The 56,944-nt window shown below is 40.2% G+C and carries 64 protein-coding genes and 1 riboswitch (2 of these 65 running past the window's edge); of the genes, 49 read left to right on the forward strand and 15 right to left on the reverse strand.

Features of this window, described 5'->3' with window-relative positions; genetic code table 11:
- Nucleotides 1–951, reverse strand: partial view of a glucose-6-phosphate dehydrogenase gene (zwf, locus tag AA980_RS14390; protein ID WP_034724871.1) — the 5' portion only. 516 nt of this gene lie to the left of the window's left edge; the window shows 951 of its 1,467 coding nt (coding positions 1–951); it begins with the start codon at nt 949–951; the stop codon falls past the left edge of the window.
- Between the two features lie 225 nt (nt 952–1,176).
- Between zwf and rnz the strand changes: the two genes are divergently transcribed.
- Nucleotides 1,177–2,103: a ribonuclease Z gene (gene rnz, locus AA980_RS14395; RefSeq protein ID WP_024030441.1), complete on the forward strand. Its 927-nt coding sequence runs from the start codon at nt 1,177–1,179 to the stop codon at nt 2,101–2,103.
- Nucleotides 2,104–2,145: 42 nt separating this feature from the next.
- On the opposite strand, the gene namA is transcribed toward rnz, so the two are convergent.
- Both namA and AA980_RS14405 read right to left on the reverse strand, forming a co-directional pair.
- The gene (gene namA, locus AA980_RS14400; protein ID WP_024030440.1) at nt 2,146–3,165 is read right to left on the reverse strand and encodes an NADPH dehydrogenase NamA; all 1,020 of its coding nucleotides are present in this window, start codon (nt 3,163–3,165) and stop codon (nt 2,146–2,148) included.
- Nucleotides 3,166–3,388: 223 nt separating this feature from the next.
- Nucleotides 3,389–4,051, reverse strand: coding sequence for a helix-turn-helix domain-containing protein (locus AA980_RS14405; RefSeq protein ID WP_024030439.1), 663 nt, complete (start codon nt 4,049–4,051; stop codon nt 3,389–3,391).
- Nucleotides 4,052–4,171: 120 nt separating this feature from the next.
- On the opposite strand from AA980_RS14405, the gene ytaF reads away from it, so the two are divergent.
- Entirely contained in the window at nt 4,172–4,804 is a 633-nt protein-coding gene (gene ytaF / locus AA980_RS14410; RefSeq protein ID WP_024030438.1) for a sporulation membrane protein YtaF, read from the forward strand.
- Nucleotides 4,805–5,263: 459 nt separating this feature from the next.
- Here the strand turns inward: ytaF and AA980_RS14415 are convergent, their stop codons facing one another.
- Both AA980_RS14415 and proC read right to left on the reverse strand, forming a co-directional pair.
- Nucleotides 5,264–6,412: a glycosyltransferase gene (locus tag AA980_RS14415; protein ID WP_024030437.1), complete on the reverse strand. Its 1,149-nt coding sequence runs from the start codon at nt 6,410–6,412 to the stop codon at nt 5,264–5,266.
- A 75-nt stretch (nt 6,413–6,487) separates the two neighbouring features.
- Nucleotides 6,488–7,330: a pyrroline-5-carboxylate reductase gene (gene proC, locus AA980_RS14420; RefSeq protein WP_024030436.1), complete on the reverse strand. Its 843-nt coding sequence runs from the start codon at nt 7,328–7,330 to the stop codon at nt 6,488–6,490.
- A gap of 505 nt (nt 7,331–7,835) precedes the next feature.
- Between proC and AA980_RS14425 the strand changes: the two genes are divergently transcribed.
- The 4 genes from AA980_RS14425 (at nt 7,836) to AA980_RS14440 (ending at nt 11,384) form a co-directional block, all read left to right on the forward strand.
- Nucleotides 7,836–8,798 carry an MBL fold metallo-hydrolase gene (locus AA980_RS14425; protein WP_024030435.1) on the forward strand — a complete coding sequence of 321 codons (963 nt, stop codon included), beginning with the start codon at nt 7,836–7,838 and terminating at the stop codon, nt 8,796–8,798.
- Between the two features lie 33 nt (nt 8,799–8,831).
- Nucleotides 8,832–9,629: an SDR family NAD(P)-dependent oxidoreductase gene (locus tag AA980_RS14430; RefSeq protein WP_024030434.1), complete on the forward strand. Its 798-nt coding sequence runs from the start codon at nt 8,832–8,834 to the stop codon at nt 9,627–9,629.
- 145 nt (nt 9,630–9,774) lie between these two features.
- Nucleotides 9,775–11,034 (forward strand): Y-family DNA polymerase, encoded by a 1,260-nt coding sequence (locus tag AA980_RS14435; RefSeq protein ID WP_024030433.1) that lies wholly within the window; start codon nt 9,775–9,777, stop codon nt 11,032–11,034.
- 14 nt (nt 11,035–11,048) lie between these two features.
- Entirely contained in the window at nt 11,049–11,384 is a 336-nt protein-coding gene (locus AA980_RS14440; RefSeq protein WP_024030432.1) for a YolD-like family protein, read from the forward strand.
- A gap of 39 nt (nt 11,385–11,423) precedes the next feature.
- Here the strand turns inward: AA980_RS14440 and AA980_RS14445 are convergent, their stop codons facing one another.
- Complete coding sequence (locus AA980_RS14445; RefSeq protein ID WP_024030431.1) at nt 11,424–11,630, reverse strand: CDGSH iron-sulfur domain-containing protein; 207 nt, start codon at nt 11,628–11,630, stop codon at nt 11,424–11,426.
- Nucleotides 11,631–11,768: 138 nt separating this feature from the next.
- Here AA980_RS14445 and AA980_RS14450 point away from each other — a divergent pair, with 138 nt between their 5' ends.
- Entirely contained in the window at nt 11,769–12,101 is a 333-nt protein-coding gene (locus AA980_RS14450; protein WP_024030430.1) for an iron-sulfur cluster biosynthesis family protein, read from the forward strand.
- Nucleotides 12,102–12,123: 22 nt separating this feature from the next.
- Here the strand turns inward: AA980_RS14450 and AA980_RS14455 are convergent, their stop codons facing one another.
- The 3 genes from AA980_RS14455 to AA980_RS14460 form a co-directional block, all read right to left on the reverse strand.
- Nucleotides 12,124–13,044, reverse strand: coding sequence for an alpha/beta hydrolase (locus tag AA980_RS14455; protein ID WP_024030429.1), 921 nt, complete (start codon nt 13,042–13,044; stop codon nt 12,124–12,126).
- 123 nt (nt 13,045–13,167) lie between these two features.
- On the reverse strand, nt 13,168–13,308 hold the full coding sequence (locus tag AA980_RS27490) for a hypothetical protein (RefSeq protein WP_162837345.1): 141 nt from the start codon (nt 13,306–13,308) through the stop codon (nt 13,168–13,170).
- Nucleotides 13,309–13,386: 78 nt separating this feature from the next.
- Nucleotides 13,387–14,289: a hydroxymethylglutaryl-CoA lyase gene (locus AA980_RS14460; protein ID WP_024030428.1), complete on the reverse strand. Its 903-nt coding sequence runs from the start codon at nt 14,287–14,289 to the stop codon at nt 13,387–13,389.
- A gap of 147 nt (nt 14,290–14,436) precedes the next feature.
- Between AA980_RS14460 and AA980_RS14465 the strand changes: the two genes are divergently transcribed.
- The 4 genes from AA980_RS14465 to AA980_RS14480 all read left to right on the forward strand — a co-directional run bounded on the left by AA980_RS14465 (nt 14,437) and on the right by AA980_RS14480 (nt 17,393).
- The gene (locus AA980_RS14465) at nt 14,437–15,624 is read left to right on the forward strand and encodes an acetyl-CoA C-acetyltransferase (RefSeq protein ID WP_024030427.1); all 1,188 of its coding nucleotides are present in this window, start codon (nt 14,437–14,439) and stop codon (nt 15,622–15,624) included.
- Between the two features lie 29 nt (nt 15,625–15,653).
- Nucleotides 15,654–16,343, forward strand: coding sequence for a CoA transferase subunit A (locus tag AA980_RS14470; RefSeq protein WP_024030426.1), 690 nt, complete (start codon nt 15,654–15,656; stop codon nt 16,341–16,343).
- 24 nt (nt 16,344–16,367) lie between these two features.
- Nucleotides 16,368–17,036: a 3-oxoacid CoA-transferase subunit B gene (locus AA980_RS14475; RefSeq protein WP_024030425.1), complete on the forward strand. Its 669-nt coding sequence runs from the start codon at nt 16,368–16,370 to the stop codon at nt 17,034–17,036.
- 102 nt (nt 17,037–17,138) lie between these two features.
- On the forward strand, nt 17,139–17,393 hold the full coding sequence (locus AA980_RS14480) for a YqkE family protein (protein WP_024030424.1): 255 nt from the start codon (nt 17,139–17,141) through the stop codon (nt 17,391–17,393).
- 25 nt (nt 17,394–17,418) lie between these two features.
- Here the strand turns inward: AA980_RS14480 and AA980_RS14485 are convergent, their stop codons facing one another.
- Nucleotides 17,419–18,330: an aldo/keto reductase gene (locus AA980_RS14485; protein ID WP_024030423.1), complete on the reverse strand. Its 912-nt coding sequence runs from the start codon at nt 18,328–18,330 to the stop codon at nt 17,419–17,421.
- Nucleotides 18,331–18,519: 189 nt separating this feature from the next.
- Entirely contained in the window at nt 18,520–18,651 is a 132-nt protein-coding gene (gene mciZ, locus AA980_RS26435; protein WP_024027297.1) for a Z-ring formation inhibitor MciZ, read from the reverse strand.
- Between the two features lie 72 nt (nt 18,652–18,723).
- Between mciZ and AA980_RS14495 the strand changes: the two genes are divergently transcribed.
- From AA980_RS14495 to lysA, 18 genes are all read left to right on the forward strand, one after another.
- Nucleotides 18,724–19,278: an NUDIX hydrolase gene (locus AA980_RS14495; protein ID WP_024027298.1), complete on the forward strand. Its 555-nt coding sequence runs from the start codon at nt 18,724–18,726 to the stop codon at nt 19,276–19,278.
- Nucleotides 19,275–20,438 (forward strand): endonuclease Q family protein, encoded by a 1,164-nt coding sequence (locus AA980_RS14500; protein WP_024027299.1) that lies wholly within the window; start codon nt 19,275–19,277, stop codon nt 20,436–20,438. The genes AA980_RS14495 and AA980_RS14500 overlap by 4 nt, the downstream gene beginning before the upstream one ends.
- 134 nt (nt 20,439–20,572) lie before the next feature.
- Entirely contained in the window at nt 20,573–21,220 is a 648-nt protein-coding gene (spoIIM, locus tag AA980_RS14505) for a stage II sporulation protein M (protein WP_024027300.1), read from the forward strand.
- A 108-nt stretch (nt 21,221–21,328) separates the two neighbouring features.
- Complete coding sequence (fur, locus tag AA980_RS14510) at nt 21,329–21,793, forward strand: ferric iron uptake transcriptional regulator (RefSeq protein ID WP_024027301.1); 465 nt, start codon at nt 21,329–21,331, stop codon at nt 21,791–21,793.
- A 123-nt stretch (nt 21,794–21,916) separates the two neighbouring features.
- Nucleotides 21,917–22,144: a YqzK family protein gene (locus AA980_RS14515; RefSeq protein WP_024027302.1), complete on the forward strand. Its 228-nt coding sequence runs from the start codon at nt 21,917–21,919 to the stop codon at nt 22,142–22,144.
- Between the two features lie 5 nt (nt 22,145–22,149).
- A complete protein-coding gene (gene xerD, locus AA980_RS14520; RefSeq protein ID WP_024027303.1) occupies nt 22,150–23,043 on the forward strand; it encodes a site-specific tyrosine recombinase XerD in 894 nt (297 codons plus the stop codon).
- A gap of 284 nt (nt 23,044–23,327) precedes the next feature.
- A complete protein-coding gene (gene deoB / locus AA980_RS14525; protein WP_024027304.1) occupies nt 23,328–24,518 on the forward strand; it encodes a phosphopentomutase in 1,191 nt (396 codons plus the stop codon).
- A 2-nt stretch (nt 24,519–24,520) separates the two neighbouring features.
- The gene (locus AA980_RS14530; RefSeq protein WP_024027305.1) at nt 24,521–25,342 is read left to right on the forward strand and encodes a purine-nucleoside phosphorylase; all 822 of its coding nucleotides are present in this window, start codon (nt 24,521–24,523) and stop codon (nt 25,340–25,342) included.
- Between the two features lie 33 nt (nt 25,343–25,375).
- Nucleotides 25,376–26,680: a pyrimidine-nucleoside phosphorylase gene (locus AA980_RS14535; RefSeq protein WP_024027306.1), complete on the forward strand. Its 1,305-nt coding sequence runs from the start codon at nt 25,376–25,378 to the stop codon at nt 26,678–26,680.
- Nucleotides 26,681–26,839: 159 nt separating this feature from the next.
- On the forward strand, nt 26,840–28,015 hold the full coding sequence (locus AA980_RS14540) for a D-alanyl-D-alanine carboxypeptidase family protein (protein WP_024027307.1): 1,176 nt from the start codon (nt 26,840–26,842) through the stop codon (nt 28,013–28,015).
- A 295-nt stretch (nt 28,016–28,310) separates the two neighbouring features.
- Nucleotides 28,311–28,661 (forward strand): anti-sigma F factor antagonist, encoded by a 351-nt coding sequence (gene spoIIAA, locus AA980_RS14545; RefSeq protein ID WP_024026752.1) that lies wholly within the window; start codon nt 28,311–28,313, stop codon nt 28,659–28,661.
- Entirely contained in the window at nt 28,662–29,102 is a 441-nt protein-coding gene (spoIIAB, locus tag AA980_RS14550) for an anti-sigma F factor (protein WP_024026753.1), read from the forward strand. It abuts the gene before it with no gap.
- A gap of 12 nt (nt 29,103–29,114) precedes the next feature.
- Nucleotides 29,115–29,873 carry an RNA polymerase sporulation sigma factor SigF gene (sigF, locus tag AA980_RS14555; protein ID WP_024026754.1) on the forward strand — a complete coding sequence of 253 codons (759 nt, stop codon included), beginning with the start codon at nt 29,115–29,117 and terminating at the stop codon, nt 29,871–29,873.
- A gap of 92 nt (nt 29,874–29,965) precedes the next feature.
- Nucleotides 29,966–30,589 (forward strand): stage V sporulation protein AA, encoded by a 624-nt coding sequence (locus AA980_RS14560; RefSeq protein ID WP_024026755.1) that lies wholly within the window; start codon nt 29,966–29,968, stop codon nt 30,587–30,589.
- Nucleotides 30,576–31,001, forward strand: a complete 426-nt coding sequence (locus AA980_RS14565; RefSeq protein WP_024026756.1) for a stage V sporulation protein AB — start codon at nt 30,576–30,578, stop codon at nt 30,999–31,001. The genes AA980_RS14560 and AA980_RS14565 overlap by 14 nt, the downstream gene beginning before the upstream one ends.
- 89 nt (nt 31,002–31,090) lie before the next feature.
- Entirely contained in the window at nt 31,091–31,702 is a 612-nt protein-coding gene (locus tag AA980_RS14570) for a stage V sporulation protein AE (protein WP_024026757.1), read from the forward strand.
- On the forward strand, nt 31,653–33,134 hold the full coding sequence (locus AA980_RS14575) for a spore germination protein (protein WP_024026758.1): 1,482 nt from the start codon (nt 31,653–31,655) through the stop codon (nt 33,132–33,134). The genes AA980_RS14570 and AA980_RS14575 overlap by 50 nt, the downstream gene beginning before the upstream one ends.
- A gap of 153 nt (nt 33,135–33,287) precedes the next feature.
- Nucleotides 33,288–34,592 carry a diaminopimelate decarboxylase gene (gene lysA, locus AA980_RS14580; protein ID WP_024026759.1) on the forward strand — a complete coding sequence of 435 codons (1,305 nt, stop codon included), beginning with the start codon at nt 33,288–33,290 and terminating at the stop codon, nt 34,590–34,592.
- Nucleotides 34,593–34,631: 39 nt separating this feature from the next.
- Here the strand turns inward: lysA and AA980_RS14585 are convergent, their stop codons facing one another.
- Nucleotides 34,632–35,495, reverse strand: coding sequence for a DUF1002 domain-containing protein (locus tag AA980_RS14585; RefSeq protein WP_024026760.1), 864 nt, complete (start codon nt 35,493–35,495; stop codon nt 34,632–34,634).
- A gap of 482 nt (nt 35,496–35,977) precedes the next feature.
- On the opposite strand from AA980_RS14585, the gene AA980_RS14590 reads away from it, so the two are divergent.
- Nucleotides 35,978–36,328, forward strand: a complete 351-nt coding sequence (locus tag AA980_RS14590; RefSeq protein WP_024026761.1) for a GNAT family N-acetyltransferase — start codon at nt 35,978–35,980, stop codon at nt 36,326–36,328.
- A gap of 27 nt (nt 36,329–36,355) precedes the next feature.
- Here the strand turns inward: AA980_RS14590 and AA980_RS14595 are convergent, their stop codons facing one another.
- Entirely contained in the window at nt 36,356–36,865 is a 510-nt protein-coding gene (locus tag AA980_RS14595) for a DUF309 domain-containing protein (RefSeq protein WP_024026762.1), read from the reverse strand.
- Nucleotides 36,866–37,045: 180 nt separating this feature from the next.
- Complete coding sequence (locus AA980_RS14600) at nt 37,046–37,132, reverse strand: YjcZ family sporulation protein (RefSeq protein WP_034723143.1); 87 nt, start codon at nt 37,130–37,132, stop codon at nt 37,046–37,048.
- A gap of 206 nt (nt 37,133–37,338) precedes the next feature.
- Between AA980_RS14600 and AA980_RS14605 the strand changes: the two genes are divergently transcribed.
- The 17 genes from AA980_RS14605 (at nt 37,339) to AA980_RS14685 (ending at nt 54,036) form a co-directional block, all read left to right on the forward strand.
- Nucleotides 37,339–38,079 carry a segregation/condensation protein A gene (locus AA980_RS14605; protein WP_024026763.1) on the forward strand — a complete coding sequence of 247 codons (741 nt, stop codon included), beginning with the start codon at nt 37,339–37,341 and terminating at the stop codon, nt 38,077–38,079.
- A gap of 18 nt (nt 38,080–38,097) precedes the next feature.
- Nucleotides 38,098–38,685 carry an SMC-Scp complex subunit ScpB gene (gene scpB, locus AA980_RS14610; protein WP_024026764.1) on the forward strand — a complete coding sequence of 196 codons (588 nt, stop codon included), beginning with the start codon at nt 38,098–38,100 and terminating at the stop codon, nt 38,683–38,685.
- 99 nt (nt 38,686–38,784) lie between these two features.
- Entirely contained in the window at nt 38,785–39,204 is a 420-nt protein-coding gene (locus AA980_RS14615; RefSeq protein ID WP_024026765.1) for a hypothetical protein, read from the forward strand.
- 192 nt (nt 39,205–39,396) lie between these two features.
- Nucleotides 39,397–40,293 carry a superoxide dismutase gene (locus AA980_RS14620; RefSeq protein ID WP_024026766.1) on the forward strand — a complete coding sequence of 299 codons (897 nt, stop codon included), beginning with the start codon at nt 39,397–39,399 and terminating at the stop codon, nt 40,291–40,293.
- 313 nt (nt 40,294–40,606) lie between these two features.
- Nucleotides 40,607–41,752, forward strand: a complete 1,146-nt coding sequence (locus AA980_RS14625) for a D-alanyl-D-alanine carboxypeptidase family protein (protein ID WP_024026767.1) — start codon at nt 40,607–40,609, stop codon at nt 41,750–41,752.
- On the forward strand, nt 41,745–42,332 hold the full coding sequence (locus AA980_RS14630) for a nucleoside recognition domain-containing protein (RefSeq protein WP_024026768.1): 588 nt from the start codon (nt 41,745–41,747) through the stop codon (nt 42,330–42,332). The genes AA980_RS14625 and AA980_RS14630 overlap by 8 nt, the downstream gene beginning before the upstream one ends.
- 6 nt (nt 42,333–42,338) lie before the next feature.
- Nucleotides 42,339–42,875, forward strand: a complete 537-nt coding sequence (locus AA980_RS14635; RefSeq protein WP_024026769.1) for a spore maturation protein — start codon at nt 42,339–42,341, stop codon at nt 42,873–42,875.
- A gap of 217 nt (nt 42,876–43,092) precedes the next feature.
- Nucleotides 43,093–43,830 (forward strand): 23S rRNA pseudouridine(2605) synthase RluB, encoded by a 738-nt coding sequence (rluB, locus tag AA980_RS14640; protein WP_024026770.1) that lies wholly within the window; start codon nt 43,093–43,095, stop codon nt 43,828–43,830.
- Between the two features lie 99 nt (nt 43,831–43,929).
- Nucleotides 43,930–44,454, forward strand: coding sequence for a thiol-disulfide oxidoreductase ResA (gene resA / locus AA980_RS14645; RefSeq protein ID WP_024026771.1), 525 nt, complete (start codon nt 43,930–43,932; stop codon nt 44,452–44,454).
- Nucleotides 44,455–44,475: 21 nt separating this feature from the next.
- Entirely contained in the window at nt 44,476–46,098 is a 1,623-nt protein-coding gene (gene resB, locus AA980_RS14650) for a cytochrome c biogenesis protein ResB (RefSeq protein ID WP_024026772.1), read from the forward strand.
- Nucleotides 46,099–47,286 (forward strand): c-type cytochrome biogenesis protein CcsB, encoded by a 1,188-nt coding sequence (ccsB, locus tag AA980_RS14655; protein WP_024026773.1) that lies wholly within the window; start codon nt 46,099–46,101, stop codon nt 47,284–47,286.
- Nucleotides 47,287–47,482: 196 nt separating this feature from the next.
- A complete protein-coding gene (locus tag AA980_RS14660) occupies nt 47,483–48,199 on the forward strand; it encodes a response regulator transcription factor (protein WP_024026774.1) in 717 nt (238 codons plus the stop codon).
- The gene (locus AA980_RS14665; protein ID WP_024026775.1) at nt 48,196–49,977 is read left to right on the forward strand and encodes an ATP-binding protein; all 1,782 of its coding nucleotides are present in this window, start codon (nt 48,196–48,198) and stop codon (nt 49,975–49,977) included. The genes AA980_RS14660 and AA980_RS14665 overlap by 4 nt, the downstream gene beginning before the upstream one ends.
- 396 nt (nt 49,978–50,373) lie before the next feature.
- Nucleotides 50,374–50,925 carry an RNA polymerase sigma factor SigX gene (gene sigX, locus AA980_RS14670; RefSeq protein WP_024030330.1) on the forward strand — a complete coding sequence of 184 codons (552 nt, stop codon included), beginning with the start codon at nt 50,374–50,376 and terminating at the stop codon, nt 50,923–50,925.
- Nucleotides 50,900–52,096, forward strand: a complete 1,197-nt coding sequence (locus tag AA980_RS14675) for a hypothetical protein (protein WP_024030329.1) — start codon at nt 50,900–50,902, stop codon at nt 52,094–52,096. The genes sigX and AA980_RS14675 overlap by 26 nt, the downstream gene beginning before the upstream one ends.
- A gap of 174 nt (nt 52,097–52,270) precedes the next feature.
- Nucleotides 52,271–53,032 carry a peptidoglycan DD-metalloendopeptidase family protein gene (locus AA980_RS14680; RefSeq protein ID WP_024030328.1) on the forward strand — a complete coding sequence of 254 codons (762 nt, stop codon included), beginning with the start codon at nt 52,271–52,273 and terminating at the stop codon, nt 53,030–53,032.
- A 140-nt stretch (nt 53,033–53,172) separates the two neighbouring features.
- Nucleotides 53,173–53,307: riboswitch (FMN riboswitch) on the forward strand.
- Nucleotides 53,308–53,469: 162 nt separating this feature from the next.
- Nucleotides 53,470–54,036, forward strand: a complete 567-nt coding sequence (locus tag AA980_RS14685) for an ECF transporter S component (RefSeq protein WP_024030327.1) — start codon at nt 53,470–53,472, stop codon at nt 54,034–54,036.
- A gap of 114 nt (nt 54,037–54,150) precedes the next feature.
- Here AA980_RS14685 and AA980_RS14690 read toward each other — a convergent pair whose 3' ends face one another.
- Nucleotides 54,151–54,399, reverse strand: a complete 249-nt coding sequence (locus AA980_RS14690; RefSeq protein ID WP_024030326.1) for a ferredoxin — start codon at nt 54,397–54,399, stop codon at nt 54,151–54,153.
- Between the two features lie 267 nt (nt 54,400–54,666).
- On the opposite strand from AA980_RS14690, the gene AA980_RS14695 reads away from it, so the two are divergent.
- Both AA980_RS14695 and AA980_RS14700 read left to right on the forward strand, forming a co-directional pair.
- Complete coding sequence (locus tag AA980_RS14695) at nt 54,667–55,704, forward strand: helix-turn-helix domain-containing protein (RefSeq protein ID WP_024030325.1); 1,038 nt, start codon at nt 54,667–54,669, stop codon at nt 55,702–55,704.
- Nucleotides 55,704–56,944: the 5' portion of a RecQ family ATP-dependent DNA helicase gene (locus AA980_RS14700; RefSeq protein ID WP_047771703.1), read on the forward strand. The gene runs 268 nt beyond the window's last position; only the first 1,241 of its 1,509 coding nucleotides appear in the window; it begins with the start codon at nt 55,704–55,706; its stop codon lies beyond the right edge, outside the window. Before AA980_RS14695 ends, AA980_RS14700 begins: the two co-directional genes overlap by 1 nt.

A 56,944-nucleotide genomic window follows, 5' to 3' on the forward strand; every position in this document is an offset into this window, starting at 1 on the left:
ATTATCAATCATGATTTTGCCGGCAACAAAGGTTTCGGTATTCGATTCTTTGTCCACCATTGGTTCATCACGATAATTTGGAACCGGCATTTCATCGATTGTTCCCTCGCCATATTGACCGCGAACGAAATAGTTATTTACATCATCACCCTCGATCGTTCTTAATGCCCTAAACACTTTTACTTTTTCTGAACGGATTTCGTCTGTTGTCAGTTTAATTGGCGGCTCCATTGCCAGCAGCGCGACCATTTGCATCATATGGTTTTGCAGCATATCCCGTAATGCCCCGCTCGTTTCGTAATATCGTCCACGTTCTTCAACGCCCAGTGTTTCACTTGAGGTAATTTGAATGTTGGAGATGTAGCGATTATTCCAGAGTGGTTCAAAAATAGCATTGGCGAAACGGATGACCTCAATGTTTCGAACCATTTCTTTTCCTAAATAGTGATCGATTCGATAAACTTCTTCCTCGGAAAAGGCCGTTCTAATTTGCGTATTTAATTCTTTGGCAGATGGTAAATCATGGCCGAACGGTTTTTCAATGACAAGACGTTTATAGCCTTTTACATCTGTCAGCCCATCTGATTTGAGATGAAGGGCAATTGGGCCAAAAAATTCTGGTGCCATCGCCAGATAAAAGATCCGGTTGCCTTCAAGGTCATAATGCGCATCAATTTCATCAGCAAATTTCCGTAATGAAACATATGAGTTTGAATCCGCTACATCATGTGATTGATAGTAAAAGTGGGAGACAAATTCATCAAGATTGTCCTTATTCCCTAAGGCGGACAAAACGGAGTCCTTTACAGATTGCTGGAATTCATCAGTAGAAATGGTCCTTCTTGCAACACCGATTACGGCAAATTTCTCTAATTTATTCCGAGAAAATAAGCGATAAAGGGAAGGGAACAGCTTGCGTTTTGCTAAATCACCAGTTGCCCCAAAAATCATAATTAATGAAGTCATATTTTGCTCCACGTTTGAAACCTCTTTTCTAAAGCCTGGTTGCTTATATAGTTTGTGCTTTATCCATCTTAAATTTAGCGGTTTTGATTAGGTTTCGCAAATATATTGATTTGCATGTAACAAATTAATAAGGATAAGGAGAAATCGAAAGAAGTTTGTGCTATATTATCGATATTGGAAAAAGGAACGGTAGAGAGAGGAGTTTTGATTGTGGAGATATTTTTCTTAGGAACGGGTGCAGGCATGCCGGCAAAGCTGCGCAATGTGACGTCAATTGCCCTTAAATTACTTGAGGAGCGGGGGGCTGTTTGGTTGTTTGATGCCGGTGAAGCTACCCAGCATCAAATATTACATACATCGATCAAACCACGGCGGATTGAAAAAATCTTTATAACCCACCTGCACGGCGATCATATTTACGGACTGCCTGGATTGTTATCAAGCCGTTCGTTTCAAGGCGGAGAATCAGAGGTAATGGTTTATGGTCCGAAGGGGATTAAAGAATATATTCATGTTAGTCTGTCCTTGAGTCAGACTTATTTGAAATATCCGTTAACGGTTATTGAAATTGACGAGGGCGTCATCTTTGAAGATGAGCAGTTTACGGTTGAAGCCCGTTTACTTGAACATGGAATTCCTTCTTATGGCTATCGGATAGTCGAAAAGGACAGACCGGGTACATTACTTGCAGATAAGCTAAAGGAGGCAGGGGTTCAGCCGGGACCAATTTTTCGAAAAATAAAAAATGGTGAATCCGTTACACTTGAGGATGGCCGGGTAATTGAGCCAGGTGAGTTTGTTGGACCTGATTTAAAGGGAAGGGTCGTGGCGATTCTTGGCGATTCTCGGTATTGCGAGAATGCGTTAATGTTGGCGCGAGGTGTTGATCTTTTGATACACGAAGCCACCTTCTCGAAAGGGGAGGAGAAGCTTGCTCATGATTACTTCCATTCGACAACCTATCAGGCTGCAGACATAGCAAAACGTGCCGGTAGTAAAAAGTTGTGCCTAACTCATATTAGCTCGCGCTACGACCGAAACGATTGGCGTGAATTGGCCGAAGAGGCGCAGGAAGTATTTCCGAATACGGAGATAGCGGAGGACTTTAAAGAGATAACTATTCCACCAATAAAGTAATAAAAAAGCACTCACCTTGGCGAGTGCTTTCGTTTAATCATTTTAACTCCAGCCGCGCTCGTATTGTTTTGGTGCTTCGATCGTAACGCCCAGCTCTTTAGCTGCTGTTCGCGGCCAGTATGGATCGCGTAATAATTCACGGGCTAAAAAGACTAAATCCGCTCTGTCATTTTCTAAAATTTCCTCAGCCTGAATCGCTGAAGTAATCAAGCCCACTGCACCTGTCAAAATCTCAGCGCCGTTCTTAATCGTCTCTGAATATTTAACTTGATAACCTGGATAGACGTGAATATGTGCCGGGATCACAGCCCCTGAGCTTACATCAATTAAATCGACGCTTTGCTCTTTCATCCACTCGGCGAAAGTTATGTAATCTTCTGCGGTTAAACCTTCTTGATGATAATCATGAGCTGAAACCCTTACAAATAATGGCCCATTCCAAACGGTTTTGACGGCATCAATTACTTTGCGAAGTAAGCGGTAACGGTTTTCGGCGGATCCGCCGTATTCATCGCTTCTTTTATTGGAAAGAGGTGAGAGGAATTCGTTAATTAAATATCCGTGAGCACCATGAATCTCAATCACATCAAAACCAGCTTTTGCTGCCCGTTCAGCCCCTTTTTTAAAAGCTTCAACCGTTTCGGCAATATCTGCCGTTGTCATTTCCTTAGGCGTTTTCATTTTTTCATTAAAGGCGATTGCAGAAGGGGCGATAATGTCGCCTTCTAAGACTGCTTTCCGGCCGGCATGGGCGAGTTGAATCCCTGTTTTAGCACCATGTTCTTTCATTAGTCCAACGAGCTCCTGAAAGCCTTCAACATGGTCATCACTCCAGATGCCTAAATCCTGAGGTGAAATCCTGCCCTGAGGTGTTACCGCTGTTGCTTCGACAATAATGAGACCAACCTGACCGACTGCTCTCGATGTGTAATGAGTATGGTGCCAGTTCTGTACGTGCCCATCCTCGTTATGGCTGGAATACATACACATTGGTGACATGACAATTCTGTTTTTTAGCGTGACCCCCTTAATGGTAAAGGGAGAAAATAATTTTGTGGTCATTAACAAGTCCTCCTGTTCGAAATATTAACCTATTCAAAGTATAGCAAATGCTCCCGGTTTTTGAAAAAATTATCACCCGTATAGAGTGAATGTATGTTATGAATGGGTGTTGAAAAAAGTGTTTGTTTATATTAATAAAATTGACAAAAACTCAACACTTTGCAAAACAAGATTGATTGGCTCAGTTTAGGTTAAGTATGATTGCATCGGCGATCCGGCTACTCTAATCATTGTTTCCATTCAATTTTTCAAGTCGTTCCAAACCAATTTGAACAGCTAAGCAATCGTCCAAATATCCAAATGGAAACACGTAATCGGGGATAATGTCTGTTGATAAAATAAAATATAAAAGTACACTGCCAAGGATTGTGCGCTTTTCTGTCGAATTAGTTTCTTCACAGAAACTCTGGTACATTTTTTTTAATTCAATAATAAAAGGTCCTGCCCCCCTAACTTGTTCCACCTTTGTCTCAAACTCCTCCAAAATCTTCTGCTCACCTTCTTTTGTAAGGGCAAATTGTTCATATTTGGCCAATTCCTGATATATTTGCTCCATTTTGAATTGTTCATCTAATAGGTTGGAAGAGATAAGAATTTCCTGTATTGTCTCGATGGAATCAAAAATATCAGATGGAGTGTTTTGTTCATTTACATCAATATTGTACCCGGCAGCCAGTAGCAATCTTGCTGCTGGAACGCCTAAATGATGGGCAATCTGCTGCAGGTGTGAGGGCTTAGCCTGTTGTTTATTATTTGCTATTCGTGAAATCGTCGCTGTATCAATACCTGTAAGTGTACTAAGCTTTCGCATGGAAAGCGAACGTTCCTTTAACAATGTTTTTATTAATTGTCCAAGGTTTTGATCCTCGCCTCTTTTAGTTGACATCACACTCGCTCCTTTATGGTTTTACATTAAGTGTTGACGTTTTATCAACATTGTTGAAGTAGACATGCACTATTAGTCAAAGAAATCAATACAATGTAAAAAAAATAAGGAGTGTTGACATTGGCTTGGTTAATCATTTTGGCTTTTGCTGTTTCATCAAGTATAGATAATTTGGGGGTAGGAATTTCTTATGGCATTCGAAAGATACACATTCGGTTAGGCCCGAATATTTTGATTGGGATCATTTGCTTTCTCATGAGTATGGCGGGAATTTCGTTTGGAGTTTGGCTTTCTAAGATTCTTCCCGGAATACTCCCTGTGATCTTCGGAGCAGTCATATTATTTATTATCGGTATTCGAATCATTCTATTGGCGAAGCCGCGCAAAAGAGGTACTTCAAAAGTGAAAAATGAGGATGGAGAGCAGCCCAGTAGTATTAAAGGTATCCTAAGAAATCCAGAGATAGCCGATACCGACAAGTCTGGAGAAATTGGTTGGGGGGAAGCGATTATTCTCGGTATTGCATTATCCGCGAATGCGCTTACGAATGGACTAGGTGCTGGTTTACTAGGGCTTTCACCGCTTGCTATTTCTTTAACAGCTGCAATTGGCAGTATCGTCAGTGTTTGGGCAGGTGTGAATTTAGGATCTAAATTAGCCAGTGTTCGAATTGGTTCATTTACTGTCGGTCAATTTGGAACAATTATTAGTGGCGTGCTCATTTTAGTAATAGCATTTACCACATTCTTCTAGATTAGGAGTTTGGTCAAATAGGGCTGTGAAGTTTAAAGAACGGTTGTCTTGGTGAGCAGAGACAAACTGACGAACAAACTCACATGCTTTTTTATATAATACGACAAAAAGAAAGCTAGTATGCTAAAAGGAAATAATAAGTCAAAATCAGAAAAGGACATTTGATCATTAACCTGAATTAGGATAATGATCAAATGTCCTTTTCTTTTTCGTTTCGTTTGTCTATTTAATCAGTTCATAGTTCAAAAGCTCTCCAAGTCATTTAGGAGAGCTCAACTTTTAAACCATTTTAGACTCATTGACAGTTTTTTATATTATATTAGAATCCACAATAACTGTGTCTATTTTGACAACGAATCTGAAAAAATTAATAAAAAATTGATAATGTATCAATAAAGTGTTGATTAATTATCAATAAGGGGAAAGTGGATCTGATTGTATGAATCAAATCCACTTTTTTTATTCTTTTTCTCTAAGTTCCCTTAACGAGTATGTCGTGCCTCTCCACACAATTCCTCCGCGTTTAAACGTCAGATAACTAGCCCGGATAATTGAATAAATAAATAGTAATGCAGTGATGGGTAAAACAAGATACAATGCAGGGGAGAAAAGCGTCATCCTTTTAATGATGACAACGTAAAGAATTCCGCTCGTCACAATATTCCCTATGCTTAGAAGGACAATCGTTTTGTTCCCCCAAAAAATAGTCAGAAACGGAAGGACATTCGTAACAAATACCCCGAATATCGAAAAAAACACCATACTAATTCGATAGTTTAATCCAGCAAATGTATTTTTTTCAAGCCCAACAAATGCCTCTTTCAAACTACCGTACCATTCAACCTCAATTAATTGGAGCGCTGTGACAATTCGTTGACGGTAGCCTGCCTTTTTCATTTTCATTCCCAGCTGGAGGTCATCATCCGGTCTCATTTTTATTTTTTCGTGCGTGCCAAAGGATCCATAAGCCTCCTTGGAAACAAGATTGAATGCGCCAATGCCAGTTCCAATCTTTGATTTTGGATTGTTTGCCATCCATGGACGCTTAAAATAGGAAAATCCAAAAAGAAAAAAGGCAACAAACGATTTCAGCCAAAAACGGTTCGCGCTTAAATTGGGGGCTGCGGTTAAAAGGTCTAGCTCGTGTCTTTCAAAGTAATGCAGCGCCTTCGCAAATGCTTCTTCTTTGAATCTCACATCCGCATCCGTAAATAATAGCCATTTGCCTGAAGCTTGAAGTGTTCCTTTATACAAGGCGTGATTCTTACCTAGCCAGCCTTCAGGTAATTCATTGATATGAAGTACTTTTATCCGTCGGTCTTCTCCTTGCAATTCGTCCATTAAATTCCGGGTGTCATCGGTGGAACGGTCATTGACGAGGATCCATTCGATATGTCGATAGGTTTGCTTCAACTGACTATGGACACTTGCACGGATTTGGTTTTCTTCATTTCGCGCTGCCACGATGACCGATAATAACGGCCCTGTTTTGAGTTCTGGCTCTTTCTCAAGAGCATCTAAATGCCGTAACCCAATTAGCGCATCTAAAAGAAAAACGAGCCAGACAAGAATACCCAATGTGAATAAAACAATTAGAATAATTTCCATTTTCCCAGCCCTATTTTCCTTTAATTATATAGCTTATGTTTAGTTTAAGGTAAAGGGTGGCAAACATACCACTTTTTAAGAGGACTTTCCAACCTTGAGCAGCGCTTCTAAGGTGCTTCCCATCTTTTTCGATTGGGCCGTAGCTGCTTGAATACAAGAAATGAATGCTTGCTGCACCCCATGTTCCTCCAGTACTCGAATGCCGGCCTCAGTGGTTCCGCCTGGACTCGTTACATCCAGACGTAATTGCTCAGATGATTTGGAGGAGTTTCTCACCATTTCTGCTGCTCCAATCAGTGTCTGTACAATGAGTTCCTTCGCCATTTCCTTTTCTAGACCAATCTCGGCCGCGCTATTTTCCATTGCTTCGATAAGATAATAAATATAGGCAGGTCCGCTCCCGGATAGTCCAGTTACGGCATCTAGCTGCCCTTCCTCTACAAACCTTGCTAATCCTACGGTTCCAAAGAGCTGCTTCGTTGTTTCCAACTGATGATTGGTGATGCGGCCATTTACGGCAATGGCAGTCGCCGATTTTCCGACCGCAGCCGAGGTATTAGGCATTGCCCTTGCAATCGAGAGTGACTTTCTTGCTAGGGTTTCAATGGTATTCATAGAAACACCTGCTAATACGGAAATGACTAGCATTTGCTCGGTCAGGTACTCGCAAATCATTTCGATGGCTGAATCTGCGTCCTTTGGTTTCATTGCCAGCATAACAACATCAGCATCTTGAAAAAGTAACTTTATATCATAGGTGCTGCGAATGCCATAACGTTCTTTAAGTTCCGCCAACCTCTTTTCATTTGAATGGTTTGTTACCCAAATATTGTTTCGGTCGATTAAACCATTTTCAAGAATCCCTGAAATGAATGCTTCCGCCATCGAACCCGCACCCACAATCGCAATCTTTTTCATGAAAAATCCTCCTTTTTCTCTCACTGTCTTGAGACCTGTACTTTTCTTTATAAATACAAAAAGACCCTTCATCCATAAAGGACGAAAGGTCTAGCTTCCGCGGTACCACCTTCATTTACCCGGATTTTTTTGAAAAAAATAATCTGGGTTCACTCGACTCCCGATAACGTGGGATTGCGTTAGGTTTTCCTAAGTGCTCCTAAGGTAGGTTCAATGATTAAGAGGGCGGTGAAGTCTTTCAGCCGTCGAACTTCACTCTCTTTCGCCATTTCTCATTTACTAGTCTTATTCATCGCTTTAACGGATTAAATTTTAATTGTGATTATGCTTGAAAAACAGCTTGTCTGTCAAGTAATAAATAGTATGAATTTTCCCCTTTTTCTAAAAAGTTATGCAGGAATAATGACAATTGGTGAAAAAATCGTTACACTTTAATTTATATAGTTATTGGCAAAAATTGTTTACAGGTATTCTTTATACAACAATAATGTTAGGAGTTTTTTGAATGGCAGAATGGAAAGACGGAATAGCTAAGATTACCTTACCGACACCTTTTCCTGTTGGGGATGTAAATGCCTATTTAATTAAAGGAGAACGGTTAACACTTGTTGATGCAGGCGTGAAAACGGAAGAGTCCTGGAACGCACTTACCGAGCAGCTTGCTGAATTAGATTTAAGCCCAAACGATATCGAGCAAGTGGTCCTTACTCACCATCACCCTGACCATGCCGGAATGCTCGATTTTTTCCCAGATTCATTGGAGGTGTATGGTCATCCGCTGAATGAACGCTGGATCCATCCCACGGAAGCCTTCTTCCGGGAACAAGAAGCTTTTTTCAATGAGCAGTTTCGGGAGTTTGGCCTGCCTTCGGAATATTTCCCGTTCCTTTCTAAGTTACGAAACACACTGAAGTATTCCTGTAACCGATCGTTGACAGGACATCTTGTTGAGGGAATGCCCCCTCTTGGGCTAAGTGAGTGGCAGATAATTGAAACACCGGGCCACGCTCAAAGTCAAATTGCCCTTTTCCGCGAGAAGGATGGAATTTTGATTGGCGGAGACTTAATCTTAGCCCATATTTCACCCAATCCATTACTCGAGCCGCCGGCACCTGGCGAACAAGAAAGGCCGAAGCCGCAGCTGCAGCATAATGATTCAATGAAGAAGCTGTTGTCGTACCCGATTCAGCTCGTCTATACAGGACATGGCAAGGAGGTTTTTCGGTTAAAAGAACTGATAGAACTAAGACTTTTGCACCAGCATGAACGGGCAATGAAGGTCAATAATTGGCTGAAAGAAGAGCAACTCACCGTCTTTGAGATTTGCAAACGCCTATTTCCGTCTGTCTATCAACGAGAACCGTTGTTAACGATTTCAGAAACAGTGGCGCAGCTTGACTATTTAGCGTCTATCGGGGAAATTAGCAGTAAGGATAGTCAGCCCGTGCTTTATTATGCTAAGCATTAAGGAGAACGGGGCCGACTTAGATGGGGTGTTCATATGGTTAAGGACCGTTTAAAAGCTAAGAATATTGTAATTACCGGCGCATCCGGTGGAATAGGTGCGGAAATTGCCAAGCTTTGTGCGGCACGCGGAGCTAATCTTGTTTTGCTTGCACGGAGCATCGACAAGCTGGAGCAGCTTCAGTCCGACTTGCAACAAAAGCATCATGTCAATGTGGATGTTTTTCAGCTTGATGTGTCTGATACGAATCAAGTTGAGGCAGTTTATCAGCGGATTTTTGATACTATCGGGGACATTGATATCCTGGTGAATAATGCCGGCTTTGGGGTATTCCATGAAGCCCATGAAGCTTCAATCGACGAAATCAAAGGGATGTTTGAAGTGAACGTTGTTGGTTTGATGGCATGTACAAGTATGGTCTTGCCTAAGATGCGCGCACGGCGCTTTGGTCATATTATTAATATTGCTTCCCAGGCAGGGAAAATTGCTACGCCGAAATCGAGTGTTTATTCTGCCACGAAGCATGCCGTACTTGGTTACACAAATTCGCTGCGAATGGAGCTTGCTGATTTCAATGTGCAAGTGACATCCGTGAACCCAGGGCCAATTGCCACTAATTTTTTTTCCATTGCTGATGAACAAGGCACTTATGTAAAAAATGTGCAGCGGTACATGCTCCAGCCTGAATTTGTCGCACGGAAGATTGTCGATAGCATGCTGACGAAAACGCGGGAAATCAATTTGCCGCGCTGGATGAATATGGGGAGCGTTGTTTACGTTCTGTTTCCACGGCTGTTTGAGCGGATAGGGAAACGAATGCTTAATTCTAAATAAATGGAAAAGCTGCCTTGCCACGGCAGCTTTTTTTATTGGGAAGATGTCAATAAATTCCTATTGAATACGAACGAATATTCGCTTAAGATATGTATATAATAATAAAGAACGAATGTTCGATTTTAAACTTTGTGGGTGAAAAGTCATGGTCGATTACAATATGTTACCGAAAAACAAAATTTTATGCGTGGATATGAAGAGCTTTTATGCAAGCTGTTCCGCTGTCATGGAAGGCCTCGACCCTTTGAATTGCTATTTAGCAGTTGCCGGTAACAAGGAGCGGCAGGGAAGCGTCGTACTTGCCGCTTCACCGCGGCTAAAAAAAGAATTTGGTATCAAAACCGGCTCGCGGCTATTTGAGATTCCCAATGACCCAAGGATTCAAGTTGTCGAGCCGAAAATGGCAACGTATTTACGGATTGCAACCGAAATTTCTCGTGTATTTAACCGCTATGTGCCAAAAGAAGCTATTCATGTTTATAGCGTCGACGAAAGCTTTATTAAAGTGGATGGTGCGATTCATTTGTGGGGGGATGCCCATACGATTGCTCGAAAAATTAAGGATGATATTGAGCGGGAATTTCAGCTCCCGTGCGCGGTTGGAATTGGCCCTAATATGTTACTTTCGAAGCTTTGCCTTGACCTCGATGCTAAGAAAAAAGGAGTGGAAGAGTGGACGTACGAAGATGTGCAGACAAAGCTTTGGAACGTGTCGCCGCTTCGGGAAATGTGGGGAATCGGCAGACGTGTTGAAAAAACCTTAAACGGGATGGGTATTTTCACGGTTGGTCAGCTGGCCCGCTATGATTTAGAAAAGCTGGAGAAAAAATTCGGCATCATGGGAAACCAGCTTTATCATCATGCTTGGGGCGTGGACCTCTCCGATTTGGGGGCACCAATCATCCAAGGGCAAATCAGCTTTGGAAAAAGTCAAATTCTGTTAAGGGATTATAAAAAGGAAGAAGAAATTAAGGCGGTTATTTTAGAAATGTGTGAAGAGGTCGCCCGAAGAGCACGGACACATCGAAAGGCTGGGAGAACGATTAGTCTCGGGGTCGGCTACAGCCAAGATGAATTTGGCGGCGGTTTTCATCGCTCCAGATCCATCCAGCAGCCAACAAATGTGACAATGGAGCTTTACCGCGTCTGCCTTGAATTGTTCCATGAGCATTATACAGGAAAGACAGTCCGGCAGATTTCGATTGCCGTCAGTAATATTGTCGACGACCGCGAGCTTCAGCTCGATTTGTTTGATATTGGTGCCTATAAGAGAAGGGAGCTTGGCTATGTGGTTGATTCCGTCCGCAAGCGTTTTGGCTCAGGTTCCCTGCTGCGCGCTGTATCTTATACCGCTGCAGGAACGGCTAAGCACCGGGCAACACTCGTTGGCGGACATAAAAGATAAGGGAGGCAGAACGTATGATTCGCGACCGCGGCAGAATCAAATGGACGTCAATGATGCTTCCTGAGCATGTGAAATTGCTCAGGGATTGGGTAAAAGAAGATGGCTACGAACAGAAAAAGGAAATGGATGAACAGCAGTTAGAGCTCATGAACGAAACCTTATCTGAAGCGATTGAATTTGATCAGTTCGTCACGATTACCCATTACCGAAACCGGAATTATGAAATCGTGATTGGAAAAATTCATTACTGGGATGAACTGTCACAAAGGCTCCATGTCGTCGATCGATTTGAAGAAGTGCACCGAATTCCGATTAATGCAATTGCCGACATTCGGCTAACAGATATGTAAAAAGAGCGGCTTCAAATCGGAAAGCCGCTCATGTAAATCTTATTCTTCTTTAAGAACCCGAACCTGTGATTCAAAATTCCCTTTATGCGAGCCGTCGCAAAAAGGCTTATTATTAGACCTTCCGCAACGGCAAAGGGAAAAGGATGGTTTTGTTGTATAGACATTACCCTCGCCATCTAGCAGCTCCACATCACCTGAAATTCTTAATGAACCGTTATCATTTACTTTGATTTGAACCTTTGACATAATTAGCACCCCTTTTAAAAATATTCGTAATAACTGGTAAGACAGGAATATGCAAACAAAAGACTAGAAGCATAATAATAAGCAGTCTAAAAAACATATGATACAATCATCATATGCCGAATGAGGGGAGCTTTAAACGTGGAAATTAACATAACAGCGGAAGCGGTAAAGAAAATCACCGAAAAAACGGAAGGTCGGGAAGGTTATTTAAAGTTAAAATATGATACAGACGGCTGTGGCTGTGCCGTAAACGGGGTAGTGGCCATGTGGTTTGTTCCGGAAATAGAAGAGGATGAAATCGCAATTGAAACAAATGACAAAACGGTTTATCTTGAAAAATCAAAAATGGTTTTTTTCGATGAACAAATGAAAATTGATTTTTCGCAAAGCACCAATTGCTTTCAATTAAAAAGTCCGCAGCAAATCTTAAATGGACACATGAGCTTAATAATAAAAGAAAAAACAGACTGACCTCAATCGGACAGTCTGTTTTTTAACTAGGCAAAGCATGATCAACATATTTTTGCAAAAACTCATCAATAACCCGTTCATAATCCGCCCTGTTTTCGTTAAAAGACTGGGCATGACGCCCGTTAGCTGCAAGATAGAGCATTTTAGGGCCCTTTTTTTGCTCAAATAAGTCTTTTGTCATCGATGGGAGAATAAAATCATCCTTTTGACTGTGAATGAACAAAACAGGGTGTTTGATATTTTCAATGACCGAAATCGGCGAGACATTTCGAATTGAATATTTATCACGTAAGCGCAAGAGTGCATCGCCAATCGGAAGTAACAGACCAGGAATGAGCTTGAAGTCCTTTTTAATTAAATAAGCAAGCTGTTCCTTAAAGTCAGAAAACGGACAATCCGCAATATAAAAATCTGCCCCGTCTTCCAGCAGCCCGGCGTATAGGAGCATCGTGGCCGCTCCCATCGATTCGCCATGTATCCCCAGTTCGAGTTCGGGTCCTTTCTCATTTTTAAGCCAGTCAACTATCGTTTTTAAATCGAATTTTTCATAGTGGCCAAAGCTGGTCGTTTTTCCGCCTGATTCTCCGTGACGTCTATGATCATAGATCAGGGCATTGAATCCGCGCTCTAAGAAAAGGTTCGCGTATTTAATTGAATTAATTTTCGTTTCCGTTACACCGTGTGAAATAATGATGTAGCGGTTGGAATCGTGCGGCTCCAAAAGAACAGCTTTAATTGTATAACCAAATGGGGAAGGAATATCAACTTCTCGATTTGGAAGTGATTCAAACGCATCGGGATTATACCTGCCAGCTTCCTTTTCCCGCCTTAAAATCAATTCCTCATCCTTCTTTTTCATATACATAACACGGTTTGTAAAGTAAAAAGCAAGTAATAACCAAAAGAATAACAAAACAAACAGGGTTCGAAATGCCTTCTTCAATTAAAGGACACCTCCCGAGGTAATAGTTAAATTGGATATCAAAAAAAAGTTCAATCCGCCCATGTTTTACCATGGAAAAAGCCGCTGGCATCAATGAGCGGCTTCCGAGTTTCGGGGATAAATTTACTGCTCTGAATTCTGTCGTTTTGTTGGGTGGATTGCCTTTTCGAGTTCCTCGGCGGCAATCAACCGCTTCCCGCCGCCTGCATTATCGGCATAGTTTTTTCCACTTTGGCTGTTTCCTTTATCACGCTTTTGGCTCATGAACATATTCTCCCTTCAATCTGATCTCATTTAATAAGATGGATTACTAGAAGATTGATTATTCAAGAAAAGGTAAATCTAAACCGTTTGAGCATGAAGCCGATAATAGCCGGTTTCAATTTGTCTTGAAAGATGAGGGCGAACAATTTCGACGGCATCCATCAACTTATTAAGGTTAACAGAGGTATCGATTCCCATCCGTTCAAGCATGTAAACTACATCCTCGGTCGCGGCATTTCCGCTGGCCCCTGGGGCGAATGGACAGCCGCCCAGCCCGCCGGCAGACGTATCAAACCTGTCGACTCCAGCCTGCAAAGAAGCCAAAATATTCGCGAGGGCAAGCTTGCGGGTATCATGAAAATGGGCGGTTAAAAGAGTTTCTGGGAATTCCGCTTTTAATTTGGAAAATAAGGAATATGATTCATTCGGCGCCGCCATCCCAATCGTATCGGCAACACTTAATTCATCAACACCCGCTTCGACAAATTCACGGCAAAGCTTTATCGTATCGCTTTCATTGATTTTCCCCTCATAAGGGCAATAAAACGCTGTCGAAATACAGGCGCGAACAAAATAATTCTTTTCTTTCAATTCATGGATAATGGGCTTCAGCTCTTCCATACTGTCCTGTGTTGTTTTGTTGATATTTTTCAAATTAAAGCTGTTGCTGACGCCTACAAATACGGCAACAGCCCGGCAATCGGTGGAATAGACCCGGTCAATCCCTTTCCGGTTTGGGGCTAACACAATGTCTCGAGAATTTTCATCAAGGCAGTCTGCCACAATTTCCGCAGCATCTCCCATTTGCGGCACCCATTTCGGTGATACGAATGAAGTTAGCTCCATTTCTTGAAGTCCGGCATTTCTCAAACCAGCGATAAATTGTTTTTTTATCTCAGTCGGTACGAATAACTTCTCATTTTGCAGCCCGTCACGCGGACCAACCTCGATAATCGTTACTTTTTTAGGTAAAGTAAACATCATTTTCCCCCTCCAATGTTCATACTTTCATTGTAGTGGTATTAATTTTAAAAAATCAAGAATTATAGAAATTTTGACAAAATAAGAGGATTTTCTGTGTTTTTACTAGAAGTAGTAGTGGTAATTACCGTTGAAGGGAGAAACGTAATGAGTCAAACAGAAGTAGTTATAGTTAGTGCCGTTCGAACTGCACTTGGAAACTTTAACGGCAGTTTAAAGAATGTATCTGCACCTGAATTAGGCGGGACAGTGATTAAAGGGGCACTGGAACAGGCAGGAGTAAAGCCGGATCAAGTTGATGAAGTGATCATGGGGAATGTTCTTCAAGCAGGGCTGGGCCAGAACCCGGCAAGGCAGGCCGCTTTTCGCGCGGGGATTCCTGAAAGCGTTTCCTCGATGACAATTAATAAAGTTTGCGGTTCGGGATTAAAGGCTGTGCACCTCGCAACACAGGCAATTTTGGCCGGAGATGCCGAAATTGTCGTGGCTGGCGGGATGGAAAATATGAGCCAGGCACCGTATCTGCTAAAAAATGCCCGTGATGGCTTTAAAATGGGCGATCAAAAATTAGTCGACACGCTGACTTCCGATGGTCTCACTTGTGTGTTTAATGATTATCACATGGGCATTACCGCTGAAAACCTAGCAGATAAATATTCTATTACGAGAGAAGAGCAGGACGAATTTTCAGCATGGAGTCAGGATAAGGCCGTCAAAGCAATCGAGGTAGGCAAATTTAAAGATGAGATTGTTCCGGTTGTGATTCCACAGCGCAAAGGGGAGCCAATCGTTTTTGAAACCGATGAATATCCGAAAAAAGGAACAACGGCGGAAAAATTGGCCGGATTGCGTCCAGCTTTTAAAAAGGATGGCAGTGTGACGGCAGGCAATGCCTCTGGAATCAACGATGGGGCAGCTGCTCTAGTAGTAATGAGTAAGAAAAAGGCGGATGAACTAGGGCTAAAGCCGTTAGTAACCATTAAGGCAAATGCAAGCGCAGGTGTAGATCCAAGTATCATGGGCATCGGACCGGTGCCGGCGGTGAGAAAGGCACTTGAAAAGGCATCCCTTTCAATCGAGGATTTGCAATTAATCGAGGCGAACGAAGCATTTGCGGCACAGTCGCTGGCAGTTGACCGCGAGCTCCATTTTAATAAAGACATATTAAACGTAAATGGCGGTGCGATTGCACTCGGTCATCCAATCGGAGCCAGCGGCGCGAGAATTCTTGTCACGTTAATTCATGAAATGAACCGAAGAAAAGCGAATGTTGGCCTGGCAACACTTTGTATTGGCGGGGGCCAAGGGGTAGCAACGATTGTTGAACTAGCGTAATACCTTTAATTTGAGGGGGAGAAAGCAAAATGAAGAAAATTTGTACATCCTTCCAGGATGCGGTTGCTGATATTCAGGATGGGGCTACATTAATGGTTGGCGGATTCGGGTTGTGCGGTATACCTGAAAACCTAATTTTAGCCTTAGCAGAAAAAGGTGTGAAGGATTTAACTGTTATTTCCAATAACTGCGGGATTGACGAATGGGGTCTTGGGCTTCTATTAAACAATAAACAAATCAAAAAAATGATCGGCTCCTATGTGGGGGAAAATAAAGAGTTTGAAAGACAGGTGTTAACGGGGGAGCTCGAAGTAGAATTGACGCCGCAGGGCACACTGGCTGAAAAAATTCGGGCAGGCGGGGCTGGGATCCCGGCATTTTATACACCTGCAGGAGTAGGAACACCGATTGCCGAAGGAAAAGAAACGAAGGTTTTTAACGGACGGGAATATCTTTTGGAAGAAGCCTTAACGGCCGACTTTAGTTTGGTAAGGGCATGGAAAGGCGACAAAATGGGAAATCTCGTTTATCACAAAACAGCACGGAACTTCAATCCGATGATTGCGGCAGCCGGAAAAGTGACGATTGCCGAAGTGGAAACACTTTATGAAGTTGGCGAATTGGATGCGAATTTTATTCAAACGCCAAGTATTTATGTTCAGACAATTATCGAAGGAAAACAGGAAAAACGAATTGAGAGATTAACAGTAAAAAAATAGGGTGGGGGAAAGGAGAAAAATTTAATGGCAAATGATAAGGCCTCAGTCAGAGAAAGAATTGCAATTAGAGCAGAGAAAGAAATAGAAAATGGCTTTTATGTAAACCTAGGCATCGGGATGCCAACCCTCGTTGCCAATTATATAACTGAAAATAAGCAGGTGGTCCTGCAATCAGAAAATGGTCTTCTAGGGATTGGTCCGTATCCTGAGATGGATGAGGTTGATCCCGATTTAATTAATGCCGGGAAAGAGACAGTGACGGCAATTAGCGGGGCAGCTTATTTTGATAGTGCTGAATCGTTTGCGATGATTCGCGGCGGACATGTCAATCTAGCGATTCTCGGCGGCATGGAGGTATCTGAAAGCGGCGACCTGGCAAACTGGATGATCCCGGGTAAGATGATTAAAGGAATGGGCGGTGCAATGGATCTTGTCCATGGAGCCCAGAAAATTATTGTCATAATGGAGCATGTAAATAAAAAAGGCGAATCAAAAATCTTAAAACAATGCACCCTGCCATTGACGGGAAAAGGGGTAGTCAACCGGATAATCACGGAGCGTGGCGTCATGGATGTTACCGATTCCGGATTAAGGCTTGTGGAAGTGGCAAGTGGCTATACAGTAGAAGATGTTGTTAACTCGACAGAAGCAACATTGTTCGTTGACGAAAAGGTTAAATTAGAAGCTTTCTAATAGTAAAGGCAGGCTGCATGAGACAGTCTGCCTTTTAATATTAGGAATGATTAAGTGAAATGGTATAATAGAATCGAGATTTTGATTATGGAGGCGTTTAGAATGAAAAAACAAAAGAGACAACAAAATCAATCTAAACCTAAAAAGGACGATTCAGCGGTAACGCTTAAAGATTTAATTGATCCAAACTTAATGAAACAATTAAAAGAGCAGCAGGACCAGCTTAAGGCTGAGGAAGAGAGAAGAAAAGAAACAGAAGAGCAGCGAAAAAGGGAAGAACGCCGATTAAAGGAAAAAAACAAATCGTTTGAAGAGCTTTTAAACGAGAGCGGGATGAATTGGAAGGAATTTAAATAGAAAAGGAGAGCATTTGCCCTCCTTTTTAACGATGCTCTTTATAAATACTTGCCTTCGTTAACTCTTTAATCACAGCAACCTCTTCATCTGATAGCGGCTGGCTTCGAACCGCCTCTGCATTACTCCTAATTTGTTCCGGACTGCTGGCGCCGGCTACGACAGAGGCCACCACAGGATTGGCTAAATTATATTGAAGGGCCACTTCTGTAAATGAACGGGTTCCTGCAACTCTTTCTTTTAACATCGGTAAAACGGTGTGAAGCTCCTCATAATTGTAATCTAGGTAGCCCTTTTCAGAAGCCTTTTCTAACAGCTTATCACTTAATAGTCCCTTGGCAAGCGGTCCACGCGTGACAACACTAATACCATGTTCCTTAAGCATCGGCAGAACTGCTTCTTCTGGGCGGCGGTCTAAAATGCTATATTGCATCATCACAGACACAATGCTAGATTTCTCAACAAATTCCCTTATGACATTCGGTCGAATCGATGAAATTCCATAATAGCGAATATATCCTTCCGCTTTCAATTCTTCAAATGCTTCAATTGTTTCATCTATTGGGTCTTCAAGCGTGCCGCCATGTAATTGATAAAGATCAATATAGTCGGTACCAAGCCGTTTTAGACTATTTTTCACTGCTTCCTTTATATATGCCTTGGAAGGATCCCATGACCAGCCAGCCCGATCCTCGTTCCAGCGATTCCCGGCCTTCGTAGCAATAATAACCTGTTCCCGGACATCCTTTAATGCCTGGCCGACGATTTTTTCATTTACGCCAAAATCATATAAATCTGCAGTATCAAAATAATTGATGCCTTCCTCGAGAGCTGCCTCGATGATTCGCCTGGCAGCTTTTTCCTCTGTGCCAATGGACATACAACCCAGGCCTAATTCTGATACCTGCAAATCTGAATTCCCCAACCTTCTTTTCTTCAAAACATCACCCCGTCCTTTTTCTTTGTCCAGCTCCAGCGCCTAGCCCCTCGAGGTCACAAGCCAATCCGTCCAAAAGGTTAAAGAACAACCTTTCGGCCGGCTCGACTTGTGCTTGTCGGGGCTGAGCAAGGCGCTTCCGCTTTTCTAATAATTTTACGAAAGTAAGGGGCAGACTACAAATGACAGGCATTATTTTTCCGTAACATTTTGAACCCAATCGGCGACGAAAACATAGTCCTTGTTATATTCCTTAAGTTTTTGCAAGATCTCCCAGCCTTTGCCGACAAGGATAATTCCTTTCTCATGCACATACACTTTCATCCGATACCCCTCCAAATAAAGTATGGTAAAATGTATGACAAGATTTAAATGGAAAGAACAGGAGAGATCATTATGACTAAACTTGAGGAAAAAACGCTCCGAAGTGAAGAAATTTTTTCAGGAAAAATAATCAGTCTTCATTTACAGGATGTTGAACTGCCAAATGGTAAACAGGGGAAACGTGAAATTATTAAACATCCTGGTGCTGTTGCAGTATTAGCAGTCACCGATGACAAGAAAATAGTTATGGTTGAGCAATTTCGTAAAGCGTTAGAACGAACAATTGTTGAGATTCCTGCAGGGAAGCTGGAAAAAGGAGAAGAGCCTGCCCTCTGTGCCCGCAGAGAATTAGAGGAAGAGACCGGCTACGAGTGTGAAAGTCTTGAATTACTGACTTCCTTTTATACTTCACCGGGATTTGCCGATGAAATCGTCCATGTCTATTTAGCAACAGGCCTTACAAAGAAAGAAAATGCTGCCGCTCTTGACGAAGATGAGTTTGTTAATCTTGAGGAATTAACACTTGATGAGGCGGAACAATATGTAAAGGAACAAAAGATTTATGATGCGAAAACTATTTTTGCCATTCAATACTTACAATTACAAGAGGCGTTGAAAAACAAATGAATCGCTACTATGTAGATTTACATATTCACATTGGCAGAACCTGGACAGGCAAGCCAGTCAAAATCACTGGAGCCAAGTCATTGACGTTTACGAATATCATTGAACATGCGCGCCATGAAAAGGGGCTTAATATGGTGGGGATTATCGACAGCCATTCTCCAGAAGTCATCCTTGAAATGGAAAGCCTGATTGAAAGCGGAGAAATTGTCGAACATCCGGACGGCGGTTTGGTATTTGGTGATTTAACGGTCATTCCTGGATCAGAACTAGAGATAAATGATGAGGGATGCAACGGCCCGATTCACCTACTTTGTTATTTTCCGAATCTGACCGTTATGAGGGAATTTTCGACCTGGCTTTCAGGACATTTGAAAAATATACAATTGAGTTCACAAAGGATTTATGTGACAGGTCTTATTTTACAAAAAAAAGTAAAAGAGCTTGGCGGCATCTTCATTCCTGCGCATGTCTTCACACCATTTAAAAGTTTATATGGCAAAGGGGTCAATCGGTCGCTGACAGAAGTGTTGGACCCGGATTTAATCGATGGGATTGAACTTGGATTAAGCTCAAATACCGAAATGGCAGACCAGATTAAAGAATTACACGATTATTCATTTGTAACCAATTCGGACGCCCATTCGCTTGCAAAAATAGCCCGTGAATATCAGGTTATTGCGATGCAGGAACCAACATTCCTTGAATTGCAAAAAGCATTAAAGGGTGAAGATGGAAGAAAAATTGTTGCCAACTATGGACTTGATCCATACCTTGGCAAATATCACAAAACCGTTTGTGCGGAATGCCTAAATCCTGCAACTAATGACGATCAAATATGTACTCTCTGCGGTAATAAAAAAATTATTAAGGGTGTAGCCGATCGAATTCTTGAATTGAAGACGGCGGATTCAAGTCCTGAGGGGCGCCCTCCCTATGTTCACCAAGTACCGCTCGAGTTTATCCCGGGCTTGGGGCCGAAATTACTGGAAAAACTGGTCAATCATTTTGGCAGTGAGATGGCGATTCTTCACGAAGTGCCGTTTGCAGCATTAAAAGAAGTTGTTCCCGACAAAATCGCCGACCTTATCATGAAAGCGAGAGAAGGTAAAGTCAATCTCGCAGCAGGCGGCGGCGGGAAATATGGAAAAATCGCGGATTAACATAAAAATTTTTAACCGACAACCTAATCAGGCGGTCGGTTTTTTTTATATGAACTCTATCAAAATATGGTCATAGAATAACTAGACTGGCATAGAATGTAATAACTGATTTGGAATAATAGGAGGAAACGCAGATGAAAAAACGCTTGTACCAGTCCAATGCCGGAGAGTTTTTCCGTGAGCATTCTTCAATTTTTTTGTTTATTGTCGTTTTATTTTTAATGGGAGTCATCTTTGGGGCTATCGTAGTAAATAGCATGAGCATTACTCAAAAGGAAGATTTATTCTACTATTTATCGCAATTCTTTGGCCAAGTTTCTGATGGGAAAGTAACAGTAGACAATGATTTATTTTTACAAAGCTTTCTCCATAACAGCAAATTTATAGGTCTTATCTGGGTGCTGGGAATCTCCATAATCGGACTTCCTGTTATTCTCATTCTCCTCTTTATTAAAGGAATGGTAGTCGGGTTTACGGTGGGCTTTCTAGTTAGCCAAATGGGTTGGAATGGCTTTATGCTCGCCTTTGTCTCCATCCTGCCGCAAAATTTAATTATCATTCCTGTATTTATTCTTATGGCAGCATTCTCAGTCATCTTCTCAATGAGAATGATTAAACAGCAATTTATGAAAAAATATGCACAGCCAATCCTGCCGTTCTTCAAAGGATATATTCTCACCTTGATTGTAGCAGTAGTGTTTATTTCGGCAGCATCCGGGATTGAAGCTTATCTCTCACCATTGTTAATGAAAACAATCATTAGTACAGCTAGTTTAAAGTAATTGTTAAGTAATATAAACTATAAACTCTTGTTTGTAATAATTTTATTTTGAATCTCTTTTCTCATCTGTTATAATGAGAATTAACAGTGGCGAGGGAGGGACTTCAGGATGGAAACTAGAATTGAAAGAATTAAAAAACAGCTGCATTCAGCAAGCTATAAGCTAACACCTCAGCGTGAAGCAACCGTTCGAGTGTTGCTAGAAAATGAAGAGGATCATTTAAGTGCGGAAGATGTGTACCTCCTTGTAAAAGAAAAATCGCCCGAAATTGGTTTAGCAACTGTTTATCGGACGCTGGAATTACTAACAGAATTAAAAATTGTCGATAAAATTAATTTTGGTGATGGGGTTTCCCGTTATGATCTTCGCCAGGAAGGCGCCGCCCACTTCCATCATCATCTTGTTTGCATTGAATGTGGTGCCGTTGATGAAATTCAAGAAGATTTACTTGAAGACGTGGAAGAAGTAGTTGAACGAAGATGGAATTTTAAAATAAAAGATCATCGCCTCACCTTTCATGGGATTTGTTACCGTTGTCAGGATAAAGAAAATGATGAAGAAACAACCGAATAACGAATACCAAGTCCTTTTACTGAAAAGGGCTTTTATTTTCCCTATTTTCCTTTTGAGCAGGTATAAAACTTGTACATTTTGGCATACCTTTAAGTAGATAATCGAAAATATGGGGGAAGAATGATGATTTCTGTTGTCAAAGCTGCGCTGCAAACCTTAAAGGTTTTTATTATATTCTCTGGATGCACGATTCTCTTTTATTATGGTATCATGTGGGTATCTGAAGAATACCAAAATTATCATCGCTATGATGAACCAGAAGGATCTGCAGTAAAGGTTTCTAATACAGTGAATGAAAATAGTTCCTCCTTGTTGGATCGGCTGATGTTGTTTTATTTAAATGGGGAGTAAATGTGATGAACAATCAATTAAAGAATTTTTTGCAATACCTACTAGCTGAAAGAGGTTTAGCTAACAATACAATTACGTCCTATGAGCGGGATTTAAAAAACTATCTTCATTATTTAAAAAATAGGGAGTCCATCCTGAATGTAAATGATGTGCAGCGTGTACATATTATTCATTTTTTAGGCTTTTTAAAAGAACAGGGAAAATCATCAAAAACAATTGCAAGGCATGTCGCCTCTGTTCGGGCGTTTCATCAATTTTTATTACGGGATAAAGCAGCAGAGCAAGACCCGTCCGTCCTTATCGAACCGCCAAGACTTGAAAGGTCGATTCCGAAAGTATTGAGTTTACAGGAAGTAGAAACGCTTTTGGATGCACCAAAGCAAAATGACCATTACGGCATGAGGGATAAGGCGATGCTTGAACTCCTTTATGCGACAGGAATGCGGGTTAGTGAATTAATTGGTCTTGATACTGAACATATCCACCTCACAATGGGTTTTGTCCGCTGTATCAGCACTGGAAATAAAGAGCGCGTCATTCCGTTGGGACAAACAGCATCCGATGCCATCAAACAATTTCTAGACAGCGGAAGACCGCATTTTGTTGCGAAAAAGCATCACGATAACGCATTGTTTTTAAACCACCAGGGAAGGCGGCTGACCCGTCAAGGATTTTGGAAAATCTTAAAAAAGGTAGCAAAAGAAGCCGGAATAGAAAAAGAGCTTACACCCCATACCCTTCGGCATTCCTTTGCTACACATTTATTGGAAAATGGCGCTGATCTAAGAGCGGTTCAAGAAATGTTAGGACACGCAGATATCTCAACAACGCAAATATATACCAATGTGACAAAAACTAGATTAAAGGATGTCTATAGTAAATTTCATCCGCGAGCTTAAGAGAATACTAGTTTTTGCGGGTATTCACAAAAATGTTAAAAAGCTGCCGAAAATTTTGGCGGCTTTTTTCTTGTAATTTCGCAGAGATTTAGTAAAATAGAGATGTCAGACTTCTGACAAATGAATTCGCTTTTTTTGGTTAATCTTATTTCAACAGGGTAACATATGATTGCGTATTGTTTTTTAATGTAAGAAGGTTTGTACTTTGAGAATTTACCTGCTCTGTAAATTGGCATGATGGTCTTGTTTGCAAACGTTTTCTATTAACAAAGGAGGAAGAATTGATGGCTGCAAGTACATATAAACGTATTTTTATAATCGTAATGGATTCAGTCGGTATTGGGGAGGCACCTGATGCCGAAAAGTTTGGCGACAAGGGTGCGGATACCTATGGACATATTGCTGAAAGAATGAACGGACTTAACATGCCAAATATGGGCAAGTTAGGCTTAAGCAATATCCGTGAAATCAAGGGTATTGAAAAAGCAGCAAAGCCATTAGCTTTTTATACAAAAATGATGGAGGCTTCTAACGGGAAAGATACGATGACTGGTCATTGGGAAATTATGGGGTTAAATATCCAAACACCGTTCCGTGTGTTTCCTGAAGGGTTTCCGGAAGAACTTCTTTCTGAATTAGAAAAGCGTACCGGTCGAAAAATTATTGGCAATAAACCTGCAAGTGGAACAGAAATCCTTGTTGAGCTTGGAGAAGAGCATATGAAAACGGGTGCGTTGATTGTCTATACATCTGCAGATTCCGTTCTTCAAATTGCTGCTCATGAAGAGATTGTCCCGCTGGAAGAACTTTATAATATTTGTAAAATTGCTCGTGAATTAACACTAGATGAAAAATATATGGTAGGCCGAATCATTGCCCGGCCATTCTTGGGAGAACCAGGGAACTTTAAACGGACGCCAAACCGTCACGATTATGCTTTAAAACCGTTTGACCGTACGGTAATGAGTGAATTAAAAGATTCAGGCTTCGATGTTATTGCTATTGGGAAAATTTCTGATATTTATGATGGCGAAGGTGTCACTAAGTCTTTACGGACGGTTTCTAATATGGATGGGATGGATAAGCTTGTTGAGACCTTTGATATGGATTTCACAGGTATCAGCTTTGTCAACCTTGTTGATTTTGATGCGTTATATGGACATCGCCGTGACCCGGAAGGATACGGAAAAGCGCTGGAAGAATATGATGCCCGTCTGCCTGAAGTGTTCGCCAAAATGAAAGAAGACGATCTGTTAATGATTACAGCAGATCACGGAAATGATCCAGTTGCGCCGGGCACGGACCATACACGTGAATATGTTCCATTGCTTGTTTATTCAAAGAGTATGGCGAAAGGGAAAGAGCTTCCTTTACGGGAAACCTTTGCCGACCTTGGGGCAACGGTCGCGGAAAACTTTAATGTGAAAATGCCGAACTACGGTAAAAGCTTTTTAAAAGAACTAAAGGGGGAGTAACATTGAACACAGAGAAAATCCAAAACGCTGCTGGTTTTTTAAAAGAAAAATACGCCAATACGCCAAAAATTGGCCTGATTTTAGGATCTGGTCTTGGCGTTTTAGCGGATGAAATTGAGAATCCTGTTAAAATACCATACAACGAAATACCAGATTTCCCAATATCAACAGTTGAAGGTCATGCCGGTCAGCTCGTATTTGGCGTACTAAATGGGGTAGAGGTTGTTGCCATGCAAGGTCGTTTCCATTTCTATGAAGGATATAGTATGGATAAAGTGACTTTCCCGGTTCGTGTCATGAAAGAGCTTGGCGTGGACATGCTGATTGTTACCAATGCGGCAGGCGGCGTAAATGAAAGTTTTGAACCTGGTGATCTAATGCTAATTACCGACCATATTAATAATATGGGAACGAATCCGTTAATTGGACCAAATGATTCTCGTCACGGTGTCCGCTTCCCTGATATGTCTGAGGCGTATACCAAAGATTTACGGGCAGCTGCGAGAGAGAGTGCAGCCCGCTTAAACATAAATGTCAAAGAAGGCGTCTATTTCGGAAATCCTGGACCTGTATACGAAACACCGGCAGAAATTCGGATGATTCGCGGAATGGGCGGTGATGCCGTTGGAATGTCCACTGTGCCGGAGGTTATCGTTGCCCGCCACAGCGGAATGAAAGTTCTAGGTATTTCTTGTATTTCCAATATGGCAGCCGGCATTCTAGATCAGCCGTTAACACATGATGAAGTAATTGAAACAACTGAAAAAGTAAAAGCAGATTTCCTTTCATACGTAAAAGAAATTGTAAAAGATATCGCAAAATAAATTGACTAATAATATAACGAAGTGGTGATAAAGATGAGAATGGTTGACTTAATTGAGAAAAAACGCGACGGGCACGAACTATCAACTGAAGAAATTAATTTTATTATTACTGGTTATACAGATGGATCAATCCCAGATTATCAAGTAAGTGCCCTAACAATGGCTATCTTTTTTAAAGGGATGACCGAAAAAGAAAGAGCCGATTTAACGATGGCTATGGTTGAGTCTGGAGATCAAATAGATTTATCGCAAATTGAAGGCATCAAAGTTGACAAGCATTCAACAGGCGGAGTCGGCGACACAACAACCCTTGTGCTTGGACCACTTGTTGCTGCATTGGATGTTCCGATTGCCAAGATGTCTGGCCGAGGATTAGGCCATACGGGTGGAACGATTGATAAATTAGAAGCAGTCAAAGGCTTCCACGTTGAAATTGAAAATGATGAATTTATTGACCTTGTAAATAAAAATAAAATTGCAGTCATTGGACAAAGCGGGAACTTAACCCCAGCCGATAAAAAGCTATATTCACTAAGGGATGTAACAGCAACTGTCGATAGTATTCCATTGATTGCCAGCTCAATCATGAGTAAAAAGATTGCCGCTGGCGCTGATGCGATTGTGCTTGATGTTAAAACAGGCGCGGGAGCATTCATGAAGACTCTCGATGATTCCAGAGAATTGGCCAAGGCAATGGTACGGATTGGGAACAACGTCGGCAGAAGAACCATGGCTGTTATTTCTGACATGAGCCAGCCGCTTGGCTATGCGATTGGAAATGCGCTTGAAGTGAAGGAAGCGATTGATACCTTAAAAGGGGAAGGACCAGAGGACTTAACTGAGCTTTGTTTAACGCTTGGAAGCCACATGGTTTACGTGGCTGAAAAGGCTGGCTCCCTTGCAGAAGCACGTACAATGCTTGAAAATGTGATAAAAGATGGTTCCGCGCTTGAAAAATTAAAGGTATTTTTGAGCTCGCAAGGCGGGGATGCCTCGATTGTTGATGATCCTGCAAAAATGCCGCAAGCAAAATTTGTTATTGAGCTTGAGGCAAAAGAAGACGGCTATGTATCTGAAATCATCGCAGACGAAGTTGGTACTGCCGCGATGCTCCTTGGAGCAGGAAGAGCAACGAAGGAATCAGTGATTGATTTAGCCGTCGGCCTTGTCTTAAGAAAGAAAATTGGCGACCAAGTCAAAAAAGGCGAATCATTAGTAACTATTTACAGCAATTTCGAAAATGTGGATGAAGTAAAACAAAAGCTATACGAAAATATCAAGATATCCACATCAAAAGTAGAAGCACCAATCCTAGTTCACGAAGAAATAACCGAATAAACAAATTGTTGTTTAAGGTGTCATTTAGGGTGTCAGGCACCATGTGAAAAATTCACATGGTGCCTGACACCCTTTTTTTCTTAAAAATAGAGGAAATAATTGTATAAGAATGTTTGTTTTGGAAAAAATGGAGGCTATAAAGAATGGAGGGTTATGCGAATGAAACGATTTGTCTCTTTATTAATGACATTGATAATATTTACAAGTTTAGCCGGGCCAACTGCTTTAGCTGCTGAAGAACAGAAAACTACTGATATAGTCAGCAATGTGAAATCTGCGATTTTAATCGAGCGTGATACCGGAAAAGTCCTCTACGAGAAAAATAGTCAGGAAGAACTGCCGCCGGCGAGTATGACGAAGATTATGACCATGCTTTTGATCATGGAAGCGATTGATAAAGGAAAGCTCACTTGGGATGAAAAAATCCGTACAAGTGAATATGCAGCCTCGATGGGAGGTTCACAAATTTTCCTTGAACCTGGTGAAGAAATGACGACAAAGGAAATGTTGCGAGGAATAGCTATCGGTTCAGGAAATGATGCGTCAGTTGCCATGGCCGAGAGACTCGCAGGGTCTGAAGAAGCTTTTGTTGACAAGATGAATGATAAAGCAAAAGAACTAGGTCTCAAGCATACGTTCTTTAAAAATACAACCGGACTTCCAGTAGGCGGACATTTTAGCTCTGCAGCTGATATGGCTGTGATGGCAAAAGAATTACTGAAATATGAGGAAATTACAAAATTTACAGGTATGTATGAGTCCTACCTCCGTGAAAATACGGATAAAAAGTTTTGGCTAGTGAATACCAATAAATTAGTCCGTTTTTACCCAGGGGTCGACGGGTTAAAAACCGGGTTTACCGCGGAAGCAAAATACTGCTTAACAGCAACGGCCCAAAAAGATGGCATGCGTGTAATTGCGGTTGTTTTTGGATCTCCTACTTCAAAGGAACGAAATGCCCAAGTAACGAAAATGCTTAATTATGCCTTTAGCCAATACCAGACACATCCAATGTTTAAGCGGAATCAAACCATTGGTCAAGCAAAAGTAAGTAAAGGGAAAGAAAAGTCAGTCGAAGCCGTAACAAGTGAACCACTTTCATTACTGACCAAAAAAGGTGAAAAGACAAAAGATGTTGAACAAAAAATTGAACTGCAAAAAAAATTAAAAGCCCCCATTTCAAAAGGGGACAAAGTAGGAACAATTAAGCTAATGAAGGACGGCAAGGTAATTCTCGAAAGTCCTTTAGTCGCGAAAAAGGAAGTAAAGGAAGCAGGCTGGTGGAACCTTTATAAACGGTCATTTGGCATGTTTACCAAGGCTGGGGGGAAATAACCATTTCTAATAGATATGAAGGTATAAATTTTTGACTTCGAGAATTGTCCAGCTCCAGCGCCTAGCCCCTCGAGGTCACAAGCCAATCCGTCCAAAAGGTTAAAAAGCAACCTTTCGGCCGGCTCGTCTTGTGCTTGTCGGGGCTGAACAAGGCGCTTGCGCTTTTCTTATTGTCGAAACTGAGAAAAAGTCCACTTCTTTTAGCGAATTACAACTAGTTTTGTATTTATAGAAGGAAATACTCGTAAGCGAAGCGAATTGACTCACTATACCAGATTAAGGAGGCCTATGGATAGTGAGTCTTAACATTGAATTGGAAACCAAAAATGACGTTTTACTTATTCGCTTAAGTGGTGAATTAGACCATCATACAGCGGATACCCTTCGTGAAAAAGCGACAGCGATTATTGAAAAAAATGATATCCGTCATATTGTCTTGAATCTGGAACAGCTTTCTTTCATGGATAGCTCAGGATTAGGAGTTATTTTAGGAAGATACAAACAAATCAAACAGGTGCACGGTGAAATGGTCGTCTGTGCAATTTCCCCTGCAATACAAAGATTATTCGATATGTCCGGTTTATTTAAGATTATCAAAATGGAACCGACTGAGGAATTTGCATTGCAAAGATTGGGGGTCGCCTGAATGAAGAATGAAATGAGTCTCGAATTCAGTGCTCTAAGTCAAAATGAATCATTTGCCCGTGTAACCGTTGCGGCATTTATTGCCCAGCTTGATCCTACTTTGGATGAGCTAACCGAAATAAAGACGGTGGTTTCCGAAGCAGTGACGAATGCGATCATTCATGGATATGAGAATGATCCAAGTGGAATTGTCTATATCCAAGTTTCAATTGAGGACAGTTTGATTAATATGACAATAAGAGACAGTGGAAAAGGTATTGCCGATGTGGAAGAAGCTCGTCAGCCATTATTTACAACGAAACCGGATTTAGAACGATCCGGTATGGGGTTTACCATCATGGAGAATTTCATGGATGAAGTAGAGGTTCTCACACAGCCAGGTCGAGGAACCGAGGTTAAATTACGGAAGCATTTAAATTCGAGCAAAATGCTTTGCAATTAAGGAGACTTGCCGATGGATGTGGAGGTCAAGAACGAAAAAAGTCAACCGTTTCTAAAGGATCATGAGGTTAAAGAACTTATTAAAAAGAGTCAAGACGGGGACCAAGAGGCAAGAGATTTAATTGTTGAAAAAAATATGCGTCTTGTCTGGTCCGTTGTCCAGCGCTTTCTTAACAGGGGATATGATCCCGATGATTTATTCCAAATTGGCTGTATTGGGTTGTTAAAATCAGTCGATAAATTTGATCTTTCCTACGATGTAAAGTTTTCTACTTATGCGGTACCGATGATTATTGGGGAAATCCAGCGTTTTATCCGTGATGATGGAACCGTAAAGGTCAGCCGCTCACTGAAAGAGATGGGTAACAAAATCAGGAAAGCGAAGGATGAGTTATCAAAGACATTCGGCAGAACTCCAACTGTTAACGAAATCTCAGAGTATTTGGAGCTCTCGCCGGAGGATGTGATCCTTGCACAGGAAGCAAGCAGAACACCTTCATCCATTCATGAAACGGTTTATGAAAATGATGGTGATCCAATTACGTTATTAGACCAAATTGATGATGGCAATGAGGGAAAATGGTTTGATAAAATTGCATTAAAAGAAGCGATTCGGGAATTGGATGAACGAGAAAGACTAATCGTTTATTTAAGATATTATAAGGACCAGACCCAGTCTGAGGTTGCTCTAAGGCTCGGGATTTCTCAGGTTCAAGTATCAAGGCTCGAAAAAAAAATTTTACAACAAATGAAGGACCGTATGGATCTCTAATCCATACGGTTTTTTCAATTGTTTTACATGAAAACTAGGCTTATTATCCATACTACTTATACGAGGAAATAATTGTGTGGGAAGTGAATGTTTTGGAAAAAACAATTTACATTCGCATGCGGAATCGTGTTCAATCTAAGCCGGATGAAAAAGTATTGCTAAAGGATGTTGCCCAAATTATTGCCCCGGAAGCTGTGCTCCCAAATTTAAAATTAATGATGGTCCATCAGTTAACCGAAACGGATCGAAATATTGTCATTATTGATGTCATGAAGGTTATTAATTTGATTACAGCTAGGTTTGAAGAACTGGAAATTCAAACGATTGGACCTGCACAAACCATCATCGAAGTAACCTATAAGAAAAAAGGAGTTTCCATTCCTTTTTTTCTGTTAATATGGTTTCTGTTATTTTTTGGTTCAGCGATGGCGATTATGAATTTTCATGATGATGTCAGTATGAGAAGTGTACAGGAAAAAATATATACCATTATCACGGGGAAGAAAGAGGCAAAACCATTTCTTTTTCAAATCCCTTATTCTCTTGGTTTAGGTCTTGGAATGATTCTGTTTTTTAATCATGTATTCAAAAAAAGGTTAAACGAGGAACCGAGTCCACTAGAAGTAGAAATGTTTAATTATCAGCTGGATTTAGATAATTACGTCATTATCCATGAAAATAAAGAAAGTATGAAAAAGACGAATGACAACGATTAAAATTCTAGCCGTTAGCTTTTTTGGATTTGCTAGTGGATTGGCCGTAGGCTCCGGGTTTGTTGCTTTTCTTACCGTCCTTGGAATTATTCCTAGGCTGACGCAGCTGACTAAAACAATGAAAATGATTCAACAGTATGAATGGGCAGTGGTCTTCGGTGCACTTATAGGGGTATTCGCCAGTCTAAGAGACCCAGTTTTATATATCTCACCCATTGTACTAATCCCTTTAGGAATCACTGGAGGGGTTTTTGTTGGGATGCTGGCAGCCGCTCTTACAGAGGTATTAAATGTTCTGCCCATCCTTGCCAAAAGGATTCGGCTGGAAGGTAAAATAGTTATCCTCATTATGGCAATTGTTTTAGGGAAAATATTTGGCTCGATTTTTCAATGGCTCTATTTTGTTCATCATTAAGACTTTGAAATGGACTAGCGCAAGCGCCCAGCGACTTGTAGACATCACTGATTGGGCGGTAACGCTTTTATAAGAAAGGACATCAAAGGATGAGTATTCGGAGGCGTGTCATTTTAGTTACTGACGGTGATGAATATGCTAAAAAGGCGATTGAGCATGTGGCGCATGAAATTGGCGGACGCTGTATTTCAAGGTCTCAAGGAAATCCGTCCAAATTAACGGGTCCGGAACTTGTCCATTTAATAAAAAAGGCTCCACACGATCCCGTATTGGTGATGTTTGACGATAGCGGGATTGTTGGAGAGGGTGCTGGTGAAAACGCATTGAAATATGTAGCTTTTCATGATGAAATCGAGGTCTTAGGCGTCATAGCAGTTGCCGCAAAATCAAGGCATGAGGAATGGACAAGGATTGACGTTAGTATCGACCGGGACGGGGTGTTAACCCCAAATGGTGTAGATAAATTTGGTATACAGGAACTTGAACCAGGGAGAATAAATGGAGATACCGTTTACTGTCTTGATGAATTGGATGTTCCGCTCATCGTTGGAATTGGTGATATCGGAAAAATGGCAAGGCGTGACTCTTACAAAGTCGGTTCACCAATCACGAAAAAAGCGGTCCAGCTAATACTTGAAAGGAGTGGTTTTTTTGACACAAATACAGGACCAAAAATGGCCAATCCCCGAATCAGTCAATGAAATTGAGCACTATATGAAACAGCGTGCAGGGCTTGGCGTCAGTTTTGATATTGGGGTCAGGAAATTAAAGATTCTAAAAAAGGATGTCCACATTTATTATGTAAATGGTTTATGTGATACCCTTTATATTATTCAACTGATTGAAGAATTAGTAGATATCAATGATCATGAAAAACTGTCAACAGATTTATTTAAGGTGATTGAAAATCGGCTTGTGAATCAATCCGTTGAACAAACGAAAATGCTTGATACAGTTGTTGATCAGGTCCTGTCTGGATTAATCGCCGTCGTAATGGAAGGGGAAAGTACTGCTTTTATCATCGATGTAAGAAGCTATCCAGGACGATCTCCTCAAGAGCCAGATACAGAGAAGGTTGTCAGAGGGGCCCGTGATGGCTTTGTCGAAAATATTGTCTTGAATACGGGCTTAACAAGAAGGAGAATTCGTGATGGCCGGCTCCGCTTTGAAATGTTAAAGGTGGGGAAACGTTCGAAAACGGATGTTGCACTCGGTTATTTAGTAGATGTTGCTGATGCAGATTTACTCAATATTCTTCGAAAAGAATTAAAGGCCATCGATGTTGATGGAATCCCGATGGGCGATAAAACGCTCGAAGAGTTTATTGTAAAGCAGGGATGGAATCCATTTCCGATTGTAAGATATACGGAACGGGCGGATGTAGCAGCTGCACATTTATTAGAAGGTCATGTGATTATCTATTGTGACACTTCTCCAAGTGTGATCATCACGCCGACAACCTTCTTCCATCATGTCCAACATGCGGAAGAATTTCGGGAATCACCGGCGGCAGGTACTTTTGTACGCTGGACTCGTTTTTTAGGTGTGTTTACGTCGATATTTCTGCTTCCGTTATGGATGTTATTTGTGTTAGAACCTAGTATGTTACCAGAAAAACTCTCCTTTATTGGGCCGAATGAGCAAACAAATATACCAGTTGTCATTCAACTAATATTAGCTGATTTTGGGATAGAATTCTTACGGATGGCTGCCATTCATACGCCAACTCCATTATCAACAGCAATGGGTTTAATTGCTGCGGTATTGATTGGACAAATTGCGATTGATGTTGGTTTATTCGTTCCTGAGGTTATTCTCTATGTTGCGGTAGCCGGTATCGGTACATTTACCACACCAAGCTATGAGTTAGGTGTGGCCAATAAGATCTCGAGAATGCTGCTTTTGATTGTGACAGCAGCATTTCATCTGCCAGGCTTTGTCATTGGCGGCACATTGCTATTTCTATTTATTGTTCATATGCGGGCCCTTAATACACCTTATTTTTGGCCATTTCTTCCATTTGAGCCAAAGGGATTCTTACAAATCGTCTTCCGCAGAGCAATCCCCGGGTCTTACTTAAGACCGAGTATTGTTCATCCAAGGAACCGCTTCCGACAGCCGCCTAAAGGATAAAAGCATAAGAAATAATTGCGGTTTTTCCACTGTTATGCTAAAGTATTTTAATTAAATAAAGGATTTTAAATAGGCAGTTTCTTTTGCGGATTCTGTCTATTATTTATTTATTATCTTTTAAGACTGTGAGTCGTTGCGGAGAGAGGGAAGGAAATGTATTATAACGGAACAACAGGTGTGAATAAAGCTGGAAATTTGGAAATCGGCGGAGTCGATACAATAGAATTAACTCGGGATTTTGGAACTCCACTATATGTTTATGATGTAGCATTAATGAGGGAACGTGCTCGAGGGTTTAAGCAAGCCTTTGAAGAGCAAAACATAAATTCTCAAGTAGCTTATGCAAGCAAGGCCTTTTCGACTGTGGCAATGGTGCAGCTGGCAGAAGAGGAAGGCTTATCACTTGATGTTGTTTCAGGAGGAGAATTATACACAGCTTTAGCTGCCGGATTTCCGCCTGAAAGAATTCATTTTCATGGAAACAATAAAGGTAAAGAAGAATTGGAAATGGCATTGGATAACAGAATCGGCTGTATTGTTGTCGATAATTTTTTCGAAATGGAACTCTTAAAATCTATTTGCCAAGAGAAAAACGCTAAAGTAAACATACTATTACGGATAACTCCGGGAATAGAGGCCCATACTCATGATTACATTTTAACCGGGCAGGAAGATTCTAAATTTGGTTTTGACCTTCAAAATGGTCAAGCAGGAACGGCATTAATCACAGCCCTTCAATGTGACTATTTTGATGTCCTTGGATTGCACTGTCACATTGGCTCACAAATTTTTGAAACAACAGGTTTTTTATTGGCGGCAAAGAAAATTGTAGAACAAATGGCAATCTGGAAAAAGGAACATGGCTTCGAAGCGAAAGTCTTAAATTTGGGCGGCGGCTTTGGTATCCGATATACAAAAGAGGATGCACCAATCCCTCCTTCACAATATGTAAGCGAAATTATTAAAGAAGTTAAAAATTTGACTGAACGTTTCTTTTTGAAAATGCCGGAAATATGGATTGAACCAGGCCGCTCGCTTGTCGGAGATGCGGGTATTACGCTATACAAGATAGGTTCTTCAAAAGATGTCCCTGGTGTTAGGAAATATTTAGCTGTTGATGGCGGAATGAGTGATAATATTAGACCGGCCCTTTACCAAGCAAAATATGAAGCAGTTCTAGCAAAACAACCTTTAGCACAGCCGAAAGAGACAGTTTCGATTGCTGGAAAATGCTGCGAATCAGGCGATATGCTGATTTGGGATTTACCATTGCCAGAAACAGGGGAAGAGGAAATACTTGCAGTGTTTTGTACTGGTGCCTACGGCTATTCGATGTCAAACAACTATAACCGTATACCGCGTCCTGCTGTTGTTTTTGTAGAGAACGGGAAAGCCACTCTTGTAGTAAAAAGAGAGACCTATGAGGACATTGTAAGACTTGATTTACCATTCAAATAAGAAATGCTGCCGAGAAAATCGGCAGCTTTTTTCAACAATTTAAGAGAAGAGAGATTTAATCGCATCAATCAGCCAAATAAAGAATTGCTTGATTTTTTCAAAAAAACCTTGTCCCTCTTCAGATTGTAGAAATTTTGAAATACGGTCTTTTGCTTTGTTCAGCTGATCGCTTACTTGTTTCCAGTCGATATTCAAATCCTTAAGCTTATTAAAAAAGTCAATCAGTCTCTGCATTTCTTTATCACTCAGTTTAACGTTTAAATCCTTAGCGGCTTGATCAATGATATTTCGTAATTCCTCATCATTTTTCGGCTTATTCTTGGCGATTTCTTCTTTTACTTTGGCAATTAATGCCGCAGCATTCTTATCACCGATAGAATCGCCCAATTTGGCGGTTTCAACCATCTCCTGGTTTGCCGCCTGTTTAACTTCCTCAGGGATGGTTTTGTCTGCTGAAATTTCGTAGGCTTTAATAAGTCCAGTTAATGCAGCGGTTCCAGAAACAGTTACTGGTGCAGTAATATAAATGTCCGCATCCTTGACTCCCGCGGTAATCAGGGCATTCACATACATTTCATCAGTAACCCAATTGATATTCTTTGTTTTAACGGTAATCCCGGAACCCTTTGGTGCCATGGTAATCGCTGAGGATGAGATGGCCCTAGTGCCAATTAAAGATTTGGCTACATATTTCCCTAAATACTGATGTTCTTCCTGATTGGAGACCGTAACAATTTGAACATCCTCCGGTGCTCCCATTTCTGATAATAACTTGGTTTTTTGCTCTGCTGTTAAATTTTCACCTAGAGTTACAATCATGTCGCCTTCAGCCATGTCGGCCCAGCCCCGGATAGGAACTGCGAGCATAAAAGTGGTAATTAGCATAATAAGTACTTTTTTCATTGTTTTCCTCCTTGGATCATCTCATGCTAGTCAAAAGAGTGTTCATTTATTAATATAACCGAAACCAATAATATAAACGTATATTTTAACCTCGAAGTTTCATAGTTTTAGTAACTTTCCTGATTGAAATGCAGATTTTGTAAGAGAAAATAGCTTATTTCTGATATATGGTGTAGAATGAAGGACAGAAGAACTCTTGTTGGAGGAAAGTTTTGAATGAAAAGAAACAACTGGATCTTATTTAGCATACTAATCGGGCTATCCGTTATTTGGGGAATTATCTACTGGATTTTTATTGGACCTAACCATAGCTAGATTATTAATTGATGATTTACCAATTATTATGTATGATTGTGATTAGAGAAACATTATAAATTCCACTTCATATAATGAATAAGGTTTATTAATGATTTATTTAGAAAAAATATACTATTGCTAAACCAGGGATTTCATCGGTTTATTTGATATAATGAGGGATCTAAATGTTAATTCGTTATAAGAAAACATTCGAAAAAATTGCAATGGGTTTATTGTCCTTTATGCCGAATGAAAAGGACTTAAAGAAGCTCCAGCAAACTATGAGGGAATATGAATCTGAAGAGGATTGGCAGCTTTTTCTTTGGAAAGAAGAAGATATTATTGGTCTTCTTGGTGTCTTATATCATAAGGATACAAATTCCCTTGAAATTCAGCATATTTCCGTTAATCCTTCCCATCGTTTTCAAGGGGTTGGGAAACGGATGGTCAAAGCCTTGAAAGAAATGTATGCCGATAAAGAAATTATCGCAAATGAAAATACAGCTGGATTTATCGAAAAGTGTGATTTTTGCTAGAAATACATTAAAGGCAGCGAGCAAAATTTATTCGCTGCCTTTTCGCATCTTTAATGATTGATCACGTTCGCGGATAACGTCTGTTCTGTCCCTTAGTTTATGGCGATGAATGAGGCTCAAATTCGTAATGTCACTTTCTTGCCCCCAAACCAATCCAGCTCTGGCGCAGGATTTTTTACATACACCTAATAAGACAGGGTCACAGATTGGTAATTCAAAGCTGGTATAAGCAGTTTCTGTTTCAATTAACGCTAACCGTTCTTTTAATAAAGAGTTAAGACGAGGTATATCTAAACCAAGATTGGCTGGAGTTTCAAAAATCTTTAACGCTTTTTCTACCGTTCGTTTCGCCCCTTTAAAATTACCTCTACGGTGATGATAGGTAGAAACGGCTAATAAAATTAGACCGACCCAGCTGGAATCTTTGTTGCCGGAATCTGTCTTTTTCCATAATTCTTCAAGGACTTCATGACACTCAAAATAATCTCTGTCACCATGAAAATGGGTTAAAAATTGGATATATTCTTGCGGATACATATAATCCCCCTAATAAAGCGGTTTATATCCAGTTTATCACACCCGAGTGAGTTCCTAGGTAAGAAGGCAACCACAAATTGAAAATAAAAATAAACCCGTCAGGATGACGGGTCCCTACAAGTTCTACTCTTCGTTTCGCCCATAAAGCTTGGCTTTCGCAGGTACTCTTCTTTTTTGATCTTAATAGACCCAAGCAGCCCCAACGATAATTAACAAAATGAATAGAACAACGATTAATGCAAATCCGGCTCCGAAACCGCCATCCATATTTATTACCTCCTAAAGGTTTTTGTTCTTTTCTTTGTCATCATATGTAAGAGAATTGTCCATTGTATGGGCAAACATCACGTTTTCTTAATAAAGCCCTTGTAGGGTTATTTTTCTATTGGATAACCCAATTGAATCCTCTATACTATTTATAGTCGCAGTAAATATGTAATGAATTAAATTTTTTAGAATTTTGGTGAGAGATTATGCCGTATCAGGTGAAAATTGATGCGTTTGAGGGGCCGCTAGATCTGCTGCTCCATTTAATTAACCGGCTCGAAATTGATATATATGATATCCCAGTTGCTCAAATTACCGAACAATATTTAATCTATATTAAAACAATGACGGAGCTTAAACTAGATGTTGCAAGTGAATTTTTGGTAATGGCTGCTACATTGCTTGCGATTAAGAGTAAAATGCTTTTACCAAAGAATGAAGAGGTTTTCGCTGAAGAGGATCTGGAAATGTCCTATGAGGATGATCCAAGGGACGAGCTTGTTGAGCGTTTAATAGAGTACCGGAAGTATAAAGAGGCGGCACATGATTTAAAATCAATGGAAGAAGAACGCGGCTTAATGTATACAAAACCGCCAAGTGACTTATCTGATTTTGCAAAGGACCTTCAGCCTGGAAAATCAGAGTTAAATGTTTCTCTTTATGATATGCTGGCTGCTTTTCAAAAATTATTACGACGGAAGAAATTAAAGCGCCCCATGGCGACTAAAATTGCCCGCCATGAAATATCAATTGAAACAAGAATGACGGAAATAATGGATGACTTAAAACAGCTTAAAGGCCGGAAGAATTTTAATGATTTATTTTCCTTTCCCGCCAAAGGGCATAAAGTTGTTACTTTTTTGGCCGTTTTGGAGCTAATCAAAAGGAAAGAAATTGATGTCTTTCAGCAAGAAAACTTTGGAGATATTTATGTAGAAGCGGTTTAAAGGAAAGGACAGATTTAGTTGGATATTATTAATTGGTCGAGCATTCTCGAAAGCCTTTTATTTGCAGCTGGTGATGAGGGGCTTTCGCTAAAGCAAATAGCAGAGGTATTAGATGTAGATGAGCTAAAAGCAAGTGAAATCATTGAGGATTTAAAACAAGAATATGATCGTGATGACAAAAGAGGAATTATGGTTATTCAGCTGGCAGGTACTTATCAGCTTGCAACCAAGAAAGAAAATGCGGATTATTTAAAGAAGCTGTTAGATTCCCCGCATACATCGACTTTGTCGCAAGCTGCTTTAGAGACGCTGGCAATCATTGCCTATAAACAGCCGATTACTAGGGCGGAAATTGAAGAAATTCGTGGTGTGAAAACAGAGCGGCCATTACATACACTGCTTTCAAAAGTGTTAATAACAGATGTTGGCCGGGCGGAAGGCACCGGCAGAGCTTATCTATATGGGACAACGAAAGAGTTTCTCGATTATTTTGGTCTAAAAAGCTTGAAAGAACTTCCAGAGCTTCCCGAAAAAGTGGAAGATGAATTTATTCAAGAGGAAGCCGATTTATTCTTTTCTAAGTTTCAAGAAACGATTAACTCTTAATCTTCATTCAGCAATCAAAATTTATGCTAAAATAAGTATATAGTTTTAAACTGGTTTTTACTGTCAGTAATGGAGATTTCGATAAGGAGCGGGATTAAGTTGCTAATTAAAGAGTGTAAAGGGTTTGAATTAGAAAAGGAACAATCAAATACTTCGGAGGACTTTTTTAACCGCAGTGTGGTAGTGTTCAATGAAGACGGCGAGGAAAAAACGCTACACGTTCTTTATGTTCGCTATTTTGATGAAATCTACCAGGAGTTTACTCCGTATCAAGAAAACCCAATCATGGTTCAAGACGGAAATGAGGTTCAGTTCAAGGATATCGTAGCACTTGTCTGCCTGTTGAAAAATCCTGGTTTGCGCGCGCGGAAACGCCTCTATATCAATTCCAAGCATGAATTTGCTTCATATTTTCAAGATATTAATTTTGATAAACTGCCTGAAATATTTCTAGCTTTAACACAAAATAAAGGTTACCAGCTCCGTTCGCCGCTTGAATTCATCATGCAGCCTAAATAATGAGGGATAGCAGATCAGCCCGAAACAGGCAGGAATTCCATATAAGTTTTATCGAATAAATGAATCTTCCGAAAAGGCTGTCCTTTTTTAACAGGCAGCCTTTTATCCGTTCTAAAAAAGCGCAGCTTTCATACCATTTAGGTAGACTACTTAAATTCAACCGGTAATACTGTGAAGGTATGGAGGGGTAAGATGGATCGCTTTAGTCGTTATGTCAATGAACTGTTTGAGTGGAATGAGCAAATGAAACAGTTTTTAAATTCTGAGAAGGTTAGTCAGGAATCTGAGCTATGGGAGAAGCTTGATGATTTTGCCGAATTGATTGAAAGCACAAATCGTGAGTTATCAAATGAGGAGCTCCTATTCCTTCAAACAAAAGCTGAGCATATCCATGAACATTTAGAAGATTATTTTAAAAGAAAACAAGAAAAAGGGATAGGAGCCATTTGGGTAATTGAAAAACATATTCCACCGGGAGGCCATACCCTCCCAGAGCTTCCTTATCAATATAACGGATTAGAGCCTTATATTTCAGAAGAAATAATGAAACTGCATCATGAAAAGCACCACCAGGCGTATGTTACTGGATTAAATAAAGCTGAGCTTAAACTAAAGGAAGCAAGGGAGACGAATGATTTTTCATTAGTAAAGCATTGGTCTAGAGAGCTTGCCTTTCACGGGTCAGGACATTATCTTCATGCGATATTTTGGAAAAACATGAGTCCAAATGGCGGTGGAATGCCAAGTGGCCTGCTAAAAGAAGAAATAGATCGATATTTTGGCAGCTTTTCCGCTTTTAGAAAACATTTTTCAGAAGCAGCTAAACAAGTGGAAGGCGTTGGCTGGGCCCTTTTAGTGTGGTCACCAAGAGCAAGGCATTTAGAGGTATTACAATCGGAACGGCATATGCTTCTGACCCAGTGGGACACAATCCCACTTCTGGCCCTCGATGTTTGGGAGCATGCCTATTATCTTCAATACAAAAACAACCGGGCAGAATACGTGGACAAATGGTGGAATATCGTTAATTGGCATGATGTTGAAATGAGATTTGAAAAAGCAGCCGATATTAAATGGCCGGCACTTTAAAAATGGATAGCTCCTAATAGAAGCATTCGACAGCCGTCGGATGCTTTCGTTATTAGTACAATTGGATTTATCACATTGAACTTTGAGAATTCTCCAGCTTCAGTGCCCAGCGGCTATTGGACTTCGCTCTTTTCCCTACGATAAGTCAACATCGGATCGCTCCGCTCTCCGTGTTTCCTTTATCTCAGTCGAAGCGCTCCAGTCCATACGCCGCTAAACGGGCGCTTCCGCTTTTATTTTAGGCATATTAGATCTTGTCCCGCATAAAATTGTACAAGGATAAATCAGTAAAGAAGGGGACGAGGTAAATCTGATGAGAATGATTTCAAAGTTAGTAATTGTTTTCCTCATGGTCTCATTATTCATTGTAAACATTCCTCAAAAGGTGGATGCTTCCCTTGGAGTAAGTGCTGCTAGTGCTGTCCTTATCGAACAGCAATCTGGCCGTGTCCTGTTTGAGAAAGATGCCCACACAAAAAGGAGAATTGCCAGTATAACAAAAATTATGACCGCCATTCTCGCAATTGAATCAGGGAAAATGAATCAAAAGGTTAAGGTAAGTGAAAAAGCAACCCGTGCAGAAGGGTCATCTGTTTATTTAAAACCAGGTGAAAAAATCAAGCTGAACGATCTCGTATATGGATTGATGCTAAGGTCTGGAAATGATACGGCTGTAGCGATTGCCGAATATGTGGGCGGGAGTGTCGATGGCTTTGCCTTTTTAATGAATCAAAAGGCGAAGGAAATTGGAATGTATAATACACATTTTGCTAATCCTCATGGACTTGATGATCATGAAGATCATTATTCAACTGCCTATGATATGGCCATCCTAATGCGCTATGCCATGAAAGATAAGACTTTTCAAAAGATATCCGGCACTAAGGAATATCATGCTCCAAATCCAACTGAAAATTGGGACCGTGAATGGAAAAATAAAAATCGCCTGCTGACAAAATATAAGTATTGTACAGGAGGGAAAACAGGCTTTACAAAACGGGCGAAAAGGACGCTGGTCACAACCGCCACTAAAGGGGACATGAGTTTGATTGCTGTAACCTTAAATGGGCCTGATGACTGGAATGATCATATTTCCATGTATGAAAATGGGTTTAAAGGATTCGACATGATTGAAGTAGTATCAAAGGGGAAAGTTGATATAGGCAAAAACAATGATTATGAAAATCATTTGTACGTAAAAGAACCTATTTTGTACCCTGCAACTAGCGATGAAACAGACTTGTTTTCTGTAAAGTTTAAGTTATCCAAGCCTGATAAAAAGTGGTTATCTTCGAAGAAAAACGAAACAATTGTTGGCAAGGCAGCCGTTTATTTAGATGGCAGGGTGGTCGAGGAAACCCCGATTTACTATGAAAACGAGCCTGAAAAGAAGAAAGGATTTTTTCACTTTTTTAAAGAAATTTTCCTTGCAGTCATCGGTGTGAACGCTAATGGTTAATTATATCTGGGTGTTTTTGGCGATAGTAGGGATTATCTTTGGGCTGTTCAATGGAACAATGGAGGAAGTGAACAAAGCAATATTCGATGGAGCGAAGGAAGCAGTCACGCTTTGTATCGGTTTAATTAGTGTCCTTGTCTTCTGGCTTGGAATGATGCGGATTGCTGAGGAGTCCGGCCTGCTTGAACGACTGTCTAAATTATTTCGCCCGTTTGTAAAAATCATCTTTCCTGAAGTTCCAACGAACCACCCGGCGATGGGCTATATTTTATCGAATATGATTTCTAATATGTTTGGCTTGGGAAATGCGGCTACACCTCTTGGTATTAAAGCGATGGAAGAACTAAAGAAATTAAATGGCGGGAAGAATTCTGCGAGCAGGTCGATGGTCACCTTTTTGGCGATAAATACTGCGAGCATAACAATTATTCCAACTACTGTCATTGCGATTCGGATGAACTATAAATCAGCCTCGCCTACTGAAATTGTCGTACCAACTATCATTGCCACGATCATATCGGCAATAGGGGCTATTCTGATTGACCGTTATTTTTATTATCGCAGAAGCCGTAAAGGATGATAAAGTATGCAGCTAATCTCGGTAATTTCGTTAACGTTTATCCCTTTTTTAATCGGGTTTATTCTATTATATGGAACATTTAAACAAGTGCCAACCTATGAAAGCTTTGTTGAAGGTGGAAAAGAGGGGATAAAAATAGCGGTATCGATCATCCCGTTTCTCGTCGGGATGATGGTAGCAATCTCCATTTTTCGCGCCTCTGGTGCATTGGACGCCTTAATGAATTGGATTCACCCCTTAATGAATACACTTGCAGTGCCGGCAGAAATTGTACCATTATTAATCATTAGACCGATTTCCGGAACAGCCGCACTTGGAATGACAAGCGATTTAATAGCCGTCCATCATCCGGACTCGTTTATTGGCCGTCTGGCATCAGTATTACAAGGAAGTACGGATACGACCTTTTATGTATTAACCGTCTACTTTGGAGCAGTCGGAATTAAAAAAATGGGCGACGCCCTTAAAGTCGGGCTGCTTGCTGATTTAGTCGGAATAGTTGCTGCCATTGTCGTGGTGGTCCTAATATTTGGAACAAAATAAAGATAAAACATGAAAGTAAGTTCTCTAAATTGGGGAGCTTACTTTTTTTCTTTATGAATAAAAATGCCGTTACTTTGAAAAGTGGAGAAATTGTGTCATAATTCATTAGGATAGTAAGGTGAAAAGGCTATGAGGGTAAATAGAAGATATCCCATTAATAATGTAGTGTGAAAAAGAGCCAAACTTGCATATTCGGAAAAATTTTGAGGTGAACTAAATGGAAAGATTGCAAAAAGTGATTGCTCAAGCTGGGATTGCATCCAGAAGAAAAGCTGAGGAACTGATAAAAGATGGAAGAGTAAAGGTTAATGGCAAGGTCGTTACGGAACTGGGTGTGAAGGTTACTTCTTCCGATAAGATTGAAGTAAATGAAATTCAAATTGAGAAAGAAGAGCCTGTCTATTTTCTTTTATATAAACCAAGAGGGGTCATTTCAAGTGTCAGTGACGATAAAGGGCGAAAGGTCGTTACAGATTTCTTTTCAAACTATCAAGAAAGAATTTTCCCTGTTGGGCGCCTGGATTATGATACATCGGGATTATTGCTGTTAACGAATGATGGGGAATTTGCCAATTTACTGACACATCCTAGCAATGAAGTTGAAAAACTGTATGTTGCAAAAGTCAAGGGAATTCCTTTAAGGGAGAACTTAAGAAAACTAGAAAAAGGAATTCGGTTAGAGGACGGGAAAACGGCACCGGCCAAAGTGAAAATGCTTTCTGGAGATAAGAAGAAACAAACAGCAATAGTTGAGATTAGTATTCATGAGGGCAGGAATCGGCAGGTTAGAAGGATGTTTGAAGCGATCGGCCATGAGGTGGTGAAATTAAAGCGTGAACGATATGGATTCCTAACATTGGGCGGTTTAAAAGCTGGCGAAGCTAGGGAACTGACTCCGCATGAAGTAAAGCAGCTTAGGGCGTTAGCAAGTGATAAATCTAAAAAAAATTCATAGAATCGTCACATTTAGTTTCTTCCATTAACACTATATCGATATTGTAAAATGATATAATTTAGACAAACTGTGACAGGAGATTCACTGGGGGGATATTTCTTGAAAAAACGGCGATTGGTAATGAGGACAATCATTTTACTGGTATTAGGTGCTGCCGTTGCCTATTCACTTTATGCGAATTTTACAAAAGATAATAAACAAAAAGTGGCTGTTGGTGAAATGGCGCCTGATTTTGCCTTGGTTGATATGCAGGGAAACAAGCATCGTCTTTCGGATTATCGGGGACAGGGAGTATTCCTGAATTTTTGGGGAACATGGTGTCCTCCTTGTAAAAAGGAAATGCCCTATATCAATAATCAATACCATCAATATAAAGACAAAGGAGTTCAGGTATTAACGGTTGATATCGATGAATCCGCACTCGCTGTAAATCAATTTGCAGATCGCCTCAAGCTTGATTTCCCAATTATGATTGACACTAATAAGGATGTCATGAATGTGTATGGTATTGACCCGCTGCCAGCAACATTTTTAATTGATAAAGATGGCAAAGTCGTAAAATATCATAAAGGCGAGCTGACTGAAAATAAGATTAGGGGATTTATGGAGAAAATTAAACCTTAAGGTTGCAGGGAGTTTTTTAGAATGAAAGATGTGAAATGTGAATGCGGGCACGTGAATCCACATGGAACCGTTTTATGCGAAGCATGCGGTAAGATATTGGATGAGCGGGAAAACAAAGATCAATTACTGGATATGCGCTACGAAGGCAGTGCGCGTCGATCACAAACCTATAATAAAACGATTATTGATAAAATCTGGAATTTCTTTTCGTCTGTAAAGGTTGGCGTCTGGCTGATTATCATTACTTTACTTGCTTCGATTTTAGGAACAGTCCTTCCGCAGAAAATGTATATTGACCTGCCGCCGGAAGTGTTTTATGAACAAGAGTACGGTTGGTTTGGGAAATTATACTACCAGTTGGGATTACATGATTTATATGGCTCATGGTGGTATTTATTATTAATAGCGATGATTGGAATTTCGCTCGTCATTTGTAGTCTTGATCGAGTAGTCCCTTTATATAAGGCGTTAAAAGCGCAAAGAGTAACACGGAATGATGGATTTCTCAAGCGCCAGCGTTTATTTGGAACCAATACCGGAATAGAGGATAAAGATTTACATTTAGTGAAGGAACACTTAAAAGAAAAACGCTATCATGTTCGCGAAGAAAATGGCGATTTATTGGCGGAAAAGGGTCGATTTTCCCGCTGGGGCCCGTACGTAAACCATGTTGGTTTAATTATTTTCTTGTTCGGAGGCATGCTCCGTTTTATACCGGGGATGTATGTGAATGAGAATTTGTGGGTGAAAGAGGGGGAAACCGCTGCTGTTCCTGAAACAGGAGACAGATTTTATCTGCAAAATAACCAATTTATTTTGCAGCATTATGATAAAGATCAAAATAAAACCTTTGAAAAAGCTCTAGAACGTGCTGGTGATGTGGTGAAAAATTACCAATCAAATGTCGTCCTTTATAAACGGGTTAGCGATAATCTTCCAGGGGAAAAACCTGAACTTAAGAAGGTGAAAGAATATAAGGTACGTGTGAATCACCCATTAACCTTTGAGGGTTATTCGATTTTTCAGGCCTCATATAGAAGTGAGCTAAAAGCGATGAGCTTTTTCTTGTTAAATAAAAACACCAACCAATCCGTTGGTGAACTGAAAATTGATCTTCAAGATCCAAAGGAAAAGTATGATCTTGGAAATGGCTATGCAGTGAAAATTCTTAATTATTTTCCAGACTTTGAATTCGCCAAAGACGGCGAGCCGTCTACGAAAACGCGAGTACCCAATAATCCAGCTTTTGTCTTTCAAATGATTTCCCCTGAAAAGCCAGAGGGTGAGACGAGTTTTGTTGCCATCAAGCAGACAATTGAGCCGTTTGGCGATAATACATATAAGATGGCATTTAAGGGGATTGAAACCAAGAATACCTCAGGATTTATCGTTCGCAAGGATTCAACATTATGGGCGATTATTTTGGGTGGAATTCTATTCATGATTGGCGTTATCCAAGGCGCCTACTGGAACCATCGTCGAATTTGGATCCAACAAAAAGATGGGCAGATCTGGATTGCGGCACACACGAACAAAAATTGGTATGGACTGAAACAAGAGATTGAAAAGGTTCTTAGGGATACAAAACTAAACATCCCAGAAGATCAGCATCAAAATGAAAAGTCGGATAAGGAGGGGAATTAGTTGGCAGCACTAAGTAGTAATTTACTGTTTATTGCTTTTATTCTTTATTTAGTTGCAACCCCATTCTATGGGGGAGCGATAAAATCAAAGAAGGAGCTTAATGAAAATAAAGGAACTAACAAATGGGGTGTTATTGCTGTAGCTTTAACAATTGTTGGTTTTATTGCGCAGCTAGGATATTTTATTACTAGATGGATTGCAGCAGGACACGCTCCAGTAAGTAATATGTTTGAGTTTACAACGTTTTTTGGGATGGCGCTTGTAGGTGCGTTCATTATTATTTATTTTATTTATCGGACTTCTTTGCTTGGATTATTTACAATGCCTGTGGCCCTTTTAGTTATCGCCTATGCTAGTATGTTCCCAAAAGATATTTCTCCATTGATTCCAGCGTTACAAAGTTATTGGCTCCATATTCATGTTACAACGGTAGCAATTGGAGAAGCCATCTTGGCAATTAGTTTTGCAGCCGGTGTGATTTATCTAGTCAAGGCGATTGATCAAACAAAATCGAACAAGAGAAATTTTTGGCTGGAAGTAGTGATGTTTTCGTTAGTGGCGGTACTAGGATTTGTTGTCGTTTCAACAGTATTTTCTGCCACAGGATATCACGAAAAATTTAATTGGACGGATAAACATGGGAAGGTGAATGTTATGGAATACACCATGCCTGCACTTACCGGACCAAATGAGGGAGAATTACTGACTAATGAGGGCTTTAAACCGCTTGTCGAAATGCCAGCAATCATTAATGCGAAAAAATTAAATACCGTTATTTGGTCATTAATGGCCGGTTTAGTCCTTTACGGCTTTATTAGATTGGTCTTACGGAAGCGGATTGCCGCTGCTCTAAAACCCTTCGTGAAAAACATTAATCTCGACTTTGTTGATGAAATTAGCTATCGATCTGTGTTAATTGGTTTCCCAGTATTTACTCTCGGAGGGCTGGTTTTTGCGATGATATGGGCACAAATGGCGTGGTCTAGGTTCTGGGGCTGGGATCCGAAAGAGGTTTGGGCATTAATCACTTGGTTATTCTATGCTGCCTTTATGCATCTTCGTCTCTCCAAAGGCTGGCACGGAGAAAAATCGGCATGGCTTGCTGTAATCGGTTTTGTTATTATTATGTTTAACCTTGTTGCCGTTAACCTGATTATTGCAGGTCTGCATTCCTATGCTGGTTCTTAATTTCCGGCTGAACTAACTTTAACCATATAGCCTTCACTTTCTGATAAGTGAAGGCTTTTTATCAAAAAAGGAAAATATTTTATTGTTGATTTTTGCCTTTGTCAAATTATTGACACTTTTTATAGGAGTAAATACTACGAAAAGATAGCAAAAAACAATACCATTTTGTAAAATAAACTCTATGGGGGGATTAATAATGGACCGAGACGTGAAAATTTTAGTAGTAGATGATGAGGAAAGAATTCGCCGTTTATTAAAAATGTATTTAGAGCGTGAAGAGTATACAATTGACGAAGCAGAAGATGGAAACGAGGCTTTATTCAAAGCAACAACAAATGATTATGATGTTATTTTGCTCGACTTAATGATGCCTGGTAAGGATGGTATTGAGGTTTGTCGTGAACTAAGAGAAAAAAAGGCAACTCCTATTATTATGTTAACGGCAAAAGGTGAGGAAATTAATCGTGTTCAGGGCTTTGAGGTGGGCACAGATGACTATATAGTCAAACCATTCAGCCCTCGTGAGGTTGTCTTACGTGTTAAAGCGCTGTTAAGAAGGGCATCACAAACAAGTTATTTGCAAACAGAAACGACCACTAAGGATGTTATTGTATTTCCGCATTTAACAATTGACAATGATGCCCACCGTGTAACTGCTGATGGCAAGGAAGTTAGCTTAACACCAAAAGAATATGAATTGCTTTATTTCTTGGCAAAAGCCCCGGATAAAGTGTTTGACCGTGAACAATTACTGAAAGAGGTTTGGCATTATGAATTTTTCGGCGACTTACGGACGGTCGATACACATGTAAAACGCCTGCGTGAAAAATTAAACAAGGTTTCCGAACAAGCCGCTAGAATGATTGTAACGGTTTGGGGAGTCGGCTATAAATTTGAGGTAGTTAATGAATGACCTTTTTACGAAGTGTTGTAGGTAAACTTTGGTTTACCATTCTTTTATTAGTTTCATTCATCCTGTTTATCTTAACAGTTATGCTGCTTGAGTTTTTCCAAAATTATAATATCCAACAAACCAAGAAGGATTTAACCCATACAGCTGAAAAAATCGCTCATGTCCTAGAAGGGCATCCAAACGATAAATTACCTATTGGTTTAGAAATATCTTGGGAAATTATCGATAATGTAACCAAAGTTGTCATTGTAAAAAATGATAATGAAATCTATTACTCTCCAAATACAGAAGGTGCAAAAAAATTATCGATAAAAGATATCAAAAATGATCCCGAATTATCAAAGGTGTTTCGCAAAAACACAACGGTTGAAAAAGTTTCTGACCTTTCGGCTAGTGATGGGACGAGAGGTACTAATTATTCGATAATAGGTGTCCCGCTGCATCTGCCAGGTGAAAAAGATGGAGCTGTATTTATTTATCAATCCTTAGAAGTTATGCAGGAAACCTCACAATCAACGACAAAGTTTATTCTGCTTGTTGCTGGCGTTGCCATTGTTCTAACAACTATTTTTGCCTTCTTTCTGTCTACAAGAATTACTGCACCGCTTAGAAAAATGAGAGAGGCTGCGTTTGAAGTGGCGAGAGGGAAGTTTGATACGAAGGTTCCTATCCTTACTCATGATGAAATTGGCGAGCTGGCAACGGCCTTTAATCAAATGGGCAGGCAGTTAAAGTTCAACATGAATGCCCTCAGCCAGGAAAAAGAGCAGCTTGCCAGTATTTTAAGCAGTATGGCAGATGGAGTCATTACCTTTAATCGGGATGGAACGATTTTGATCACTAATCCTCCTGCAGACCGATTTCTCCAATATTGGTATTATGAAAAAAGTGGAGTTACATCAGATTCAGAGGCAATTCCAGCCCAGGTTATGGAGCTTTTTCAACAAGCTGTTGATACTGAAAAGGAGAAAATTGGTGAAATTTCACTTCAAGGCCGTCATTGGGTCATTTTGGTGAGTCCTTTATATAGTAACCAGTTTATCCGCGGCGCTGTAGCTGTCTTAAGGGATATGACGGAGGAAAGACAATTAGAAAAGATGAGACAGGACTTCATTGCCAATGTTTCACATGAGCTGAGGACACCGATTTCCATGCTCCAGGGATATAGTGAAGCGATTGTTGACGATATTGCTGAATCACAGGAAGAAAAGAAAGAAATGGCAAAGGTCATTTATGATGAATCATTACGGATGGGCCGGCTGGTTAATGAACTCTTGGATCTGGCACGGATGGAAGCTGGACATTTACAATTAACCATGGAAGAGATAGATCTTTCGCAATTTATCAGCAGAATCATTCATAAGTTTCAAGGATTGGCAAAAGACCATGACATTCAGTTGGATGCTGAAATTGAGAAGGAAATTACTTCTGTATCGTTTGACCCTGATCGTATTGAACAGGTTTTAACAAATTTAATTGATAATGCGATTAGGCATACCCCAAGAGAAGGATCAGTTAAGGTTACGATTACTTCAGAAGATAATGGTATAAGGATGGAAGTAAAAGATTCTGGCTCTGGTATCCCTGAAGAAGATTTACCGTTTGTTTTTGAGCGCTTTTATAAAGCAGACAAAGCAAGGACACGTGGAAGAGCTGGTACCGGGCTCGGGCTTGCGATTGCAAAGAATATTATTGATGCACATCGAGGCCATATCTCGGTTCAAAGTAAAGTCGGGATTGGAACGACATTCTCCTTCCTGCTCCCTCGAAAAAAGTAAGATTAACAAGTAATTTGCCGATTGTTCTTGATTCACGGGGAACATAGAAAAGCGCAAGTGCCCTGGTCAGCGGCGTATGGCCTGGAGCGCTCCAACTGAGATAAAGGAAACACGGTGAGCGCAAGCGAACCGATGTTGACTTATCGTAGGGCGGAGAGCGAAGGACATTAGCCGCTAGGGCACTGGAGCTGGACAATTCTCAAAGTCCAATGATATAAATTCTTATATTATTTAAAAGCTCATCCTTTGGGATGAGCTTTTTCCAATAATTCATAAACTTTAAACAAATAACTACCAGTTAATACCTTCCATTTTGGCTGAAAAAAGTCTATATTAGTAAGGTGTAACCTTTTATACATAGAAAACGACTAATATTATGAACGGGGAGGGGAATTGATGGACTCCGTTTTCGAGGAACTTTATCAAAAATATCATCATGACGTTTTTCAATTTCTATTTTATATGGTTAGAAATAAAGAACACGCAGAGGATCTGGTTCAAGAGGTCTATATTCGGGTATTTAAGTCATATGATCGTTTTGAAGGAAAAAGCAGCGAAAAGACATGGCTGTTTTCGATTGCTAGAAACGTAGCCATCGACTTTTTCCGTAAACAAAAGGGTTGGAAAGAAAAAATACTCGAAAAATTCGATTGGTCAACTAATCATGTAAGGGATGAGTATCCAATACCAGAGGAGATTACCGTCCAGAAAGAAGAAATCAAATGGATTTATAAATGTCTTGAATTTTGCACAATGGATCAACGTGCCGTCATTATTTTGCGCTATCTGCAGGATTTATCTATTGCTGAAACAGCAAAAGCATTAGGTTGGACGGAAAGTAAAGTTAAAACAACACAACACCGCTCCTTAAAGATATTAAAGAAACAGATGGAAATGTCCTATGAAAAGGAGGGAGTAACTAGTGAAAAAGTCGGAGTGGAGCGATAGAGAGCTCGAAGAACTATTAATGCAAATGCCAAAAATTAAAGATCATCGCGATCCTCGTGACATTTATCAAAATCTGTCTCTAAAAAAGCGTAAAACGAAAACATGGCTGTTACCAGGCTTGGCTGTCGCAGCGGCATTGCTGCTTTTTTTCATCTTAGTTCCTAAAATGATCGATGGGACAAATTTCTCATACGATTCCGCAAACGAGGAAAAATCTTCAGGGAACAGCCAAGCAATGAAGTCAGCGGAAAAGGATTCAACCATTGCAATGAAAGATCAAGCTTCTATACCAAATAAGTCGGTTTCTGAAACGAACGAGAAAAAAATGGGGCTTATGAGTGCAGCCAGCATCAAAACAGCAGTCTATGATGAAGATGTAACAGATCGAAAGGTATTAACTTATTGGATTCCGGACTCGCAGGTGCAGATTCTCGTTCCAGTTTCGATCATCGTTCCTGCTGAAAAAGATAAGACTTGGCTAACACAATTTGTTGATAATATGGCGAATTTAAAGGAAGAGGAGTGGGGATTGTCTGATTACTATCCGCTCAAACTTTCGATGAATCTCGATGAAAAGACAAATAGTGTAGACGTTGTGGTTCCGGATAATCATAAGTACGGACAAGGATCTACGGAGGAAACCAGTTTTATTAAAACGGTAAATAATGATGTATTCTCAAATAGCACTATTAAAAAGTTGAACTTTTTTACTAATAAAGAAGCAGGTATTGAATTAGGTAATACGGGAAGAGTAAAAAATCATGAAATTATTGAAGTGAAACAACATGCCTTTTTCTTTCATTTTCCCGAAGGCAGTGAACTGCCATTTTTAGCACCTTCAATAGGTACTTATAAAGATATTAACAGTGCCTTTGAAGATATGAAGACCAATAACCCTACGTATAGGCTAAATGGCTCTCTGGAGCATTTACAGCCGTTATCCGATGTAACCGTAAACGGCAAAACCTTATTTGTTTCATTTAAGGACATTATCGACATGAAGGATGATCAGCTTACAGTAGCTTCGTTCGAGGCGTTACTATTAACTGCTAAACAATTTGGTTTGGAAAAAGTAATTGTGAAAGAATCACGATTAACACATCTGGGACCATTTGATTTAACTAAAGAAACCAAGGTGCCAGTGGCTCCAAACCTCCGTGATATCCATTAAAATTCAAAAATCAACCGAATAGGTTGATTTTTTTTTGCATAAAATTGAGGTGTAGTCCAAATTATAACAAGTATGCTCAAGCCCTGACTCGCTAATCCATATGTTCTAAATCTGATTAGACAAACATATCGTGTGGAAGAGAGCGGTCAAGTTATAAAGGAGGAAAAGGTAAATATGCGTGACTACATAAAGAGGTTTTTGATTGCCATCATTATGGCGCTTTGTGTCAGTTTATTGTTCATAGGAGGCAAACATTCGGAGGCTGCGGGTATGCTAGAGACAAATGAAATGAAGAATCGCTGGATTTGGCCGGCGGATGGTGTTATATCTGATACATATGGAACGAGGCAGGGGAAACATAAAGGAATTGATATCGCAGGGAAAATCGATACTCCCGTGCTTGCTGTTGATGGGGGAGAAGTAGTCAAAGCCTATTATTCTAATACATATGGGAATGTGGTATTTGTTAAACATCCAAATAATTTGGTAACCGTTTATGCCCACTTAAATAAGCGGAATGTACTACCTGGCCAAACGATAAAACAAGGTGAAGTTATCGGTAAAATGGGTAGAACAGGAGTAGCCACCGGAACCCATCTCCATTTTGAGGCCCACCAAATGGAATGGAGATATGATAAAAGGTATGCAATGGATCCGGAAAGGCTCCTCGGAAAAGCAGACGTCGGCGAAGCTGTACATGGTGGAATCGCAAATATTGGTGATAACGTTTTAGCGGCAAGCTCCCATTTCCATCCGGTAGTTGAAGGCAACCCGCGATTAAATAATTTATCAAAAGATACCATCTATATCGTTAAACAGGGCGATAGCTTGTACTCGATTGCAAAGAAACAAAAGATTTCAATATCGAGAATCAAAGAATTAAACCACCTTGCTTCTGATCTAATTAGACCGAAACAAATATTAGTTGTTCACTGAATATCGGTGACCCGTGGACATATTTGTCCACGGGTTTTGTTATGAAATTGTTGAAAAACAAGCCAAAAAGTTGAAACGTGAAATCTTTCGCTTAACAAAATGACGTTTCTCCAGTATAATAAACTTGTAATTTAATATCGATCTATCTTCGGGGCAGGGTGAAATTCCCGATCGGCGGTATTGAGTAGTTAATACTCTAAGCCCGCGAGCCTTTTTAGGCAGGATTTGGTGTGATTCCAAAGCCGACAGTATAGTCTGGATGGGAGAAGATGGAGGTTCTGCAGACGTTCAAAAAAATTTTTGCGATTGAACGTTTATTAAGCGTGCCTTCGTAAATCTCCCTCAAGAAAATTTCTTGAGGGTGTTTTTTTTACAAGGGTATCTGAATTGCCGAACCTCTCTTCCTTAAGCGATGGATCAAAAAAGGAGAGAGGAAAATGAAGAACACAAGAGTAAAAACTATGGTGACAATTGGAATGCTGAGCAGTATTGCCTATCTGTTAATGCTATTAAATTTTCCATTGCCGCCATTCCAAGGTTTCTTATTAATCGATTTCAGCGATATCCCCGCATTGATTGCAGCATTACTCTTAGGACCGATTGCAGGAATATTAGTTGAGTTTTTCAAAAATGTTTTAAATTATATTGCGACTGGAAGTCAAACAGGGATTCCGGTAGGCCATATTGCTAATTTTCTAGCGGGAATTCTGTTTATCTTGCCGACTTATTATTTATACAATAAAATAAAGACGCGAAAAGGCATGACACTTGCTTTAATACTTGGCACAACCACAATGGCGGTTATGATGAGTGTATTAAATTATTTTTTTATACTCCCTGCCTATACGGCCCTTCTGCACTATCCTGACTTGCGTACCTATGTGGTTCCTGGAATTCTGCCGTTCAATATCATAAAAGGTGTTGTCATGTCGATCGTCTTTATGTTACTATTCACCCGGATGCAGGCATGGATTAAGAAATTTTCCACTGTGAAAAGTGTATAATTATAAATAAAGCAATCAGGATACCCTCCTGATTGCTTTTTAAATGAAAAAAATAAAACCCCCGTCGAAGAAGAAGGGGGCTAGTAGCTTAAGAATACTTTTTTTGACAAAATATTATTCGAATTTAGTTGGATTGCCATCAAATGCTTCATCGGCAACTTTGATTGAATCAGTTGGGCAGCCTTCAAAAGCATCCATCATATCATCAATTAATACATCTGGAATTTCAACGATACCTTCATTATCGTCAAGAGTTACAAATGCAATGCCTTCATCATCATAATCATAAATATCTGGTGCTGCTGCGCCACATGCCCCGCAAGCGATGCAAGTTTCCTTGTCCACAATCGTATACTTTGCCATGAAAAAAAACCTCCCAGTAATATAACAAAATTATTCTTCCTCGTTTTCCATTGTGAAAATGGAAACGCATTACTCATATCTATTGTAAAACTGTATGAGCAACTTTTCAATAGAAAAATGCTTTTAAATACTATTGTTTGTTTAATTGAATTAAATAAACTTCCACAATTTCGGGCAACAAGAATCATCATTTCATGGTAGAATAAAAGGAAGAAAAAAAGGACATTTTGTCGAGATAATTCGAAAAAGTGTGGGAGGAGAGCTTGGGTGGCGCGATTAGCATCGATAATTCTGTACTGTTTAACACAATTAAACGGAGAACGGACAATATATTCTATCTTTCATCTTTTGAACGGAAAAAAGTCATCCCAAACCATCCAAGATGCCCACTTATTTTCTTTGAAAAACTTTTTTGGCGTATACGAACCTCTAACAAGAGAATCCTTCGAAGACATCATTCAGATGATGCAAGAAAGTGAATGGATCTATAATTGTGGCGAGCAGCGATTCCTTCCAACGCCCACAGGTAAGTCTTTTTTAGGAAACCATCCATTACCTAAATATCTAAATGGCTGGGACCATCATTCATTCACTACGCAGTTTTGGGAAAGGCTGAGTTTCTTTATTCAGGTCACTTCGAATCTTGTTTTCCAAGAATCAAGATACATACCTATCCAAAAAAATAAGCATGTTCATCAATGGCTGAAATCTGTTTTAAGAGAAGTCAGAGTCCCAAGGAAGGAAATGGGGACAATTGTTTATTCCGAGCTAGTGGAATGCTTCGATGAAGCGCATGATATCGATCCCTCGCTGTTGGTGTTTCGGCTGACTGGTTTTCAGCAAATTGGATTAACGGCATCACAGACAGCTAAAAGACTACAGTTGGATTATCATGATTACCATATTGGATTCATTAATATATTACATTACTTGATTCGAAATATTAACGAAAAGGCTAATCGCTTTACGGTTTTAGCCTATTTAATGCAGGATTTGATGCAAGAAAATGAATTAACATTCTCTTCAAGGAAAACGCAAAAATTATTAAATCAAGGATATTCCCCAGAGATGATTGCAAATCACAGACATCTGAAGTTAAGTACAATTGAAGATCATTTTGTTGAATTTGCATTAAATGTCAAAGATTTCTCAATTGATACTTTTGTGGATACAGAGCTGCAAACGAAAATTCTTGAAATATCCAAACATTCAGCTACTAAAAAGCTAAAGCTGATAAGAGAGAAAGTGCCAGCAGCCACTTATTTTCAAATAAGGTTAGTGCTGGCGAAGTATGGTGATCGATAATGGAATTAGAAAGTATTTTAGAAAAGCATTTTGGTTATTATTCGTTTAAAACCGGACAGAAGGAAGTAATCTCTTCCATCCTTGCTGGAAATCATACATTGGCGATGCTACCGACAGGAACTGGTAAATCGTTGTGTTACCAACTTCCTGGGCTTATTTTAAAAGGGAAGATCTTAATTATTTCTCCACTGCTTTCCCTTATGCAGGATCAGGTAGAACAATTTAAACGGTTTGGTGAAAAAAGGGTCATTGCCTTGAATTCATTTCTTTCATCAGAGGAAAGAAATAATGTACTTACAAGCTTAAGCAGTTATAAGTTTATTTTCATATCTCAGGAAATGCTGAGGATTCCCTTTATAATGGGGAGACTGCAAGGTCTAGACATCTCATTGTTTGTTGTTGATGAAGCACATTGTATCTCACAATGGGGTTATGATTTTCGTCCTGATTATTCAAAACTGGGCGACATTCGCCAAAAATTAGGTGATCCCCTAACCCTTGCACTTACCGCTACTGCTACAAGCAGGGTAAGAGAGGATATTATTGCTTCTCTTCGAATAGAAAAAATAAACAAAATAGAATCGACGATTGACCGCCCGAATATAGCAATGTATGTTGAAAACTTATCCGACTATCATGATAAGAAAGACAGAGTAATTGAACTGGTAACTAGTCTGCAAAAACCAGGTATCATTTATTTTACAAGCAAAAAAGCGGCAGAACAAATAGCATCATTACTAGTAGACAAAGGGGTTTGCCGGGCAATGCCCTATCACGGTGGCGTGGATCAAAATTCAAGGATTTTAATCCAACAACAATTTATCTACGGACAGCTGGATGTAATCTGTGCAACAAGTGCATTTGGGATGGGGGTAAATAAAGAAAATATTCGGTTTATTATCCACTATCACATGCCGATGCAAATGGAATCCTATCTGCAGGAAATCGGCAGGGCAGGACGGGATGGGCTCCCAAGTATTGCGGTATTATTGCATTCACCCGGAGATGAGCAGCTTCCAATCCATCTTGCAGAAGGTGAATTGCCTTCAGAGCAGCAAATTGATTGGCTGTTCAACAGATTATCGGATGAACAAAGATCAATGGATGTTGGAGGGCAGCTGCCTAATCAATTTAAGGAGTTTGGTGGTTTTTCAGAAGTTCAATGGAGAATTATCGAGGACTTTGTTTATAGCCCGCATCGACACTCAAGTCGGCTTGAAGAGCTGCAAGCGGCTTTTAA

Source organism: Neobacillus vireti, from assembly GCF_001026695.1.
Classification (GTDB): Bacteria; Bacillota; Bacilli; order Bacillales; family Cytobacillaceae; genus Neobacillus; species Neobacillus vireti.

What these genes read in the sequence shown, in the direction of transcription:
- AA980_RS14445 (WP_024030431.1), bottom strand. Translation starts at nt 11,630, where the DNA reads ATGTCAAAGGTTCAAATCAAAGTAAATGATAACGGTTCATTAAGAATT.
- AA980_RS14405 (WP_024030439.1), bottom strand. Translation starts at nt 4,051, where the DNA reads ATGTCAACTAAAAGAGGCGAGGATCAAAACCTTGGACAATTAATAAAA.
- AA980_RS14570 (WP_024026757.1), top strand. Translation starts at nt 31,091, where the DNA reads ATGAGTATTCGGAGGCGTGTCATTTTAGTTACTGACGGTGATGAATAT.
- AA980_RS14465 (WP_024030427.1), top strand. Translation starts at nt 14,437, where the DNA reads ATGAGTCAAACAGAAGTAGTTATAGTTAGTGCCGTTCGAACTGCACTT.
- resB (WP_024026772.1), top strand. Translation starts at nt 44,476, where the DNA reads ATGAAAGATGTGAAATGTGAATGCGGGCACGTGAATCCACATGGAACC.
- mciZ (WP_024027297.1), bottom strand. Translation starts at nt 18,651, where the DNA reads ATGAAAGTGTATGTGCATGAGAAAGGAATTATCCTTGTCGGCAAAGGC.
- AA980_RS14605 (WP_024026763.1), top strand. Translation starts at nt 37,339, where the DNA reads ATGCCGTATCAGGTGAAAATTGATGCGTTTGAGGGGCCGCTAGATCTG.
- AA980_RS14660 (WP_024026774.1), top strand. Translation starts at nt 47,483, where the DNA reads ATGGACCGAGACGTGAAAATTTTAGTAGTAGATGATGAGGAAAGAATT.
- AA980_RS14625 (WP_024026767.1), top strand. Translation starts at nt 40,607, where the DNA reads ATGAGAATGATTTCAAAGTTAGTAATTGTTTTCCTCATGGTCTCATTA.
- AA980_RS14690 (WP_024030326.1), bottom strand. Translation starts at nt 54,399, where the DNA reads ATGGCAAAGTATACGATTGTGGACAAGGAAACTTGCATCGCTTGCGGG.
- AA980_RS14470 (WP_024030426.1), top strand. Translation starts at nt 15,654, where the DNA reads ATGAAGAAAATTTGTACATCCTTCCAGGATGCGGTTGCTGATATTCAG.
- sigF (WP_024026754.1), top strand. Translation starts at nt 29,115, where the DNA reads ATGGATGTGGAGGTCAAGAACGAAAAAAGTCAACCGTTTCTAAAGGAT.
- AA980_RS14440 (WP_024030432.1), top strand. Translation starts at nt 11,049, where the DNA reads ATGATTCGCGACCGCGGCAGAATCAAATGGACGTCAATGATGCTTCCT.
- AA980_RS14425 (WP_024030435.1), top strand. Translation starts at nt 7,836, where the DNA reads ATGGCAGAATGGAAAGACGGAATAGCTAAGATTACCTTACCGACACCT.
- AA980_RS14665 (WP_024026775.1), top strand. Translation starts at nt 48,196, where the DNA reads ATGACCTTTTTACGAAGTGTTGTAGGTAAACTTTGGTTTACCATTCTT.
- AA980_RS14500 (WP_024027299.1), top strand. Translation starts at nt 19,275, where the DNA reads ATGAATCGCTACTATGTAGATTTACATATTCACATTGGCAGAACCTGG.
- AA980_RS14415 (WP_024030437.1), bottom strand. Translation starts at nt 6,412, where the DNA reads ATGGAAATTATTCTAATTGTTTTATTCACATTGGGTATTCTTGTCTGG.
- AA980_RS14495 (WP_024027298.1), top strand. Translation starts at nt 18,724, where the DNA reads ATGACTAAACTTGAGGAAAAAACGCTCCGAAGTGAAGAAATTTTTTCA.
- AA980_RS14600 (WP_034723143.1), bottom strand. Translation starts at nt 37,132, where the DNA reads ATGGATGGCGGTTTCGGAGCCGGATTTGCATTAATCGTTGTTCTATTC.
- spoIIM (WP_024027300.1), top strand. Translation starts at nt 20,573, where the DNA reads ATGAAAAAACGCTTGTACCAGTCCAATGCCGGAGAGTTTTTCCGTGAG.
- AA980_RS14475 (WP_024030425.1), top strand. Translation starts at nt 16,368, where the DNA reads ATGGCAAATGATAAGGCCTCAGTCAGAGAAAGAATTGCAATTAGAGCA.
- AA980_RS27490 (WP_162837345.1), bottom strand. Translation starts at nt 13,308, where the DNA reads ATGAGCCAAAAGCGTGATAAAGGAAACAGCCAAAGTGGAAAAAACTAT.
- AA980_RS14595 (WP_024026762.1), bottom strand. Translation starts at nt 36,865, where the DNA reads ATGTATCCGCAAGAATATATCCAATTTTTAACCCATTTTCATGGTGAC.
- AA980_RS14540 (WP_024027307.1), top strand. Translation starts at nt 26,840, where the DNA reads ATGAAACGATTTGTCTCTTTATTAATGACATTGATAATATTTACAAGT.
- AA980_RS14585 (WP_024026760.1), bottom strand. Translation starts at nt 35,495, where the DNA reads ATGAAAAAAGTACTTATTATGCTAATTACCACTTTTATGCTCGCAGTT.
- AA980_RS14515 (WP_024027302.1), top strand. Translation starts at nt 21,917, where the DNA reads ATGATTTCTGTTGTCAAAGCTGCGCTGCAAACCTTAAAGGTTTTTATT.
- AA980_RS14620 (WP_024026766.1), top strand. Translation starts at nt 39,397, where the DNA reads ATGGATCGCTTTAGTCGTTATGTCAATGAACTGTTTGAGTGGAATGAG.
- AA980_RS14590 (WP_024026761.1), top strand. Translation starts at nt 35,978, where the DNA reads ATGTTAATTCGTTATAAGAAAACATTCGAAAAAATTGCAATGGGTTTA.
- rluB (WP_024026770.1), top strand. Translation starts at nt 43,093, where the DNA reads ATGGAAAGATTGCAAAAAGTGATTGCTCAAGCTGGGATTGCATCCAGA.
- AA980_RS14480 (WP_024030424.1), top strand. Translation starts at nt 17,139, where the DNA reads ATGAAAAAACAAAAGAGACAACAAAATCAATCTAAACCTAAAAAGGAC.
- xerD (WP_024027303.1), top strand. Translation starts at nt 22,150, where the DNA reads ATGAACAATCAATTAAAGAATTTTTTGCAATACCTACTAGCTGAAAGA.
- AA980_RS14685 (WP_024030327.1), top strand. Translation starts at nt 53,470, where the DNA reads ATGAAGAACACAAGAGTAAAAACTATGGTGACAATTGGAATGCTGAGC.
- AA980_RS14565 (WP_024026756.1), top strand. Translation starts at nt 30,576, where the DNA reads ATGACAACGATTAAAATTCTAGCCGTTAGCTTTTTTGGATTTGCTAGT.
- proC (WP_024030436.1), bottom strand. Translation starts at nt 7,330, where the DNA reads ATGAAAAAGATTGCGATTGTGGGTGCGGGTTCGATGGCGGAAGCATTC.
- sigX (WP_024030330.1), top strand. Translation starts at nt 50,374, where the DNA reads ATGGACTCCGTTTTCGAGGAACTTTATCAAAAATATCATCATGACGTT.
- AA980_RS14630 (WP_024026768.1), top strand. Translation starts at nt 41,745, where the DNA reads ATGGTTAATTATATCTGGGTGTTTTTGGCGATAGTAGGGATTATCTTT.
- lysA (WP_024026759.1), top strand. Translation starts at nt 33,288, where the DNA reads ATGTATTATAACGGAACAACAGGTGTGAATAAAGCTGGAAATTTGGAA.
- AA980_RS14680 (WP_024030328.1), top strand. Translation starts at nt 52,271, where the DNA reads ATGCGTGACTACATAAAGAGGTTTTTGATTGCCATCATTATGGCGCTT.
- AA980_RS14635 (WP_024026769.1), top strand. Translation starts at nt 42,339, where the DNA reads ATGCAGCTAATCTCGGTAATTTCGTTAACGTTTATCCCTTTTTTAATC.
- AA980_RS14460 (WP_024030428.1), bottom strand. Translation starts at nt 14,289, where the DNA reads ATGTTTACTTTACCTAAAAAAGTAACGATTATCGAGGTTGGTCCGCGT.
- AA980_RS14535 (WP_024027306.1), top strand. Translation starts at nt 25,376, where the DNA reads ATGAGAATGGTTGACTTAATTGAGAAAAAACGCGACGGGCACGAACTA.
- deoB (WP_024027304.1), top strand. Translation starts at nt 23,328, where the DNA reads ATGGCTGCAAGTACATATAAACGTATTTTTATAATCGTAATGGATTCA.
- AA980_RS14435 (WP_024030433.1), top strand. Translation starts at nt 9,775, where the DNA reads ATGGTCGATTACAATATGTTACCGAAAAACAAAATTTTATGCGTGGAT.
- namA (WP_024030440.1), bottom strand. Translation starts at nt 3,165, where the DNA reads ATGACCACAAAATTATTTTCTCCCTTTACCATTAAGGGGGTCACGCTA.
- fur (WP_024027301.1), top strand. Translation starts at nt 21,329, where the DNA reads ATGGAAACTAGAATTGAAAGAATTAAAAAACAGCTGCATTCAGCAAGC.
- AA980_RS14430 (WP_024030434.1), top strand. Translation starts at nt 8,832, where the DNA reads ATGGTTAAGGACCGTTTAAAAGCTAAGAATATTGTAATTACCGGCGCA.
- spoIIAB (WP_024026753.1), top strand. Translation starts at nt 28,662, where the DNA reads ATGAAGAATGAAATGAGTCTCGAATTCAGTGCTCTAAGTCAAAATGAA.